This is a genomic window from Devosia lacusdianchii, from assembly GCF_022429625.1.
Taxonomy (GTDB): domain Bacteria; phylum Pseudomonadota; class Alphaproteobacteria; order Rhizobiales; family Devosiaceae; genus Devosia; species Devosia lacusdianchii.
Genome location: NZ_CP092483.1, coordinates 2,377,623 through 2,433,165, shown reverse-complemented (window position 1 = coordinate 2,433,165; position 55,543 = coordinate 2,377,623). Strand labels below are relative to the sequence as shown.

Below are 55,543 nucleotides of genomic sequence, written 5' to 3'. Positions count from 1 at the left end.
AGAGCACGGGATCGAAGTCGTCCATGACCTGCCGGGGGTCGGCGAAAACCTGCAGGATCATCTGCAGATTCGTACCGCATTCCGTGTGGCGAACACGCGGACGCTCAATGAAATGCAATCATCATTGGGCGGCAAGGCGCGCATAGCACTCGAATACGCGTTGTGGCGCTCGGGGCCGATGGCGATGGCTCCCAGCCAACTCGGCATTTTCATGAAGTCGGCGGCGCATTTCCAGACGCCCAACATCGAGTTCCACGTCCAACCGTTGTCGCTGGAGACGTTCGGGCAGTCGTTGCACCGCTTCCCGGCGATCACCGTCTCGGTCTGCAATTTACGTCCGGAATCGCGCGGCTCCGTGCGGATTGCATCCCCTAAATTCGACGACCATCCGACGATTGCCCCCAACTACCTTGCAACCCAGGGGGACCGCGACGTTGCCGCCCAGTCGATCACAGCCGCGCGGCAGTTGATGGCCGCGCGGCAGTTGGCGAAGTACACGCCGGAGGAGTTCAAGCCGGGCCCAGAAATCCAGTCGCCCGAAGCGCTTGTATGCGCCGCTGGTGACATTGCAACCACCATCTTCCATCCGGTCGGCACCGCAAAGATGGGCACTGACGATATGGCGGTTGTCGATCCGTCGCTGCGCGTGCGGGGCATAGAGGGTCTGCGCGTCGTCGACTGTTCGATCATGCCTACCATCGTGTCCGGAAACACCCATGCCCCCGCCGTCATGATTGCGGAAAAAGCGGCAGGTTTGATTTGCGGATCAACGAACTAGGCTTCGTTACCGAAGTGGCGTGCGATCTCTTTGAACAGCACCAAGTCCTCCAGGGAATCCGAGAGTGTTGTGCGGTTGAGGGCGCCAGTGGTCACGCTCTCATGGAAGGCACCCAGCTCGATGCGGAACGGATCTTCGTAGACCGGGCCGATGATCTCGGTTCCGGTATCGGTATCGCTGGATGAGGTGATTTCGAGGCGTGTCGGCAGGTTGCGGATATAGGGCGTGTCGTAGTTCATCTTGAAGTGCTGGCGCTGGGTCAGCACCTCGATGCCGGCATCGAAGCGGGACACGTCGTCGATCACGGCTTCGTAGATGGCGCTGAAATGGCCGTAGTCGAACACCGCCATCACCGTCTCGCCGCGATGCTGGACGGCATAGGAGCAGCCCTTGGGTGTTCCCAGCAGGTCACGCATGGCGGAGATGCTGTGTGAGGAGAGGCCGGTCAGCACCTGATAGGCACGCAGGGCATCCGGGGGGCAGTCGTCACCCATGACGGAGCGCAACATGGCCTGGGTTCGGCTGCGGCCTTCGGTGATGATATCGGCGGGCACATCGTTCGGGCGGAAGGTATTGCGGGTCTGTGCCACGAAGAATGGCGCTTCGCGGATAATGTCGCGAATGCGGACGTGGCGGATTTCGGCCAGTTGTGGCAGGCGCTTTTTGAGCTCGAGGAATGGTCGCGAGAAACGGCGCATATAGCCCACGAACACCACCTGGCCGGGGTGCTGTGGAATGTCGAGGATCGGGCGAAGCTGGTCGGCGGTTAGGCAGGCAGGCTTTTCGATGAATACATGCTTGCCGGACCGGATCGCTTTCTCAAGCAATTCGGCGTGCAGATGGTCGGGTGTCAGGATGAAGATTGCGTCCAGCGCCGGATCGGCGATGAGGGCGTTAGCATCGGGATGGCTGACGGGGACGCCGTATCGCGTGGCGACATAATCGACCAGGCTAGGCGACACATCGGTGATGGCTGATATGGCGTAGCGACGGTCATCGGCCAGCAATGGCAGATGCATGAGCTGGGCGACTTCACCGAGGCCGATCAGGCCGACTTTGATTTGAGGGCTCATTTGGCGATCGCGTTCATGTAGGCGAGATTGCGGGCTGCCAGTTGCAACGGCGTTTCGCTGGCATCGGCGGCGACGTCCTGCTCGACCACGATGGGGCCGCCAAAGCCGCGCTCGTCGAGCAGACGCATGACGGCCTGGATATCGACGACCCCATCGGGCAGCGGGCACATCACCCCGGCGCCGTAGGATGCGGCGATTGACAGTTGGCCGTCGAGCACGCGCTGGCGCACCGCGCCGTCGACATTCTTGAGGTGCATATAGGCGATGCGGGGGAGGACGCGCTCCATATAGGCCAGCGGGTCCTGGTCCCAGAAGGCGTGGTGGCCGGTATCGAAGCAGAGATCGATCTCGGTTTCGGCGAGCATGCGATCGATCTGGGCCTCGCGTTCGACGGCGGTGCCGATATGGGGGTGGAAGCTGAGCTTGAGGCCGAATTCACCTTCGACCAGCGCCTGCGCGTCGCGCACCATCTGAGTCAGACCGTTCCAGCCGACCTCATCGAGGACGCCTTCCTGGCCCTCAGGATACCAATTGCTCTCGTCCATGATGACGAGGTGCTGCGCGCGCAGCGACACCAGTAGCGGCGCCAGTTCGCGCAGGGTCTGCATCAACAGCGGACCGGACGCGGTATCGCCGAAGGTGTGGACGTGGGTGGCGCCGATCATCACCAGATCGCGCTTGGCCAGCTCATCCTTAAGGACGGCCTGATCCTTGGGCAGGAAACCGAAGGGCCCAAGCTCGGTGCCGCGATAGCCGGCGGCGGCGACCTCATCGAGATATTGCCGCCACGTATAGGTATTGCCCGTGGGATAGGCGATGCCCCAGGAGCAGGGGGCGTTGGCGATGAGCATGGATCAGGCCTCGATATAGATGGGATTGCCGAGCGCGCGGCGGATCGGCTGATCGGCAAGGTTGACGCCACGGAGCTGCCAGGGCAGCTCGCGACCCTCGATCAGCGCCAGGAATTCAGCGCTAAGGCGCTCGCGGCTGGCGATGGCGACAATCTCGGCTCGGATGAAGTCCTTGGCCTCAGGCATGGCGATCTCGTGCTGCCAGTCGTCGGTGTCGATCAGGGCGGAGCCGATCTCGCCGGTGGCGTCGATCCACACAAGCTTGTCGCCTTGGGCGCCTTTTGCCTCGGCGCGCATTTGGCGTGGTTTGGTGACGACGGACCCCATCGGCTGACCGTCCACGGTCATCACCAGTGATGGCCCGGAGGGGCTCTCGGTGACATAGCCATGGCCCGATTTCATCGCGGCGAGCACGGCGTCCTCGCTGAGCTCGGGCAAAAACAACACGGTAGTGGGGCGGGCCAACACCAGCGGGCCTTCGGGCATGAGCTGGGCGGGCTGGTGATAGTCCGAGCCGCCAATGGCCGAGAGCCGCAGGCCGGAGGCGAGTCGCTGCTGCCAGCGGTCAAGCGCGATCCAGTTCCACGCCATCCAGGTCGATTGCCAGACCTCCTGACAATCGGCTTCCGGCAGCTCGTATTCCCAGGCGATGGGCGGCTTGTCGTGATTGATCGACAGCAGGCCGCCCCTATCGTGGACCAGTCGCGCCAGGGTGTGGGCGTCGGCAGGCCGGGTCATGCGGAAATCGATCCATGCGTCGACGCCATAGACATTGGCGTGGCCCCCGGCAGTGGTCACTTCCATGGCCCGCACGAAAACCAGATCGGGCGAGGATTGCGGGTGAAAATAACGCCGCTGAGTGGTGGTGTTATGGTCGGCAACGGCGAGGAAATCGAGCCCGGCTTGCCGCGCTGCGGCGTGCAATAGTTCGGGCGAGCCCTTCGCATCCGAATGGAAGGTATGGCAATGCAGGTCGCCCTTGTACCAGCCAGCGCCCTGGCGCACCGGCGTGGTGTGCGCTGGCTGCGGCTCGATCGTACGAAGCGCGGAGTCGAGGGCGATGGTCACGGCGACCTCGGTGCCACCGTCGGGAACCTTGTAGAGGCCAAGGATCACGGTCCAGCGGCCTGCGGGGATATCGCCATGCACATAGCCGGGCGTCGCATCATCGGTGGCGATGAAGAAGCTGTCGCGCGCACCGCCACTCCAGCCGCGAAAGCCTTCGGCGCTGGGATAGCCCGTGTCGCGCGGATCGAAGGCGCCGAGATCGATGACGCAGTCTTCAGCCTTGGGGTAGGCAAGAGCGACGTCAATGCGAGTCGTGCCTGCGGGCACGTCGAAGGGGATGTAGAAATAAGGATTGGCGGCCTGGTCGGCGCGGGTAATGCGGGTGGTGATGGTGGTCATTTCAGCATTCCGTTGGCACCATGTGGTCCCATCCACAGCACGGCACCTCCCCCTTGACGGGGGAGGGTGGGAGGGGGTGCGAGAGCCCCGATATCCGGGCTAAACCACCCCACCCTTGATCCCTCCCCACAAGGGGGAGGGTGTTGACTGAGACAATGGTAGCAACCGCCGTCATTCGCCGGCTGCCGGAATGCGCGCACCCGTGCCATCGAACAGATGCACATGCTCGCCGGCAAAGCCCAGCGTCACGCTCTCGCCGAGCTCGATATGATCGTCGGTGAAAATGCGGGCGGTGACACGGGAGCCGTCGGCGCGCTCGATGGTGACGAGACTTTCCGGCCCCATATTCTCGTTGGCGAAGAGCTTGCCCGAAATCGTGTTGGTGGCACCGGCTTCGGCAATAGTAAGGTGCTCAGGCCGGATACCGAGGGTCAGCGTCTTGCTGGCGCCGAGGGCCGCGCCGATCTCCGAGGACATGGCCAGACCGCCCAGAGTCAAACCCTCCGCCGATAACTGCAGCTTGCCGTCGCCCTGCGCCGCTTCGACCGGGACCAGGTTCATTGGCGGATTGCCGACGAAATTGGCGACGAAGGTGGTGGCGGGACGGCGGTAAATCTCGATGGGCGAGGCGAACTGCGCGATCTTGCCCTGGTCCATCACGGCGATGCGGGTCGCCAGCGCCATGGCCTCGGCCTGATCGTGCGTCACGTAGACCGCCGTCATGCCCATGTCGCGCTGCAGGTGGTTGAGGAAACCGCGTGCTTCGAGGCGCAGCTTGGCATCGAGATTGGAGAGCGGTTCGTCGAAGAGATAGACTTGGCTGGGATAGACCAGCGCACGCGCCAGCGAGGTGCGCTGCTGCTGGCCACCGGAAATCTGGCTCGGCAGCCGATCGAGCAGGTGGCCGATCTTGAGCACGTCGGCCACTTCCTTGGCGCGGCCATGGCGCTCGCTCACCGACTTGCCGCGGACCTTCAGCGGATAGGCGATGTTGTCGGCCAGGTTCATGTGCGGATAGAGCGCGTAATCCTGGAACACCATCGAGATCTGGCGGTCCTTGGGGTGGAAGTGGGTGACGTCCTGGCCACCGATCAGCACCTGGCCCGACGTCGGCGTCTCCAACCCGGCAATCATGCGCAGGCTGGTGGTCTTGCCACAGCCCGATGGCCCCAGAAGGCAGACGAACTCGCCGTCGCCGATGGAAAAGCTCACGTCCGACACGGCGTTGAAACTGCCGAAGCTCTTGGTGACGTTGCGGAATTCGACTGATGCCATGATGCGTTAGGCCTTGATGCCGCCAAAGAACCGGAAGCCGAACTTCCAGCTGACGAAGAGATAGAGGGCGATGACGGGGAGCGAGTAGATGAGCGAATAGGCGGCCAGAAGGGTCACGATCGGCGTGCCGGCTTCCGAATAGAACGAGTAGATGGCCACCGATGCGGGCATCTGATCGTCGCTGCGCAGCAGGATGAAGGGGATGAGGAAGCTGCCCCAGATATTCACGAACCCCCAGACCACCACGACCACGATGCCCGGACGGATGACCGGGAGGGCCACGTCGAAAAAGGCCTGGACGGGCGAGGCGCCGGCAACCATGGCGCTCTCCTCGTAGGATTTGGGAATGGAGTCGATGAAGTCGCGCAGGATAAACATGGCGGTGGGCAGGAGCCCGCCGGCAAAGGTCAGGATGACAGCGAGATGCGTGTCGATCAGCCCGGCGGCGGAGACGATGAGAAAGATCGGCACCATGGCTGCCGAGCCGGACACCACCGACGAGAACAGCAGCAAGACATAGGTGACGGCGCCCTTGCCCGGCAGCGACGAGCGCGACAGGGCATAGGCAGCCAGCGTCGCCGCTGCGCCAACAAGAATGACGCCGCCGACCGACTGGATCAGGCTGTTCCACAGCGCCTGCACGGCGAAATTATTGCCGAAAACGGTGACGAAATTGGCCAGTGTCCACGGATCGGGAATGGCAAGGCCAAGCTCGGCTCGTGCATTGAAGGGCGCGAACAGGAACCACAGCAGGGGCAGTGCAAAGGCGGCGCCGATCAGCGCGGCAAGAGCAGAGAAGGCGATGCGGCCGATAAAGGCGGGCAGGGTGAGCTTCATGATCGTCAGCCCTTCTTCTTCTTGCGGCCGATGCTGAGATAGATCAGCGCAAAGGCAAGGTTGATCAGCATCATAATGACGCCCACCGCCGCACCCTTGCCGAACTGGAAGTCGTGGAAGGCCACGCGATAATTGTAGATCGAGACCAGCTCGGTCCGGTAACTGGGCCCGCCATTGGTGAGCAGGAACGGCGTGAACGTATTGAACGTCCACATGGTGATCAGGATGAGATCGGTGACGATATGGCCGCGGATCAGCGGCAGGCCGATATCCTTGAACTTCTGCCACGATGAAGCACCGGCCACGTCGGCCGCCTGGAAATAGCTCGGTGGAATGGACGAGAAGGCCGAGCTGAATAGCATCATCGAAAAGGCCGCGCCGCGCCAGGTGTTGAACACCACGATGACCCAGAACGGCTGCTTCAGCAGGAAATCGCCCTTGGGCAGGCCAACGCCGGTGAGCAGCGCATTGAGCGTGCCCTGGTCGCGATCAAGGAAGGCGAACCAGGCAAAACCGATGACGACCTCGGGCAGAATCCAGGCCGCGATGACGAAGGTTTCGGTGATGCGCTTGACCCAGGCGGGCACGGTCTGGATCAGCCAGGCCAGCAGCAGGCCCAGCAGTGCCTGGCCGAGTAAAGCCGAGGCCAGCACGAACTGGGTGGTAAGAATGAGCGAGAAGCCGAACTGCCCGCGCTGGAAGAAATTCGAGGGATCAAACAACGCAAAATAGTTAGCCAGTCCGACGAATTCGGGGCTGAGCGCCGTCTTGCCAAGCAGCGTCCTATTGGTGAAGGAGACGAAGATCACCCAGAAGAACGGCACGATGACGAAGACCGATACCAGCAGGCCCGCTGGCGTCAGGAAGGCCGCACCCGCCCGGTTGGACAGAAGCGAGAAATTCTTGACCTTGCGCCTGGGCTGATCGGGAATGGGTTCGGTGGTCATGAAGGCCTCAATGCCGGGCGAGAACACAGCGCCCGGCATCCCGAAGGACGCCGGGCGCAGGGGAGGATCGGGACGTCAGAGCAGGCTGACGGTATTCTCTTCGCCGACAATGCCGATAACCGAAGCCTTGTACTGAGCCATGGCCTCTTCCGGCGACAGCTCACCGGATACGACGGCTTCAGTCATCCGCTGGATTTCGGCCGAGACGGTATTGTAGTTCTCGTCATTCGGGCGAGCCGTGGTGAGCGGCAGCAGCGTCTGGCTGGTTTCGGTCAGGAACGGGCTGTTCGGGATCTCGATATCCGTACGGGCCGTGATACGCGGCTGGATGGCCTGGAAGGCGTTCTGCATCTCGGCTTCGTTCATGAACGAGAGCAGGGCCCAGGCTTCCTTGGGGGTATCGGTGGCCGGATTGAGAACGAAGCCCGTGCCACCCGAAATGGTCACGAAGTCCTGGCCGCGAATGCCGGCACCTGGCTCCTTGGCGGGAACCTTGGCCCAGCCCATGACATTGTCGCGGTCGGCCACAGCGAATTCAGCGCCTTCCGAGGTGACTGAGCGGTAGAAATAATCACCCTCGAACAGCAGGGCAGTCACGCCGTCACGGAAGTTGGCGAAGGAGCGATTGCGGCCATCGGCCAGAAGCTGGGCACGCTGGTCGCCGAGCTGCTCGTCGACATAGATGGTCTTGTAGAGGATGAGGGTGTCGAGAATGCCCTGGCTGGAGACGATGTATTTGCCGTTCTCGTCGGTCACGCTTTCGCCTGTGCCGAGCAACGCCAGCCAGTAGCCCTGCATGGTGGTGGCTTCGCCCATGGCGACGCCGGCATTGAGCTGGATGGGGTAGCTATCGGGCTTGATCTTCTTGATCGCGCGGGCGGCGTCGAGCACATCTTCCCACGAGGTCGGCTGCCAGGTGTCGGCATCGATGCCGGCCTCGGCCAGGATGTCCTTGCGGGTGTGGATCATGCGCACGTCGGTGCCGAGCGGAATGCCGTAATACTTGCCCTGGTACTGCATGAGCGCACGCGAACCGTCCGACAAAGCGGCCCAGCCCGACCAGTCATCGACCTCGGCGCCGGCAACTTCATTGAGCGGCTTGAGCAGCCCGCCTTCAACGAAGCTCGGGATCAGAAAACCGTCAAAAGCGGTGACATCTGGGCCGGCGCCGGTGGAAAAGTCGAGCGCCAGCTGCTGGGTCAGCTGGGCGTCTTCGCCGCCGAACTGGTTGAGATTGACGTTGATGTCAGGATTGGCGGCCTCGAAGGCCGGAATGACGCTGTTTTCGATCCACTCGGCAGTGCCGCTGTTGACGCCGCCGATGACGCAGCGGCAGGTGATGTCGAGATCGACAGCGAAGGCGGAGCCGACAAAGGCTGTGGCGCCGATCAAGCTGAGCGCAAGGCTGCGCAGACGATTGCTCATCGCAAAATTCCTCCCATGTAATGGCTCCGAATTCTCCGGTAGCCGGCTTTTGGCCGCCCCATACGGGATCAGCCAGTGAAGAATGAACACGTTTTCACTTTCCGTCAATGCGGAGAATTCGCCGACGGCGGGCCAGAGTCGGACCGCACTCGCCAAGTAGGCACGGCTATGCAACGATCCTGTGACGTTTTGGGCCGAATTATAGAACTGCGCCCATGCATGCCGCTTGACAGCCGGTGGGCGGAGGGGCACTGAAATTGAACACGATTTCACCTTGACGGTGACAGGAGGGGCGTTGGACGAGGGCGAGGGAATGATGCGCGGGCGGGCGACCGCCGAGATGGTGGCGCAGCGCGCCCAGGTCTCGCGCGTTGCCGTGTCGCGCGCCTTCAACCCCCACACCTCGCTCAAGCCGGAGAAGCGCGAGCTGATCTTGCGCGTTGCCCAGGAGCTCAACTACACCCCCGACCGCGCGGCCCGGGCACTGGTCAGCGGCCGCTCGCATCTGGTCGGCGTGATCGTTCCCGATGTCTGCAGCCACTGGGAAAGCCAGGAAATCGACGCGCTGACCACGGCGCTGCAGAACGAGGGTTTTGCCACGCTACTGTTCAAGACCCGCACCGACTACAGCATGGATGAGAAGCTGCTGGCCTATATGCGCGGTTTCAATCCGGATTCGGTTATTGCCTTCGTCGAGAACGTCAAGCCGACGACCCTGGCGCGCTTCCTCGATCGGGCCGTGCCGATCTATGTGCATTACCCCCATCCGGGCGCCGTAGATGATGCGGAGACCGGCCCCTTGCATGACCGCCTCAACGTGCTGCAGCGCCCCGGCGTGGAGCAGGCGGTGGCCCTGCTGCAGGGATATGGCGCACGCCGGATCGCTTATGTTTCGGGCGTCAGCAAGTCACGTGCCAATACGGCGCGCGAGCTGATGCTGCGGGCTGTGATGGCCGAGCGCGGATTACCCGCGCCTATCGTTGCGACCAGCGACTTCAGCTACGACATGGCCTATGCCGCTACGGTGGACCTGTTTCGGCTCGGTGGTGGCGCTGATGCCATATTTGCGGCGAACGACGTTGGCGCTTTTGGCGTGCTTGACGCCCTGCGCCACGAACTTGGCTTGCGCGTGCCCGAGGACGTGAAGGTGGTCGGCTTCGACGACATCGCCCAGTCGCACTGGAAAAGCTACAGCCTGACGACGGTAAAGTTTGATCTCGAGGAGCGGGTGCGCGCCCTCGTGCGCCTGATTCTCCGCCGTCTCAACGAGCCCAACGCACCCGCGCTTCAGGAAACCCTGCAAACCCGACTTGTCGTGCGCGGCACGGTGGGCTGACGGACACTCATTGCCCGCGCTGGTCGCGACAAAGGCAGCAGCGCCCTCAGTCTTCGTCGTCTTCTTCGACGTCGGTGAGGTAGACCGAGACCTCGATATCGATGCCTAGCCCAGCTATCGCTGCGGCGACGTGTGCCGGTAGGCGGGCCGACATGGCTTCGCCGTGATCAGGATAGTCGAAGGCCAGGTCCAGTACGGCCTTGCCGATGCGCCGATCCTCTAGCATCGCGGCGATGGCGGGGCCGGAGCGCTCCGCAAGCTCCAGCAGAGCCCGCACCGGGTTGTTCACCGGAATGTCGACCTGGGCGTAGAAGCTCTCCTCGGCGTCCTCAGCCTCGTAGCGGCTGGTGAGATGCTTCAGCGCCGCATCGAGTTCGAGCTGCTTGAGGGTTACGCCCGATAGCCGCAGGGCCATTGCGAAGGGTGCGAACTGGCTCATGACGATCGTCCTGCGGTGGCCGCGAACAGCGCGATGGCAGCGGCATTGGATACATTGAGCGACTTGATCGGGCCCGGCATGTCGAGCTTGACCATTTCGTCGCAGAGTTCGCGCGTGCGCTGGCGCAGGCCCTTGCCCTCGGCGCCCATGACGATGGCCAACGGTTGATCGCCGGAGCGCGGCTTGAGCTGATGCTCAGATTCCGAATCAAAACCCAGCACCAACATGCCGCGAGTCTTGAGCTTTTCGAGAGCGTCGCCGAGATTGCGGACCTCGATCATCGGCACCAGATCAAGCGCGCCGGAGGCTGATTTGGCCATTACGCCGGTTTCGCGCGGCGAGTGGCGAGCGGTGGTGATGACGGCATCGGCGCCGAAGGCGCAGGCGGTGCGCAGAATGGCGCCCACATTGTGCGGGTCGGTGATCTGGTCGAGCACCACGACGAGTTTGAGCGGCTTGATATCATCGAGCCCGAAACGACTGACCGGATCGACCTCAAGGGCGGCACCCTGGTGCACGGCGTCGTCGCCGAGCAGGCGGTCGAGCTCCTTGGGCGTGGCCTCCTTGACGGTGACCTTGCCGATTTCGCCCGTCTCCTTGAGACGCATCAAGGCATTGGGTGTGGCCAACAGAACCTTCTTGATTCGGTTCTTGTTGTCCAGCGCGGCGCGCACCGTGTGCAGCCCGTAAAGATAGACCGGACCGTCATCGGGATTGTAGCGCGGCTTGGGGGGGAATTTGTTGAAGCTCATGGGGCAGGCGTAGCGCCTTTGCGCGACACCAGCAAGCAGGCAAACGAAGCTTGGAGCGGCGCAGCGTGCTGCGCCGCCATCAAGGTGAGGTTAGTCGTTGCCGCTGTCCATGCTGCTGGATTCCGTCTTGCACAGCGACTTGTCCGAGAAGGTGCAATTCGGAATCTCGTAGGCGAAGCTGGGGGCCGCCACGGCGAAGGTGATGGTTGCGGCCAGGAGCGCCGCGAGAAGTTTCTTCATGTCAAATACTCCGTGTTGTTGACATGCCGACATATGGGGACGCCGACCGGCGGATGCCAGTTAACTCACGGTAATTGCGTGACAATTGGTTCATGAACTTCATGACATCGCCGTCATGTCGGCAATGTCATGGGCTACGCACATGGCGAAACGCCCGGTGCGCCTGGCGTCCGGTCCTATCGGCAGGCTCACAATTTTGGGGGAAGGTCGTTGGTGGAGGGGACTGGATTCGAACCAGTGTACGCTAAGCGGTCAGATTTACAGTCTGATGGATTTAACCACTCTCCCACCCCTCCACTGACAACGTCGCTTGGGTAGGAAAACGAAGCGCCGAGGCGCGTCGTCCGGGCGGTTTATGGTGGTCTGATGACAGTGTGTCAACACCCCTTCCGGCAAAGCCCCGCAAAAAACCGGTGGGCAGGCAAAATGTCTCCATTTGGCCTGGCTCAAGGCCACGCACAGGTCGATGATCGCCCAGTTTGCCGCACAGCAAAAAGAGGGCGCTCCGAAGAGCGCCCAAGGTTTGACCGTTGGTAGGTCGGGTTGAACTTACTTCACGCCACCCCAGGCTTCGGGATAGCCGGCCATGTTTTCGCAGCCACACATGGCGTAGTGCAGCGGAGGCATCTTGGCGTTCACGAACTGGTCGAGGTTTTCCATGGTGATGGCAGGCTGGGGCAGAACCCATTCCGGGCCGGGCACGGCTTCGCCCTTGAGCACGCGCATGGCGGCGATGATTGCCGTGCGCCACTGATAGGTTGGGTAGGTGGGGGCAATGGCGGTCATGCCGTTGGCCTGCCAGGTTTGCAGGAAGTCCTGCTGGTCCTCGCCGACAAACACCGGAATGTCATAACCACCGTCCTGGAAGGCTTCGATGGCGGCGACGGCAGTGGCGCCGGCATCCATCCACACGGCGTCGATGGTGCCGCGGGCCAGATAGTCTTCCACGATCGACTTGGTCTTGGCGTTGTCGCCATCGGTGAATTCAGCGCCAACGATGTTCAGTCCGGCTTCCTCCAGGATGCGCTTGCCCCCCGAATAGCGGGTCTCCAGCACGTCGACGCCGGGCAGGATACGCAGCATCAGCACATTGCCGCCGGCTTCGACATTAGCGGCGATGAATTCAGCACCCTGGATGCCGAAGCCGTAGCCACCCACCGGGTGAACGAAGGTCACCGGGCAGTCGGTATTGACGCCGCGGTCGAAGACGATGACCGGCAGGGTGGCACAGGCCTTCTCGACGGCCGGGGTGAGCGCGGCGGTGGTGTTGGGCGATACGATCAGGATCGAGCATTTGCCACCGGCGAGCAGGTCGTCGATGTCGGCGATCTGCTTGTCGTCCGAGCCTTCGGCATCCACGTGGATGAATTCGGCGATATCGGCGTGGAGCTTCACTTCCTCGGTCATGTCGGTGAAGCCGACCACGCGCCAGGGATTGTTCACGCCGGCATTGGAGAAGCAGACGGTGTAGGGACCGTCCTTCTTCATAGCGGCCGTGTCCTTAAGGCTATCGATGAGGTACTGCTCCCATGGCATGTCCGCCGGTCCCTGCGGCGTAGCGGCGAGCTGCGCCTGCTGCAGGGCGAACTGTTCCGGGTCGTCAAAATTCGGAGCCTGCGCAAAGGCGCTGCTGCCGAAGGCCAGCCCGGCGGCGATCGCCAAAGCCAAAATCTTCTTCATAGTCTTCCTCTCCCATTGGGTTGCTGCTTAGTCCTTCGCACGGTCGGCTTTTCCGGTTCTCGGGCGAGTTTGGTCACGTGCGTTACCGCCCGGTATGCTTGCGCCGGTACATGGCGATGGCCACGGCGGCGATGAGAATGAGTCCCTGCACGACCTGGCGCACCGGCTGTGGCAGCCCCAGGAAATTGAGCAGAGTGAAAATGGCCGTCAGCGTCAGTGCACCGGCAATCGTCGCCGGTACCGAGCCGCGCCCGCCGAGCAATTGCGCCCCGCCCAGCACGGCGGCCGTGATGGCCTGCAGCTCGTAGCCCGTGCCGACATCGGTCGAGACGCCGGCGAAACCGCCCAGCATGATGCCGGTCGCCACAGCGCTCAGCGATGACACGATAAAAGCGATGATGCGGACCCGGTTGACCGGGACGCCAGCGAGGTTCGCGGCGCGCGGATTGTCGCCGATGGCGTGGATCATCCGGCCCAGATTGGTGCGGTGCATGAGCCAGTAGAGCGCAAAGCCCAGCACCAGCAGCACGATGATCGCGACCGGGAATATCTTGATGATTGGCAGGTCGGTGAAGTTGAAGCGTCCAAAGAAGCGGAAGCTATCCGTCAGGTAGCCGCGCGGCGATCCGCCGGACCACATGAAGGCCACGCCATTGAGCGTGATCATCATACCGAGCGTGGCGATCAGCGACGGCACCTTGAGGTAGCAGACGACCATGCCGTTGATCAGTCCGACGCCCGCGCCGATGCCGAACATCACCGCGATGACCCACCAGGTGGCATTGGGGTCGTTGTTGAGTAGCATCGACGAGCCGACGACCACCAGAGTGATCACCGAGCCGACGGAAAGGTCGAACCCGCCCGAGACGATGACGTAGAGCTGTCCCGCCGCCAGGATGGCCAGCGGCGCGGCCCGCTTGACGAAGTTCATGTAGCCCTGCGGCTCCACGAAGGCCGGGTTCTGCAGGATGATGGCGACGATCAGCGCCGCCAGCACGAAATAGACCGGGTTGATCTGCGGCAGCTGGCGCTTCTTGCGCTCGGCGTGGGGCAAGGTGTTGTCGGTCATGCGACCAGCCTCCTGGAGCGCACCGTGTAGAAGGCGACGGCCACAACGATGATGATGCCGCGCAGCACCTGCTTGGCGAAGGCATCGACGCCAGCCAGGTTGAAGCTGGAGTCGATGAGCGAGAAGATCATTACGCCCGCCAGCGTGCCCCAGATGCCACCCCGGCCGCCGGCCAGAATTGTGCCGCCGATGACGACCACCGCGATGGATTCAAGGTCATAGACGCCGTCGCTGCCGATCCATGGTGCGCCGGAGCGCAGCCGGCTGGCCAGATAGAGCCCGGCGACTGCAGCGCAGAGGCTGCAGACCACATGCGCACCGATTATGACGCGGCTGGTTTTGATGCCCGCGACCCGCGCCGCATCCTTGTTGCCGCCGACGGAATAGACATCCGAACCGAAGCGCGTAAAGCGCAGCACGAACCAAGCCGCGACCGCCAGCGCCAGCAGGAAAACCAGGCTGAAGGGAATGCTGCCCAGCGTGCCATAGGCGAAGATCTGGAACTCCGGCGCCACCGCCCCAGCGAAGTTGGAGACGAAAGCCGAGAGACACCCCTGGATGATCAGGCTCATGCCCAGCGTGGCGATCAGTGGGTTCACCTCAAACCGTGCAATCAGTACGCCGTTGATAATTCCGACCACGAGCCCCAGGGCCAGCACCGCTGCTACCGCGGGCAGCATCATGGCCGGATTGCCATTCATCACCACCGACGTGACCACGGCGGAGGCCGAGATCAGGCTCGCCACCGACAGGTCAATCGAGGCGACGAGGATGGCGAAGGTCTGCCCGACCGCCGTAATGCCCAACGCGATCGAGCGCCCTAGGATCGAGATCAGATTGTCGAAGGTGAGATATTGCGTTTGTCCGGTGCCGATGGCGATCCCGATATAGATCAGCAGCGCGATGCCCAGCAGCAGAGCAGGGGCCCAGCGTTCGAAACGGAAGGTGAAGCGTGGTGGATTGAGGCCGACATCGGTCATGTCGCCACCTCGCTCTCGCCGGTTGCCGCGAGCATGATATCGGTCTCGGCCGCGCCGTGCGGGAAGCTGGCGACGATGGTCCCAGCGCGCATGACCAGCACACGGTCGGCCGCGCCGATCACCTCGGGCAGGTCGGACGAAATCATCATGATGGCCGTGCCCTGCCGGGCCAGCTCGCGCATCAAGTGGTAGATGCCGGCCTTGGCGTTAACGTCGATGCCGCGCGTCGGCTCGATGAAGATAAGCACCTTGGGCTTGAGCGCCAGCCAGCGCGCAACGATGGCCTTCTGCTGGTTGCCACCGGACAGGAACTTGATGTCCTGCGCGTAAGAGGCTGCTTTGACCTCCATCTGGTCGAGCAGGCCATCCATGCTCGTGAGGCTGGCGTGACTATTGGCTTTATGCGTAGCCCAAAGGCTACCGAATGCGCGGGCGGTCAGCATGCCATTGTCCCGCACCGACTGCATCAGCACGAGCCCCTCGGCCTTGCGGTCACCTGGCAGCAGGCCGATGCCGGCGCGAATGGCGTCGCGCGGATTGGCAAAGGCGGCATTGGCGCCATTGAGCGCCACCGTGCCTGTCGTAAACGGCATCTGGCCGAAGATCGCCATGGCCAGTGCCACGCGACCCGCGCCCTGAATGCCAGCAAAGCCGACGATCTCGCCGGCGCGCAGCTCGAGGCTGATATTGTGCAGCACCGCGTTGCCGGCATTGCTGACAGCCAGTACAACCTGACCAATCTCGTTCGCCGTCGCAGCAGGCGCGTAGAAATCGGCGATATCGCGTCCCACCATGGCCCGCACGATCGCTTCGGGGGCAGGTGGGGTATCGAAGCTGCCGGCGACCTCGCCGTCCTTTAGCACCGTCACCCGGTCGGCCAGTCGTGTCACTTCGCGCATGCGGTGGGTGATGTAGATCACCGCTGTGCCACGCTCGCGCAGCTTGTCGATAGTCTGGAACAGCACCTCGCATTCGGCTTCGTTCAACGCGGCCGTTGGCTCGTCCATCACTACCACACGCGCGTCGAGCGAGATGGCCTTGGCGATTTCAACCATCTGCTGGGTGGCGACATCCAGATCGCTCACGAAAGCGTCGGGAGACACCCGCGCGCCGGCGCCAAACAGGTCCAGCACGCGGCGTGTTTCCGCGCGCATCGCCCCCATATCCAGCACGCCGCTCTTGAGCAGTTCGCGCCCCAGGAAGATGTTCTGCGCCACTGTGCGCTCAGGCAGCAGCGAAAATTCCTGGTAGATCACCGAGATCCCTGATCGCAGCGACTCCACCGGATGCTTGAACGCCACCTCGGCACCATTGAGCACGATCCGGCCGGCATCAGGTCGGGAGACGCCCGAGAGTATTTTGATCAGCGTCGACTTGCCGGCGCCGTTTTCGCCCACCAGTGCGTGAACTTCGCCCGGATAGCAGGCAAAGCTGACGTCACCGAGCGCCTTCACGCCGGGAAAAGCCTTGGAAATGTTGGCCATTTCGATGACGGGACTGCCACTCATGGGGCCGCCTCCGCCCAGCCGCGCCGCATGAAGCTGATGGACTCGGCGAACAGCGTCTCGAAATCGGGGAAAAGCGGCCGCCATACGCGCGTCGCTGCCGCCAGTTCAGGCAACCCGGCGCCGAAGGCCTCCAGCGTCACCCAGCCGTCAAAGCCTGTCTTGCGGACCGCAGCGAAGACCTCGGCAAAGTTGATGTGACCCCGACCCGGAATGCCGCGGTCGTTCTCGGAGATGTGCAGGATGCCGAGACCGTCTCCCAGCGTCGCAATAGCGCGCGGCTGGTTCTGTTCCTCGATATTGGCGTGGAACGTGTCGTACATGATGCGGAAGGCGGGGTGATCCACCCGGTCCACGTAGGCCCGTGCCTGTTCCATCGTGTTGAGGAAGTAGGTCTCGAAGCGGTTGAGGTGCTCGAGGCTCAGGAAAATTCCGTTGGCGTTGGCGCGTTCGGCCATGGCGTTATGCGCCTCGGCGCCGTAGCGCAGCTCATCTTCGGTTGGGCCGGATCCGGTGAAATGACCAATCGGCGCGTGGAACGGCCCGCCCAGGCTCTCCACGCCGAGAGCGATAGCGCAGTCCATTGCCCAGTCGAGATGCTTGCGGCCGGCGGCGCGGACCTCGGGGTCGCTGCTAACAGGGCTCGCCTGGCTCGATGGAATGACCGATGTCGACGTGCGGCGCATGCCGATCTTGTCGAGTTCCCGGCCCAGCCAGGCATAGTGATCGGTGCCGCCGCGCAGCACCGGAACTTCGACACCATCATAGCCGAGTTCCTTGAGGCGCCTGATCTGACCCAGGTGCTGCTCTTCGATAAACCCGCTGAGACACAGCAAATTGATGCCGACCTGCATAGTCCTCCCCGCGGTCCTTTTCGGACCCTTGCTTGTGCATCCAGTATGGATGGATGCTTTTTCTGCCAGAGCCCGATGGTTGAGACGAACCGTCCCTGGTCCTGCAATTTTGAACGTCAGTGTCGCTGACGTTTCTTTGGCCTGCGTGGCAGCTGTGTCGGTCGTTTTCGACCAGACTCATCATGTAGCAGGCGTCACCGGCATGCGTTCAAAATTGGTCGCTGGTAGAATTTGAACACAGGCCGGCGGCGTCACGGCTATTGCAGCGCGATCTCAAGCTCGGCGCTTTTGCTGCGCAGCCAGGCAAGGGATTTCTCTATCATGGGGCCGCTAGCGCCCTCGCATTCGAGGCTGAGCGTGCCGGTGTAGCCATGCCGCTGCAGCATACCGAGGCAGGTGGCGATATTGTCGGCATTGACGCCGTCGCCCAGCGCGCAGTGGCTCACTGCAATACCCGTCTGGCCGCCACGAGCGCTGGCCGCGAGGGTTTCTGACACATCCTTTACATGCACGTGGCTCACCTTATCGATGAATTGTGCAAGGAAGGCCGTGGGATCCTGACCCGCAATGAAGGTATTGCCGGTGTCCATGTTCATTCGGAGCCACGGGCTGTCGACGAAGTCGAGCATCTGCGCCATGAATTCAGGGCGCGTGGTGAAGTAGCCGTGCGGCTCGATGTTAACAGTGATGTTGTGCGCCTCAGCCACTTCGATGATCGCGGAGTAGCTGCGCTGCATGATTGCCATCGACTGCGCCTCGGTGAGACCCGGGGGCATGTGCAAGCCGTCGGTCGTGTCAACGCAAGGACTGCCAGCCTGCGCCGCCCAGGCGATCGACTTAAGCACATAGGGCACACCGCGCATCGGCCCATCTTCGCCTGACAGGGGGTAGGCCGCATCGACCTGGCTGAATTGTACGCCATAGCGCTCCATCTTGCGGCGCAGCAAAACGGGGTCCTCGTACAGTGCCACATGGGGCTGGTAGCCCAGGCCATGCAGCCAGCTCACCCCGTCGATCAGCCCGCATTCGATATAGTGCACATTGTTGGCCTGGGCCCACTGCAGGCACTTCTCGAATGACCAAAATGCAGAATTGAACGCGTCCGTATGGAAGCCCAATTTCATCGCAGAATCCTCCTCCAGCCGTAACCCGTTATTCGTAAATGCTATTTTCTGGGTTCGGCTCGTTGTTTGCGCGGAAGAGCATTGCGTAAGAAAGCGATCCATGCGTTCATATGTGCACACTGGTAGATTTCGAACATCGAGGGATGGGATGGACGATGTAGTTCGGGCACTGGCGAGGCCGGCGGTTTTCCGCGAGCCTGGGGCGCTGCTCTATGCCGGCAATTGTGGGGATTTGCTTGTGGCCGCGCAGGCCGGCAAGGTTGTTCTCAATGCCTGGACGCGGCGCGGCTATCCTGGACTCGATCTTGGCGAAGCGTTGCCCCACGTCTGCTCAGTCGGCGGTTGGGACGCGGCCTATCCTCAGGATTGGGGCCTCAAGGTCCACTGCAACGAGGGCGTCAAGATCGCCTATGTCGCTCGCGGCAAGCTCGTGCTGACGCTCGACGGTCAGCGGCATGAACTCACCGAAGGCCAGATGTTCGTGGTGCGTCCGTGGCAGCTCCATGCCCTAGGAGATCCCAACGTGGTGGCGAGCCAGATCGTCTGGGTGTTGTTCGACATGGGGACGCGCCGTCCGCATGAGCAGTGGCAATGGCCCGATTGGCTGGCCTGGCCCGAGCGCGATCGAAAGCGGCTGACCGAGTTTCTGTCCAAGAATGAGCAGCCGCATTATCAGGCGTCGCGCGAGGTCGCTCAGGACTTCGAGCAGATCGCTGCTGTTGTCGCGACCAACGATATCGATGGCGGCGAAATCCGGCTGCGGCTGACCATCTCCACCATGCTGATGCACTTCATGCAACAGATCGAGGCGCAGGGGCCGGCACTGGATCAGGCTCTGGCCCAGTCCAAGCGCACCGTGCGGATATTCCTTGAACGCCTGCACCATGCGCTTGACGAGGATTGGACGCTCGAGAACATGGCTACGGAATGCAATCTCTCGCGCACGCAGTTCAGCCAGCATTGCCTGGCACTGACCAATACGACGCCGGTGCGCTACCTGCAGACGCTGCGGCTCGACGCGGCGCATCAGATGCTGCTGGTCAATCCCGATCTGCCGGTGACCTCGGTGGCTTATGATTGCGGGTTCTCTTCCAGCCAATACTTCGCCACCTGTTTCCGGCGGCGGTTCGGCATTTCTCCGGCGGAGACCCGCCGACAGCCGCAGGTGGCGGCAGAATAGTGAGGTGGTGGCCAAGTCCATGCGAACCAGGCCACCACCGCCAGCGTGACTAATTCGCCGTCGGTGTCGGCACGCCATAGATAACGGCCAGCTCATCGAGCAGCATGTTGGCGCAGTAGATGCCTCCGCCGGTGTTCCACACCAGCTCGCTGACGCGCTGTGCCTTGCCTGCCTTGACCGCCTCGAGGTTCAGCCAGAGTGGGTCACTGGTCCAATCAGCCAGGTTTGCCTTGGCCTCGTCGGGATCGGCATCGGCCGAGAAGTAGAAGATGCGGTCGCCGGCCATGTCCGGAATACGTTCCTTCTGCACTTCCTCGGCGAATTCGTCCCGGTCCTGTGCGGGCGGGCGCTTGAAGCCTATCTGTGCCAGGATGCCGCCGGCGAAGGTGTCTTTGTAATAGATGCGCGTGCGACCGGGCGAGAAGCGGACCAACGAAAGCTGCTCTTCGAGAGCCGGCCCAACGGCTGCAGCCAGAGCTGCGGCGCGGGCATCGAAATCGGCCAGTGCCTTCTGCCCCTCGGCTTCCTTGCCGACCGTCCGGCTATAGAGCGCGAGGTTGTCCTTCCAGCTGCCGCTGAGGTCTTCGGCGAAGACGGTCGGGGCGATCGCTGAGAGCTGGTCGTAGATCTTTTCCTGGCGCACCTTGTTGCCGATGATCAGGTCGGGCTCCAGGCTGGCCAGCACTTCAAGATTCACAGCGTTCTCGAAGCCCAGCGGCACGGTGTCCTTGAGCGCATCGGCGACGTGGGCATACCAGGGGTCGGCATCCCAGCTTTGGACAGCGCCAACAGGCACCACGCCGATATAGAGCAGGGCCTCAGTGCCCTCATTGGTCAGCATGACGATGCGCTGGGGCGCGTCGGGCACCTCGGTTACGCCCATAGCGTGGGTGATTTCGCGGGCCGTGGTCAGCCCGGTCATGCCGAGGACCAGCGCCGAACCCAACAGCGCGCTGGTGAAAAGCGATTTGAGCATTGTTCGATCTCGTTTGTGCGGGAGACGGGCTGCGATGCGGCCCGGCATGAGGTCAGCGGGTTGGCGCGAGGCCGTAGATGGTCTCGATTTCGTCGAGCATCGCATTGGCCGCGATGATGCCTCCGGCGGTGTTCCAGATGGCATCGGACACGGCCTGCGCCTTGCCTGCCTGAACCACGGGGAGGGCGGCCCACAGCGGATCGGCCATCCACTCGGCTGCGGCGCTGTCGGCGGCGCCATCGCCGGTCTCGTAGACGAAGTAGAACAGGCGATCGCCCTGGAATTCGGGAATGCGCTCCTTAGTCACCTCGTCGACGAACTCGTCCCGATCCTGATTGGCAGGGCGGGCAAAGCCGATCTGGCTCAGAACGGTGCCGGCAAATGTATCCTTGAGATAGATGCGCGTACGGCCAGCCATGAAGCGGACCAGCGAAATCTGCTCTGCCTTGGCGTCGCCCAGTTCAGTGCTGATGGCGGCAATGCGCGCGTCATAGGCCGCAAAAGCAGCTTCGGCCTCGGCGGTCTTGCCGACGGCCTCGGCATAGAGCGCCATGTTGATCTTCCAGTCGCCACGCAGGCGCTCCGAAATCACGGTCGGGGCGATAGCCGAGAGCTGGTCGTAGATCTTTTCGTGGCGGATTTTGGTGCCGATGATCAGGTCGGGTTCGAGCGCGGCCAGCAGTTCGAGATCGACCGCCGATTCCTCGCCGAGCACGGTGACGTCGGCCATCTGGGCGGCGACATGGTCGTACCACGGATCCCCCAGCCAGGAGCGTACCGCGCCAACCGGCGTGATGCCAACGGCGAGAAGGGCCTCGGTGCCTTCATTGGTCAGCACGACTACGCGCTGCGGCGCGTCCGGCACCTCGGTCGTGCCCATCGAATGGACAACTTCACGGGCACCCACCGCTGGTGAAAGCACCAGGGCAAGCGCCACGACGGCGGCGGCCAGGGCAGTCTGAATGGTACGCATCTCATCCTCTAACTTGACATGTTGCGTCATGAATGATTTGGGCACTCACCAGAGTTTATCCTGACTGTCAACATCACCATAACGAGTTTGTCCTGACCTCCGCTGCTTCTCCAACTCGGCAGGGACTGCCGATGCCGCTCATCTATGCCGGGCTGGTGGTGGCGCTTGCCGGGGCGCTGCTGGCAAGCATGACGCTGGGTTATCGGCTCTATCGGCTGGACCAGGTCTGGAACGCGCTTTTTGCCTATGACGGGTCCCAGACGGCGGTGGTGATTGCCAACCTGCGCCTGCCACGCGCCGCCATTGCGCCACTGGTCGGGGCGGGGCTCGGCATATCCGGTGTGTTGGTCCAGACATTGGCGCGCAATCGCATCGCCTCGCCCGATACACTAGGCCTCAATGCCGGTGCATCGCTGGGCGTGGTGATTGCGAGCTTCTGGTTCGGTATCGGGTCACTGGCCGGGCTGTCATTGGCCGCGGCGCTCGGTGCGCTGGTCACCAGCTTGCTTGTTTTTGCCATTGCAGCGGGGGCGGGCGGTCTTTCGCCCATTCGTATCGTGCTGATCGGTGTCACCATTGCTGGCCTGGGCCATTCGCTGGTCGAAGTCGTGCTGACCACCAACGAAGCGCAACTGCAGCAATTGCTGTTCTGGCTGTCGGGTGCCTTTGTCGATCGGCCGATGGCGCTGGCCCAGACCGGCGGACCCATCATCGCTATTGGCATTGTCATCGCGTTGCTGCTGGCCCGGCCGCTGGATGCGCTGCAGGCCGACGATTCCACGGCGGTCAGCCTGGGCGTTCCATTGTTCCTCGTCCGCGGCGCCAGTTTTCTGGCCGTGTCGCTGCTGACCGGCGCGGCTGTGTCGATGGCGGGGCCCGTCGGCTTTGTCGGCCTGGTCGTGCCCCATGCTGCGCGTTGGCTTGTCGGGCTCCGACACGATCGGCTGATCCCCGTGGCGGCGTTGATCGGGGCAATTTACGCGACGATCGCCGACGTCGCGGCGCGCTTTGTCATCTACCCCACCGAGGCACCGGTCGGCGCCATCACTGCCGTTGTTGGAGGCATTGTCCTGTTGGTGCTGCTGAAGCGGAGGGCGGCATGAGCACTTTGCCCGATACGGTGGTCAAGGCGCGCGGGCCGCTGTCGCTCGCCGCGATTGCAGTGGTTTTCCTGGTGCTGGCGCTGAGTGGCGTGGCGTTCGGATCGACCTGGATCGCCTTCGATCAAGTGGTCCGGGTTATCCTCGGGCTCGGTGAGAAAACGCAAAACATCATCGTGCTGCAATTACGCCTGCCGCGTGTAGTGATCGCCATCCTGGCCGGCGGCGGCATGGCGGTGGCAGGTTTCCTGCTGCAGAAGATCACCCGCAACTCGCTGGCTTCTCCCGGCGTTCTCGGCGTGATCGACGGAGCGGCGTTGGGCGTGGTCATCTTTCTCGCGGCCTTGTCAGACGAATCCAACGCGCTGGTGACCTCCATCGCTTATCAGCCTGTCGCCGCAGCGGTCGGGTCGCTGGTCGCCATCAGCCTGGTGTTCATTCTCTCCGGTCGTCAGGCCTCGTCGGCGATACGCTTGCTGCTGTTCGGCATCGCCGTTGCCGCTGTGGCCAAGGCGCTGACCATCATCCTGATGCTCATCGGACCGATCTACCAAACCAGCCAGGCGGCGCGCTGGATCGCCGGGGCGGTCAACGAGGTCAACTGGGGCGAGATCCAGATCACCGCCATCGCCATGGTCCCGATCATGCTGCTCGTGCTGATGGCGGCACGGAAGCTGCCGCCTGCCGACCTCGACGAGGTTTCTGCACGCGGGGTGGGGCTCGACCTGCCGGTGTTCCGCATCCTTATCTTCGCGCTGGCCGCCGCGCTGACAGCGTTGTCGGTGGCCTTTGTCGGCGGCGTCGGCTTTATCGGCCTGATGGCGCCGCACCTGGCCCGGTTGTTGGTCGGGCGAAACATTTTCGCCGGCCTGGCGGGCAGTTTCCTGCTGGGCGCCATCATGCTGGTTGGTGCCGATCTCATCGTCCGCGTACTGTTCTCGCCGATCGAAGTCCCCGCCGGCACGGTCACAGCGATTATTGGCGCGCCATATTTCCTGTTCCTGTTGATGGGCAAGCAACGCAATGACGGCTAACGGCTCCCCCAACCGCATCGACGTTCGCGACCTGACTCTCGGCTTCGGCAATGTCAGCGTGCTCAAGTCCCTGTCCCTGCCGATCGAACGGGGCAAGATCACCGTGCTGGCTGGGCCCAATGGCTGCGGCAAGTCTACGCTGCTGCGTGCCATCCGCCGCCTGCACAAGCCTGCGCGCGGCCACATCTTTCTGGAGGAAGTCGATATCTCGCGCCTTTCGGACAAGGCCCTGGCCCGCCAGATTGGCCTCTTGGCGCAGAGTCCCTCCGCGCCAGAGGATATGACGGTGGAAGAGCTGGTTCGGCTGGGGCGCTACCCGCACCAGTCGATGCTGCAGCCCTGGAGCCGGGACGATGGGCAGGCGCTAGAGCTCGCGCTAGCCGGCACCAGTGTCACGCATCTGCGTGCGCGCCGGTTGGGATCGTTGTCTGGCGGGCAGTTACAGCGCGTCTGGATCGCCATGGTGTTGGCGCAGCAGACCGACGTGGTGTGCCTCGACGAGCCGGTCAACCATCTGGATATGGCCCACCAACTGGATTGCCTGGACCTGGTGCGGCAGCTCAAGGAAGAGTTTGGCCGTACCGTGGTGCTGGTATTGCACGATTTGAACCTCGCCGCCCGTTACGCCGATCACCTTGTTTTCCTGCGTGACGGCGTCATCGCCGCCGCCGGCACGCCGGAACAGCTTATGACCGAAGAGCTGATTGCCAATGTTTTCGACGTCCGCTCGACTGTTATCACCGATCCAGTACACGGGCGCCCCCTGTGCATTCCGCTTCGTACCGAGAGCAGCCAGCGAAACGCCTGAGCGCGACTCCATTGAGGCGTGGCGACCGGTCCATCGGACGGGCCGCATTCTGCTGTCCTGAGCAGACGTTCCAAACTCACCAGTGCCGATAGAACGCCCTTCGCATGTCGATGCGAAGCTTCAGTATGATATGTTCTTATAGTCTATGGAATTGGTAGATATTAAAGCCGATAGTTTGACCGTCACATTTTGAACTGGACGGGTCATTCGATGAAATCAGCTTTTGTCCGACGTATCATTCCCATGGCGTTGGCGGCTCTGTTGGGGGCAGGCGGCGTTTCCACCGCTGTGCAGGCGCAGACGGCGCTTCCACCTTTGCTCGACGCGGTTCCCGAAGGCACAGTCTTGCGGGTAGGCGATCCCGCCACACAGAAGGCTCTCGAATTCTCCGGCCTCATCGACCAGTTCACCTTCAAGGTGGAATGGGCCAACATTTCGGGCGGGCCACAGTCAACCGAGGCATTCCGCGCCCAGGCGCTCGATGTCAGTGCCGTTGCCGAAATTCCGGCTATTCATGCGACCTGGACCGATTTGCCGGTGCGCATCATTGCCTCCAAGTTCCGCAAAGATCCCATCGCCAATCCGATCTACGAATTCGGTGTTGCACCGGGGGTCGAGGTCAAGTCGCTGGCCGACTTCCGCGGCAAGAAGATCGCTTATTCCCCCGGCCAGGCGCAGGGCGTGCTGGTGCTTCGGGCCCTGCAGGCGGCGGGCCTCAACAGGGATGATGTGGAGCTGATCGAACTGCCCAGTACGGGCGACGTCTATCCGGTATCGCTGGCCAGTCGGCAGATCGACGTGGCGCCCATTGGCGGCGTCAACATCAAGCGCTACCTGGCGCAGTACGGCAGCGATGGCGCGACAACGATTACGCATGGGCTGCGCGACGATCCGGGGCACCTCTATGCGCCGCAATGGGTGCTCGACGACCCGGCAAAGGCCGCCGCTCTCGCCGAATATGTCCGCCTCTGGGCGCTGGCGCAGAAGTGGATTTACGACAATCCGGAGGAGTGGGTCGCGAAGTACTACGTCGCTGACCAGGGCCTGTCGGCGGAGGACGGGCAGTACCTCGTCGACCTCGCCGGCGAGTACGACATTCCCACCAATTGGGATGACGTGATCACCCGCCATCAGGCCACGATTGAGCTGCTCGCGGCCGCCACTGGCAATGCCGTGTTCGACGCCGAGCAGAACTTCGATCGACGGTTCGAGCATATCGCCGCCGAAGCGCTGCTAGCGCCCTGACACCAGCCATATTGCGAGGAGTTCAGCCATGAGTGCATTCTTTGCGGATACCGAACTACCCCGAAAAACCAGCCGCTTCGGCCGCGCAAGCCTGGCCTCTGGCACCCCGGTCGACCAACGGGCGCGCGCGCGGCGGCTGGGGCCGGGGCAGGAAATCCCGTATGCCGGACTACTCGGGCCATCGCTGCTGCTGGCGCTTTGGGCTCTGGGCTCGGCCACTGGCCTTATTGATCAGCGAACCTTGTCGGCGCCGTGGACGGTAGGGGTGACCGCCTTTGACCTCATCGCCGACGGGCGGCTGCAATCGAACCTCATCACCTCCGCCTGGCGGGCCGTGCAGGGCCTGGCGCTCGGCATCGTCATCGGCGTCGTTCTGGCCTTGATTTCGGGCCTGTCGCGCTGGGGCGAGGCGATTATTGATGGGCCGGTGCAGATCAAGCGCGCGGTTCCCACACTTGCACTCATTCCGCTGCTGATCCTCTGGTTTGGCATCGGCGAGGGCATGAAGGTCACCGTGATCACGCTCAGCGTCATCATCCCGATCTACATCCATACCCATAATGGCCTGCGTGGCATTGACAATCGCTATGTCGAACTGGCCGAAACCCTGCGCATGGGCCATGGCGAATTCATCCGGCAGGTGGTCCTGCCGGGCGCGTTGCCCGGCTTCCTGCTCGGACTGCGCTTCGCAGTCACCTCCGCATGGCTTTCGCTTGTCGTGGTCGAGCAGATCAACGCCACCAGCGGCCTTGGCTACATGATCGAACTGGCCCGCACCTACGGGCAGACCAGCATCATCCTGGTTGGCCTCGTGGTCTACGCCATTCTCGGCCTCATCTCGGACGGCATCGTCAAACTTATCGCGAAGAGGACCCTGTCATGGCGTCGTACGCTGGCGCACTGAACGAGCATCCAGTCGCGGTGCGCAATCTGGTACGCGGTTTCAACGGCCGTACCGTGCTTGACGGCATCGATCTCGATATCCGGCGCGGCGAGTTTGTTGCGCTGCTGGGCCGCAGCGGCTCGGGCAAGAGCACGTTGCTCCGGGCTCTCGCGGATCTCGATCACGACGTGATCGGCACCGGCTGGCTCGAAGCCCCGGCGAACAAGTCGGTCGTGTTCCAAGATGCGCGGCTGCTGCCGTGGAAGCGGGTGCTGGAGAATGTCATCCTGGGCCTCGACCATGCCGACGCGGCGCGTCGCGGTGCGGAAGCGCTGGCCGAGGTCGGACTTGAAGGGCGCGAGGCCGCCTGGCCGGTGGAGCTGTCAGGCGGCGAGCAGCAGCGCGTGGCCTTGGCGCGCTCGCTGGTCAGGGACCCAGCGCTGCTGCTGGCCGACGAACCATTCGGCGCGCTCGATGCCCTGACGCGGCTCAAGATGCATGGCCTGCTGCGGCAGCTCTGCGATCGTCACCAGCCCGCCGTCCTGCTGGTGACCCACGATGTCGACGAGGCCATCAGCCTCGCCAATCGGGTCCTGGTGCTTGAGGAGGGGCGGATCGTCTCCGACCTCGCCATCGACCTGCCGGAGCCCCGCGACCATGGCGACGCACGCTTCGCGCGCATTCGAACCAGCCTGCTCGCCACACTCGGCGTGCACTGAACGGCCATAACAGTCCCAAACGCCGTCCCTCGTCTTTCAACGAAAGGATTTGTCATGAGCACTAGCCGCAAACTGCGCCTCGGCGCCTTCATCATGGCCACGGGCCACCACGTCGCCGCCTGGCGGCACCCGGACTCCCAGGCCGATGCCGGCCTCAATATCGATCACTACCGTGAGCTCGCCCAAACGGCCGAGCGGGGGCTGTTCGATCTCGTCTTCGTCGCCGATAGCCCGGCCGGCTGGGAGCGCGGCAAGGATGTGGAGGCACTGCGCCGGCACAGCACTGGCGCCCATTTCGAGCCGGTGACTCTATGGGCGGCCCTGTCGCAGGTGACCGAGCATATCGGCTTCGTCTCGACCGCCTCCACCACCTACGAGGATCCCTATCTCCTTGCCCGGCGCTTCGCCTCGCTCGACTATATTTCCAAGGGGCGCGCCGGCTGGAACGTGGTGACCACCGGCGCTGACGTCTCCAAGAATTTCTCCATCCCCGGTCATCCGGCCCATGCCGATCGCTACGCCCGGGCCGAGGAGTTCGTCGATCTGGTCAAGCGCCTGTGGGATTCCTACGAGGACGACGCCTTCATTCGTGACAAGGAATCCGGTGTCTATCTCGACCCCGACAAGGTGCACCAGGTCAACCACAAGGGTGCGCATTTCACCGTCGCCGGACCGCTCAATGTGGGTCGCCCGGTGCAGGGTTACCCGGTCATCGTACAGGCCGGTGCCTCGGAGGCCGGCCGCGAGCTGGCGGCTCGCACAGCCGAAATGATCTTCACCGCCAACCAGACAATCGAAGACGCGCAGGAATTCTATTCCGACGTGAAGGGGCGGCTGGCCCGGCATGGCCGAACGGCTGACGAGCTGCTCATCACGCCGGGCATCTTTCCCGTGCTCGGCGGAACAGAAGCCGAGGCGCAGGCCAATTACGACTACATCCAGTCGCTGGTGCACCCGTCGGTCGCCTGGGGCATTCTCAACCGCCACTACCAGGGCGTCGACCTGACTGGTTATTCGCTCGACGACATCGCGCCACCGCTGCCGCAAAGCACCGAGCTCAACAAGAGCCGGTTGAAGCTGGTGAGCGACCTCGTCTCGCGCAACAACCTCACCTTGCGGCAGTTCTATCTCGCGGTTGCGACCGCACGCGGTCACCGCACGGTTGTGGGTACACCCGAGCAGGTGGCCGATGCCATTCAGCAATGGTTCGAAAACGGCGCAGCCGACGGCTTCAACATCATGCCGCCGATACTGCCGACCGGCCTCACCGACTTCGTCGACCAAGTCGTGCCGATCCTGCAGAAGCGCGGGCTGTTCCGTACGGAATACGAGGGCCGTACGCTGCGCGAAAACCTCGGTCTGAAGCGGCCGCTCAACTCGTTCGTCAATCACGACCAGATCGAGCAACTGGCCACGGCCTGAAGCGCCCCGTCCGACCATTTTTACAACGGCAGTCCTATCGCATGAGCGGCAATACCGAATTCCTCTGGTACATCCCAAACGACATCAGGCCTGGTCACCGTGGTGACGCTGCGGTCGATAATCACAACAGCCTCGACACGCTGACCAGCCATGCCAGGGCGTTGGAGGATCATGGCTGGAAGGGCGCGCTCATCGGCACCGGCTGGGGAAGGCCCGACACGTTCACCGTCGCGGCCTCGCTCGCGGCTCGAACGACGACGTTCGAGCCGTTGATCGCCATTCGTCCGGGCTATTGGCGCCCGGCGAACTTTGCCTCGGCCGTGGCGACCCTCGATCACCTGACCGGCGGTCGCGTGCGCATCAACATCGTCTCGGGCAAGGATAACCTTGCGGCCTACGGCGATAGCGAGGGCGACCAGGCGCATCGCTACGGACGCACCAAGGAGTTCATGCGGCTGGCGCGCCGGCTGTGGACAGAGCAAGAGGTCACGGCCGACGGCCAGCATTTCGGCGTTACGGATTCGACCGTGGTGCCGCGCATCGAGGTTCGCGGGGACCGGCTACATCCCAAGCTCTACTTCGGTGGGGCGTCGGAGGCGGCCGAGCAGGTGGCCGCCACCGAGGCCGATGTTCAACTGTTCTGGGGTGAACCGCTGGCCGGTGTCGCCGAGCGGATCGATCGCCTCAAGACCCTGAGCGCCACGCTCGACCGTGACCTGCCGCCGCTAGAGTTCGGATTGCGGATCACCACCCTGGTCCGCGACACGACGGAACAGGCTTGGGCCGATGCCGAAGCCAAGGTCGCGGAGATGGCCATGAGCGCCGGCTCCAGCTGGAACGATCACAAGCAGGGCTTAGCCGTGGGGCAGCAGCGCTTGCTCGACCTGCAATCGCAGGGAGATGTGCTCGACGACAATCTCTACACCGCGCCGGGCCGGTTCGGCGGGGGCGGGGCTGGCACAACTTGGCTCGTGGGTTCTGCTGCGGACGTGGCGCGATCGCTGCGCAAATACCGGGACCTGGGCATTACGCACTTCGTGCTGTCCGGCACGCCATATCTGTCCGAGATCAAGCGCCAGGGCGACCAACTCCTGCCGCTGCTTCGCGACTGAGGCTTGAATCGTTAAGGCTGCATGCGCAATGCGCCGTCGAGCCGAACGACTTCGCCATTGAGGTAGTCGTTCTCGACCATGGCGATGACGAGTTGCGCGAATTCGGCGGGGTCGCCCAGGCGGGCGGGGAAGGGAATGGCCTTGCCCAGGCCGTCCTGGGTATCCTGCGGCAAGCCAGCCAGGAGGGGCGTCTTGAACAGGCCGGGCGCGATAGCAAGCACGCGGATGCCGAAGCGGGCCAATTCGCGCGCCACCGGCAGTGTCATGGCGGCGACGCCACCCTTGGAGGCGGCATAGGCGGCCTGGCCGATTTGCCCATCGAACGCGGCGATCGAAGCGGTCGAAACGACGACGCCGCGCGAGCCGCCGGCGAGTGGCTCAGCCAGCGACATCTCAGCGGCCGCCAGGCGCAGCATGTTGAACGTGCCGATGAGATTGATACGGATCGTTCGCTCGAAGATATCTAGGGGCAGGGGGCCGTCGCGGCCAACGACTCGGCCGGCCTCCGCGACCCCCGCACAATTGATCAAGATACGCGGGACCCCGAATGCAGCACGGCTGGCAGCGAGCGCGGCAGCGGCGCTATCGGGGTCGGCCACGTCGCAGGGCGCGAAGAGACCGTTGATTTCACCCGCAATGGCGGCCCCCGCCTCTGCGTTGCGGTCGAGTACGGTTACGCGTGCCCCTTTGGCCGCTAGCGCGCGAGCCGTTGCCGCTCCGAGCCCCGAGCCTCCACCAGTAACGAGCGCCGTCGTGCCATCGATGATCATGATACTGCCCTGCGTGACGACTGGTGTTCTTCATAGCACGTTGCCTGATTGCGCCTAGCTATTCGCGCGCCAGCGCCTCCACCTCCTGCTCGTCCAGCAGAGCCTCGCCGGCGCCGATGGCTTCGAGATAGGCATCGATTGCCGCCTGCCCTGAGGCAGGGACGTAATCAGCCGTGCTGCTCTTGCCAGCGGCGACGGCGAACTGGGTTTGCCAATTGCCGCTGATGCGGCACGCGACGGCAACATAACCGGCAGTGCCGGCTGTTTCGAATTCGCGACAGATATTGCCGTCGGCATCAGCGAAGGTGGCGATCGGCGTGAGCGTGAGGTCGTCACCCAGGTCGGCCGTTTGCCCAGAGGGTGTCCGCTGAAGGGCTTCGGCGATCATGGGCCCTTGCGGGAATTGCCCCACAGGCTGCGGATCGCCCCGACCGATCATGTACCCCATGGGCAGCGCCACCAGTGCGATGGCCAGCGAGGCAAACGCGACGCCCGGGACGCGCAGGTCGAACCCCTGGAAAAACCGCTTCCAGATCGGGTCGCGCTCGGCGTGCGCAATGCTGTCGCGCACGCCGGCCATCAGTTCGCGCGGCACCGGCTCAAGCAACGACTCAAAGCCGGCCTTGGCGAGGTCGGCACCCTCGACCAGAGCATGCAGGCGCTCGGCGACAACAGGGTCGGTTTCGACCGCTGTCGCGACCTGGCTGAACAGGGGCTCATCGAGCACGCCATCGGCGAAGGCCATCAGCGTTTCGTCGCTGATCTCTGCGGGCATTGCGGGATCCTTCACAGCAAACGACCTCCTTCAAGGCCGACATCCTCGGCCAGTTTGCGGCGCGCACGCGCCAGCCGGCTCATCACAGTGCCGATGGGCAGGTCCAGTATCTCGGCTGCGTCGCGGTAGCTCAGCTCCTCGACACAGACCAGCAGCAGCAATTCGCGCTGATCCTCGGGCAGGCGGGCAATGGCCTGCATGGTTTTGTTGAGCATCAGCCGCTGCTCGGGGATGGCAGCTCCGTCGAAAGCGGAGAGATCGTCGCGCTCGTAGACGTCGATTTCCTCGCCGCGTGTGCGCAGGCGGCGCATGCGATCGATCCAGGCATTGCGAAGGATGCGGAACATCCAGGCTTCGAAGGGCACGTCAGCGCCACGCCCCGGGCTGGCGAGGGCTTTTTCGCATGCGATCTGCACGAGTTCATCCGCGACGTCGGCCATGCGGCAAAGCGTAATGGCATAGCGCCGCAGGCGCGGGAGCATCTGGATAAGGCTGGGTCCGATGGTGATCATGCCAAGTGATACGGCCCGCGCACCGCGTTATTCCCGCCCTGTCGAATTTTTTCGTCGCCCCCGCCGAATAATGACCGCAGATGGCCGTATAGAACTCATATGCGACCCCAAATCAAAGGACATTGCATGTTGCCAGTTCCATCGTCCCGCCTACGTGCACTGCTACTTGCTCTTGGTCTGGTCGCGCTGCCATGTCTCGTAACCGTTCCGTTACTTGTTGTTCCGACCCTTGCCCAGGACGACGATGATGACAGTGGTGGCGGTGATGACGACGACGACGGTGGGAGCTTCGGCTCCAGCGACGATGGCAGTAGTGACGACACGGTCTGGCAATCCACCCCCGTGGTCCGGCCGCGAGCACAGGCCGCACCTCCACCGCCGGATCAGGCGCCCGACCAGATCGTGGTGCGGACGGCTGACGTTGCTGTGCGGGAGGCGCTCCTCTCGCAAGACTTCACCGTCTTAGCCGAAACGGATGTTCGCGTATTGCTGGCTCTGCCCGACGAGATGACGGTGCCCGAAGCCCTGGCGCTGGTTCGCACGAGTGCTCCCGGAGTGATCGCCGCGCCGAACAGCTATTACCGCACTCAGTCCGTCCCCGACTCTTGCAGTGGAGACCTGTGCCAGCCCTGGGAGGCGGTGGGCTGGCCTCCGGTTTCAGTTGACCCGTTCTGCCGGTTTGAACCCTTTATTGGCGTCGTCGATACCGGCATCAATATCGAACACGATATGCTGTCCCAGGCCAAGGTAACGCTCGAGAGCATCGGCAGCTATGGGGCCGAGCCGTCCGACCAGAAACATGGCACGGCTGTCGTCGCCCTGTTCGTCGGCGATGCCGACAGTCGCGTGCCGGGGCTGGTACCCGGCGCCAATCTGCTGGTCATCGATCCGTTCGGGCGCGTGGGCGCCGACCAGCGCAGTGATGTGTTCAGCCTTGCTACAGCTCTCGATCGTCTGGGGAGCGAAGGAGTGAGTGTCGCCAGCCTCAGTCTAGCGGGCCCGGAGAACGACATCCTGAGCGATGCCATCGAAAGCCTGCAGGATCAGGGCATTCCGGTGGTGGCTGCCGTGGGCAATTCCGGCCCCCGCGCCGAGCCGCTCTATCCGGCCGCCTATCCCGGTGTCGTCGCCGTGACGGCGGTGGACGGTCGGGACCGCATCTATCGCCGTGCGGTACAGGGCGACCATGTTAGCTTTGCCGGCCCCGGCGTGGCGATCTCCACTGCGGCCTCAATCAGCGGTGTGCGGCCGCAGACCGGAACCTCCTTCGCTGTGCCCTTCGTCACGACCGGCTTGGCGGCGGCCATGGCTGACGGGAGCATTGCGGACGCGGCCATCACTCGGTTGACAGAGGCAAGCCGGGATCTCGGGGGCCCCGGCAAGGACGATGTGTTCGGCTGGGGATTGGTGCAGATTCCGGCGCCCTGCTGAGGCGGTGGGTCAGCGCGCGGCGCGGGCGAACTTGCGATACCAGCCCGTTGCCGCGAGCGTATTGCGGAACACCTTGTTGCGCTCGGCTGCTTCGATCACCGTCTCGCTGCCGATCTCAGCTTCCAGCATGGTGCTCGCCCGCTGGAACGGGATCACCTGTACCAGCGGCGTGCCTTTCTCCAGCTCGTGCAGCCCATCGCTGCCGCGAGCGAAGAAGGGGAAGTGGATCGGCGCAATATAGGTGTCGGTATCGACCACGCCGGCCACCGGTTCGAACACGGAGTTGGCCCGGTTGAGCAGCGGCACGAACAGGCAGCTCCAGCCGGCAGGCGTGCGGATCGACCAGTAATTGTGGAACTTGCACGGCGGCGTCTGCGCGCGCGGATGTCCGGCGACCTGGTGCGGGCCATGGTTGCTGACCATGGTCTTGTCGAAGTCCCATCCTGCCGTCACGGTCCGCCCTTCGTCCTTGATTTCGAGGCGAACGGTTGCCGCCAACGGCAGGATGAAGCCGGTCGTCATCGCGTCGAGAAACGGCATGCATCGCTTCACCGTCAGCCCGGTATCGCCGGTATCGAGCTTTTGCGCATCGATGGCCGGCAGTTTTCGGAACCAGTCGGGCAGGTGGGTCTTGGCGGCAACCGGCGGCGCGATGACGCCTTCGTCCTCGGGCGCGCAGAGAAAGCGAATTTTCGGCACTGGTTTGGCGAACATTGGTCGGCTCCATCAAGGGTTTGATCAGCCGACGCGCCGGGCTGCGGATTATTCCGCCCCTGCAGTCAAAACTTTTGGGAATAAGTCCGGGCGCGGACCGTGTGCCTTTGTGGGGCAGCTAGGCCCCGATGACAGAAAGGAACGTCCCAATGGGCAAGTCCACAACCATCACCACTCTCGTGGTTGCTGCGGTCGTCGCTGGCAGCGCACCGTCTGCCGCCTATAGCGTCGCTGAGCCGGCACCCACCGCAGTCCATGCCGGCAACGTACAGGTCGCCGATACGGAGACGCGCTACAGTAACGGCCGCAAGCAGTATCTCATCAACGGGTACTGGTTAAACCACAACAATGGGTCCAGCTCGAACTCCAGCTCAAATTCGAGCAGCAACAGCTCCTCCAATTCCAGCTCCAACAGCTCATCGAACTCCAGCAGCAACAGTTCGTCGAACTCGAGTTCGAATAGCTCGTCGAATTCCAGCTCCAACTCCAGCTCGAACAGCTCTTCGAACTCTAGCTCGAATTCGTCCGACGACGACGATTGAGTTGGCCGGCGCTCCCTCGGGGCGCCGTCCGCCTATGGGCGGGGCAGCACGATATTGTCGATCAGTCGTGTTGCCCCGAGATAGGCAGCCACAGCAAACAGGGCATCGTGACCATCCATGGTGCTGATTGCGTCGAGGCTTTGCGCATCGCGCACATCCCAGTACTGCACCTTGATCCGCGGATCGCTCTCCAGCACGGCTAGACCGATCGCCGCTAGCCTGGTGGCATCGCGCTCCCCACCGTCGAATGCTGCCTTGGCTGCTTGCAGGCTGGCAAAGATCAACGGCGCTGCGGCCCGGTCTTCCGCGCCCAGATAGACATTGCGCGAACTCAGCGCCAACCCGTCTGCTTCACGGACGATCGGGCCCCTGATGATCTCGACCGGCACAGCCAGGTCGCGCACCATTCGCTCGATCACCGCGCATTGCTGCGCGTCCTTTTGGCCGAACACGGCCAGATGCGGCTGGACGATGTTGAAGAGCTTGAGCACCACCGTGGTCACACCGCGAAAGTGGCCCGGCCGCATCGCCCCGCATAGCGGACCAGACACGCTCTCCTCGACCACAAAGGTCGAAGCGCCCGTGGGGTAGAGTTCTTCCACCGCCGGCAGGAAGACCGCGTCGACACCGGCGGCCTTCAGTAACGCCAGGTCCTTTTCGATCGGGCGCGGATACTTCGCTAGATCCTCGTTGGGTCCGAACTGCAGCGGGTTCACGAAAATGCTGGCAATCGTCACCGTCGCATGGCCCTTCGCCAGTTCCATCAGACTGATATGGCCGGCATGCAACGCGCCCATGGTTGGCACGAAGCCGACGGTCTGGTCGGCAGCAAGCCCCTGCCGCCAGGCCCGCACCTCGGCAATGGTTCGCAAGATTTCGGTCATACGATCAGATCCCACAGGCGCCGTGCGAGGTCAGCCTTGCTCATGACAGGCAGGGCAACCGCTTCGCCGTCGCGCCGGAACAAAGTCCCGCCATTGGTCGGCACGGAGAACCCCGTCTGGCTACTTTCGCCGACGCGTGCCACCGGATTGGCGAACAGGAAGTCGAGCTTCTTGCTTTCGAGCTTGCCCCGGCCATTGGCCTCGACATTGTCGGTCTCGGCCGCAAATCCCAGGAACCATTGATCGGTTGCGGCGGCCCGCAGTGAGCCCAGCACATCGACCGATGGGATCATATCGAGTGCTGTTGCCTCCGAGGCGCGCTTCAGCTTGCTCGATGCCGAATTGGCGACGCGGTAGTCCAGCACCGCGGCAGTCGCGATCACGCCATTGACATGGGGTAGGGCGACAAGTGCCGCCTCGGCCATTTCTTCGGCAGTGCGCACCTCCACCAGCGTCAACCGTCCGCCGCCTGTGGGCGCGACGGGCCGCACCACCCCCTTGTCGACTCCGAGCACATAGCGGACGTCGATACCGCGCCGCAGCGCCTCCTCGGCCATGGCGGCGCCCATGCGGCCGGTCGAGTGGTTGGTGATGTAGCGCACCGCGTCGATCGCACTGGTCGTGGGACCGGCGGTGATGAGCACACTGGTTCCAGCCAGCTTGCGCTTCGGCTCAACCAATGCCGCCTCGATCGCGTCGACGATCATTGGTACCGGGGCGAGCTTGCCGACGCCGACCTCGCCGCAGGCCAGCGTGCCGGCGGCGGGATCGATCACGGCGGCCCCGCGCTCGACCAGCGTCTTGAGGTTCTGCTGCGTCGCCACGTGCTCCCACATGACGGTGTTCATCGCCGGCGCAATCAGCATGGGGGCCTTGGTTGCCAGGGCCACAGTGGTCAGCAGATCGTCGGCCAATCCCATGGCCAGCTTGGCCAGCACATTGGCGGTGGCTGGCGCGACCACCAGAATGTCGGCCCACCGCGCCAGATCGATATGTTCAGTGCCTGCCACATCAGCGCCGAACAGCGCCGATTTGACCGGTCGTCCGCTCAGCGTTTCCAGCACCAGTGGAGTCACGAACTGGCTGGCGCTTTCGCTCAGGATGCATTGAACCTCGTGCCCGCGCTTGCCGAGTTCGGAGACGACGTCGGCGATCTTGTAGGCCGAGATGCTGCCGGTGACGGCGATGAGGATGTTGCTAGCCATTCAACTGTCCATAGCGGGCGGGTTCGCCTTCACCTCAGCGACGTATTCGCTCACCACCCGACGGATGATGGCGGCGACGTCGGCCTTGGGTTTGGCGAAGCTGGGGACAGGCTCGACATTGAGCCCGATGAGGTCATTGATGACAAGCACCTGGCCCGAGCATTCATCGCCTGAGCCGATGCCGATAGTCGGGATCTCCAGCGACCGCGTGATTTCTGCCGCCAGCTCCGGTACGACGAATTCGAGCACGATGGCGAACGCTCCGGCGCTCTGCAGCTTGTGCGCTGCGGCGATCAACTCCTGTGCTGCGGGCGCATCCTTGCCATGGCGGTAATAGCCGCCGAGCTGATGCACGGCCTGCGGGGTGAGCCCGATATGGCCTACGACCGGGATGCCTTGACCCACCAATCGCGCCACGATGGGCGCAGCGGCCTCGCCGCCCTCGATCTTCACGGCCTGGCAGCCGGTTTGCTGCAGCACCGCTATGGCATTGCGCAGGGCAGTCTCCGGATCGGTAGCGGTGCCGAATGGCAGGTCGCAGACGACCATGGCCCGTTCGGTCCCGCGATAGACGGCGCCGGCATGGCGGATCATGTCGGCAAGCGTTACCGAGAGGGTCGTCTCGTGGCCAAGCACCACATTGCCCAGGCTGTCTCCAACCAGGATGATCTCCACGCCGGCCTGATCCACCAGACCCGCCGTGACGTGATCATAGGCCGTCAGCATGGCGATCTTCTCGCCGCTCCGGGCCATGGCCCGGATATCGCGAGTGGTAAGACGGTTGGTCTGGACTCCTGCGGACATAATCACTCCTCCCGCCTTGATCGCCCCCGGGGCGCCAGCGCAGCGGTTACACATACCGCACGTCCATAGCGGGCTCGCGCAATTGCACAACTGCCAAATAGTTCTACGTGCCAATCATCTTCAGCAGTGGGGCGAAAACGCGGGAATACCGCCTGTCGCTAGGTTCCACCCATTGCCGCCTCGATGGAGTCCAGCCCCTTGCTCAGGGCCGCGACATCGGTTGCTCCCAGTAGGCTTGCCAAACGGGTCTCGTAAGCGCGCGCAAGCGCTACCAGCTCGCCATAGCGGGTGCGGCCAAGTGCCGTCAGTTCAAGATGCTCGATGCGGCGATCGGCTTCATCCTCCACGCGCCTGAGCCAGCGTTGCTGCTCGAGCGCGTAGATGGCGCGGCTGACCTTGGTCTTATGCATCGACGAGTGCGCGGTGATCCGCGTGGCGGTGGTGCGGCCGAACTGGCCGATCGTTGCCAGGCACCGCCATTCGGGCCGTGTCAGGCCGTACTCCCGGCGATAGCGCTCGGCGAATTCGCGCGACACCAGCTCCGCTGCCCGATTGAGGCGATAGGGCAGGAAGGTCTCCAGCGCCAGGGTGTCGCCATGGCCGTCGCTCATCGGGTCCTCGCTTGATAGTTACAAAACTGACAGTTACCGGTGAAACAATATGCGCGACCACGAAGGAGCACAATATGCCACTCAACTACATGCCGGGTTTCGGCAATGACTTTGAGACTGAAACGCTCCCGGGCGCGCTGCCGCAGGGTATGAATTCGCCTCAGCGCTGCGCCTATGGCCTTTATGCCGAGCAACTCTCTGGTTCGCCCTTTACGGCGCCGCGCGGCACCAATGAGCGCAGCTGGCTCTACCGCATCCGCCCCAGCGTCAAGCACAAGGGCCGCTTTGCCGCTGAAGAGTTCCCGCATTGGAAGACCGCACCGCACCCGGATGAGCACAGCCTGGCACTGGGCCAGTTGCGCTGGGATCCGGTGCCGATCCCGACCGAAAAAACCAACTTCATCCAGGGCATCCGCACCATGACCACGGCTGGGGATGCACTGGGGCAGTCGGGCATGGCGTCACACATCTATCTGGTCAACGACGACATGGTCGATGACTACTTCTTCAATGCCGACGGCGAGATGCTGGTGGTGCCGGAAAGCGGCTCGCTCTCCATCTTTACCGAAATGGGCATCATGGAGATCGAGCCCAGCGAGATCGCGCTCATTCCGCGCGGCATGATGTTCAAGGTCGCGCGATTGGCAGGAACGACCGAGGCGCGCGGCTACATCTGCGAAAATTATGGCGCAAAGTTCACGCTGCCGGACCGCGGCCCGATCGGCGCAAACTGCCTTGCCAATCCGCGCGACTTCAAGACCCCTGTCGCCGCGTACGAGGACAAGGAAACGCCATGCCGCGTGCATGTGAAGTGGTGCGGCCGGTTCCACGTCACCGAAATCGGCCATTCGCCCCTCGATGTTGTCGCCTGGCATGGCAATTACGCGCCCTACAAATACGATCTGCGGACCTTCTCGCCCGTCGGCGCGATCCTGTTCGACCATCCTGATCCGTCGATCTTCACGGTCATGACCGCCCCTTCGGGCGAAGATGGCACCGCCAATGTGGATTTCGTGATCTTTCCGCCACGCTGGCTGGTGGCCGAGAATACGTTCCGGCCGCCATGGTATCACCGCAACATCATGAGCGAGTTCATGGGCCTCATCTATGGGCAGTACGACGCCAAGGAGAAGGGGTTTGTGCCAGGCGGGATGAGCCTCCACAACCTTATGCTGCCGCACGGCCCCGACGCCGCCGGCTTCTATAAGGCCTCGACGGTCCCGCTTGGTCCGGTCAAGCTCGATCACACAATGGCCTTCATGTTCGAGACACGATTCCCGCAGCAACTCACGAAATATGCTGCCGAATTGGATACGCTGCAGGATGACTATGTCGACTGCTGGGATGGTCTCGACCGGCGCTTTGACGGCACCAAGGAAGGCCTGTGGAACCTGACCAACGGAGAGAAGCGTTGAGCGCAACGAGCTGGGTCGCCAGCGCCAATGCGCCCGACCACAACTTTCCCGTTCAGAATCTGCCCTATGGAGTGTTCCGGACGCCGGGGCACGACGCGCGCTGCGGCGTGGCGATCGGCGACCTCGTGCTCGACCTCTCGGCGCTGGAGCAGGCTGGTTTGCTCGGCGCTGGCGGCTCGGAGCCGGTGTTCGGGCAACCGAACATCAATGCCTTCATGGCTCTTGGTTCCGAAGCCTGGGCACGCGTTCGGGCGCGTCTCACCGACCTATTGGCCACCGCTGGCGACCCGGCGCTGCGGGACGACACGACGCTTCGAGGCCGTGCCTTGCTGCCGGTCGACTCCGTCGAGCTGCTTCTGCCGATCGCGGTTGCCGGCTACACCGATTTCTACGCCGGCCGCCAGCACGCCTTGAATCTCGGCACCATCCTTCGTGGCGCTGACAATGCGCTGCCGCCCAATTGGCTGCATATCCCGACCGGCTACAATGGCCGCGCCTCGACCGTTGTGGTGTCCGGCACCGACATCCGGCGGCCGCTCGGCCAGCGCAAGCCCCCCAGTGCAACTATGCCCACATTCGGACCATCGCAACGGCTCGATATCGAGCTGGAACTGGGCGCTGTGGTGGGGCAGGGCAGCACCATGGGGCAGCCGATCACCGTGGCGGAAGCGGACGCCATGATCTTCGGCTTCGTCCTCCTCAATGACTGGTCGGCGCGCGATATTCAGGCCTGGGAGTATCAGCCGCTCGGACCGTTCCAGTCCAAGGCCTTCGCCAGTACGATCAGCCCGTGGGTAGTGACCAAGGCCGCCCTGGATGCATTCCGCGTCCCCACGCCGCCGCGTGAGCAGCCTCTGCTACCCTATCTGCAGGAGCCGGGGCCGATGCTCTTTGACATTGCCCTCGAGGTGGCGATGCAGCCGCAAGGGGCTGCATCGTCCACCACGATCTCCCGCACCAATGCCAACACGCTGTACTATTCGGCTGCCCAGCAGCTCGCGCATCACTCGGTTTCCGGTTGCCGGATGGATGTAGGCGACCTCTTGGGCTCGGGCACCATTTCCGGGCCCGACAAGGGCCAGTACGGTTCGCTGATGGAGCTGAGCTGGAGCGGCCAGCAACCGTTGCAGCTCGATGGCGGTCAAACGCGCAGTTTTATCGAGGATGGCGATACGCTGACCCTCCGTGGCTGGGCCCAGGGCGACGGCTACCGTGTCGGATTCGGCGAGTGCCGAGGCACTATCCTGCCGGCGCCGGTTCGGCCGGAGTGGGCCCAATGATCCAGATCGTACTGCACGACTACTGGCGCTCCTCAGCCAGCTATCGGGTCCGCATCGCTCTCCATATGCTCGGTATCGACTTCCGCAGCGAGCAGGTTGACCTGTTGGCGAAAGCTCACAAGGCGCCGGACTATCTCGAAAAGAACCCGCAAGGACTGGTGCCGACGCTGGCTATCGATGGCCACCTGCTCACCCAGTCGGTCGCCATCATCGAGTATCTCGACGAAACCCGATCTGCCGGCTTTTTGCCTCGCGATCCGCTCGAGCGCCAGCGCGTGCGGGCGCTGGCCTATGCCATCGCCATGGATATTCACCCGGTATGCAATACCGGCGTGGTTGCGCATGTGCTGGAGCTGACGCATGGCGATGACGCGGTGCGGAGTGCCTGGATGCAGAAGTTCATCGGCGCGGGTTTGGATGCCGTGGAGGTCATGCTTGCCGACACCGCCGGCACGTTCTGCCATGGCGATACGCCCGGTCTGGCCGATTTCTGCCTGGTTCCGCAGCTCTACAACGCCACGCGGTGGGGGCTCGACACGGCGCGCTTCCCAAAGCTCGCCCGCATCGGCGCTGCCTCCGCCGAGCTTGCCCCCTTTGCAGCCGCCCATCCCGATCGCTACCGGCCGCAGTGAGCGGCTAGTTGCCCTCGGGCCGCAGCGGCAGACCGCCGGATTGCTTGAGCGTCGTCAGGACGATCTCCGAGCGCACCTGTCCGATCCGGCCGTAGGGCAGCAGGTGGCGGTGGATGAAGTCGGCGAAGTGCTGCAGGTCCTGCGCCGTCACATGCAGAACATAGTCGGCGTCTCCGGAAACCGAGTAGGCGGCCCGCACCTGGGGAAAGGCACTCAGATAGGTGGCGAAGTCCTCGGCCTGTGCTTTGCCGTGATCCGACAGGTTCACCCGCACAAAGGCCTCAACCGTGAAACCGAGCTTCGTGCCGCTCAGCCGGGCCGAATACCCCTCGATATAGCCGGCCACTTCCAGCGCCGTCTTGCGTCGCGAACATTGCGAGGCGGAGAGGTTCACACGTTCTGCGATCTGGGCATTGGTCAGCGATGCATCCGCCTGCAACGCCGATAGAATTGCATAGTCAAACGCATCCAGTTTGATTTCTTGCATCGAGGGCCGCCAGTCTGCGTGTTTCGTGCAAACTTTCCGTCGGCGCGGGGCGAAATGCAAGCTGTTTGCACGGTCGGTGAGGCATCCTTGTTATCCAGCTCATGGAGGAAGAGAATGGGTCCCTATCCGCACGACGCGCCGCCGCCGACAATCAGCGCCACGAATCCGGCCGGTACGGACGGCTTCGAGTTTGTCGAATTTGCCCATCCAGAAGCCGGCAAGTTGGAAAAGCTGTTCGAGAGCATGGGCTATGAGCCCGTCGCCCGGCACAAGACCAAGGACATCGTCGTCTACCGCCAGGGCGATATCAACTATCTGATCAATCGCGAGCCCGGCACCCATGCCGCCCGCTTCGTTGCCGAGAAGGGGCCCTGTGCCCCCGGCATGGCTTGGCGCGTCGTCGATGCGCAGGTTGCCCTCAAGCGGGCGCTCGACCTCGGCGCGACCGAATATACCGAAGGCGGCGGCGCGCTCGACGTGCCGGCCGTCTACGGCATTGGCGGGTCGCTGCTCTATTTCGTCGATACCTATGGCGAAAAGGGTTCGCCTTACACCGCCGAGTTCGACTGGATCGGCGATGTCGATCCCAAGCCCAAAGGTGTCGGCTTCTACTACCTCGACCACCTCACGCACAACGTGGTGCGCGGGAACATGAACACCTGGTACAAGTTCTACGCCGAGACCTTCAATTTCCGCGAAATCCGCTATTTCGACATCAGCGGCAAGATGACCGGTCTCACCAGCCGTGCCCTGACCTCTCCCTGCGGCAAGATCCGCATCCCGATCAACGAGAGCTCCGACGACAAGAGCCAGATCGAGGAATACCTGCGCGAATACAAGGGCGAGGGCATCCAGCACATCGCCGTCGCGTCCGAGGATATCTATGGCTCGACCGACGCGATTGCTGCGCGCGGCCTCGAATTCATGCCCGGCCCGCCCGACATCTATTACGAAATGTCCCAGCGCCGCGTGAAGGACCACCAGGAGCCGCTCGATCGGCTCAAGGCCCGCGGTATCCTGATCGATGGCGAGGGTGTCGTCGATGGCGGCACGACCCGCATCCTGCTGCAGATTTTCTCCAAGACCGTGATCGGCCCGATCTTCTTCGAGTTCATCCAGCGCAAGGGTGACGACGGGTTCGGCGAGGGCAACTTCAAGGCACTGTTCGAGTCGATCGAGGAAGATCAGATTCGCCGTGGCGTGCTCAAATCGGCCTGATGCCGTCCACACTTGCGCCTGACGTGCGAGCGGATAGCTATCCGCTGGTAGACCTTGTCGAGGGCGTTGTCCGCTCGACCGAACTTGAGGTTGGCGGCAAGCGTTACCCCGTGCTGCTGTTGCGCCGGTCCGGTAAGGTCCAGGCTTTCCTCAATGCTTGCCCGCACCAATATTTGCCCCTCGATTTCCAGGGCAACAATCTGCTGAGCGCGGATGGGAGCATGCTGATGTGCAGCATGCATGGCGCCATGTTCACCATCGACAATGGCGAATGCGTCAACGGTCCCTGCGCCGGCGCAAACCTCACCGCTATCGCCGTTCACGAGGAGAACGACCGACTGAAGCTCGACGCCGTGCTCTGGTAGAAACCAGCCCGCGAGGAGGCGGGAAACGATCGGCATTGAGCAGCGTTTTACTACCGAGCCGAGCCCTGGGAGGGGACATCATGAGCGCACACGCCATTCTGACTGCACAGACGGTCGAGGACTGCATCGTCGATCAGGGTTGGGAGCGGTATACGGCCGAGGACCACGCCATCTGGCGGACGCTATTTGAACGCCAGCAAGAGACGCTCAAGGGCAAGGTTTGCCAGGAATACCTCGATGGCCTCGAGGCACTCGGCATTGGCCCGGAGGGCGTCCCAAACTTCGAGCGAATGAACAAGCGACTGCGCGAGCTGACTGGCTGGGAGGTGGTCGCGGTGCCGGGTCTCGTGCCCGGGCGGCCGTTCTTCCAGATGCTGGCCAACCGCCAGTTTCCTGCCGGCACCTTCATCCGTACCCGGGAGCAGCTCGACTACCTCGAAGAGCCGGACATCTTTCACGACATTTTCGGTCACGTGCCGCTGCTGACCAACCCGGCCTATGCCGACTACATGCAGGAATACGGGCGCATCGGGCTCGATGCCATCGAGCACAAGGGCGTCAAGTTCCTCAGCCGGCTCAATTGGTACACCATCGAATTCGGGCTGATCCGCAAGCCCGAGGGCATCCAGATCTACGGCGCCGGCATCGTCTCTTCATTTGGGGAGGCGCGCTACGTTGTCGAGGATTTGTCGGCCAATCATACGGTATTCGACCTCGATCGGGTGCTGCGCACCGGCTATTACATCGACGACTTCCAGGCGACCTACTTCGTCATCGACCGGTTCGAGGATTTGTTCGAGGCGCTGCGCGCCACTGACTTCATTGCCAAGTTTGAGGAGGTCCGGCCCCTGCCAACGCTGACTCCGTTCGAAATCCTGCCCGACGATCAGGTGATCCGGCAGGGCACAGGCGAATTCTGGCGGGAGTTTCCGGAAACCAAGCAGCGGCTCAAATGAGCTGGGTCTGGGAAATGGAGCCGTAGCGGGCATCAAGTGGGCAAGTATGCGGCCGTTGAAGCGGACCGGAATGTTCGATGTTCCGGTCCGCTGGCGTTAGTTTTACGCCAAAGACTGAACGCCATCTTGCTTAGATTTTGTTGGCTTTAGCGGTTTGCGGTCCTGCATGTTCGGATGCGCAACGGCGAGCCGTATGCCCGCCATACGTAATGCTTCAAGTCAGCCCGCCGAGAATGCGTTTGAGCCACGACCTCCGTGCATCGAGGGCGGCGCGGGCCAATTCGGTTTTCGGCGCAAAGAAGTCGAAGCCATGGAAGCCGCCGGACCAGATATGGAGTTCGGCCGTGCCGCCTGTCGCCCAGATGCGATTGGCATATTCAACATTCTCGTCGCGGAACATCTCTGCACTACCGGCCTCGATGAAGGCGGGGGGCAGACGGGTTAGGTCCGTTGCGCGATATGGGGCGGCATAGATGGAAACGGCATCAGTGCCAACCCGGTCGCCCAGGAGCGATCGCCAGCCCAGAAGATTGCGCTGCCGGGTCCAGGTATTGCCCCTCAGATATTGATGGCTCGACGGGGTCGTATTGGTGTCGTCGATCATGGGGCAGAGCAGCATCTGGCCGGCGAGTTTCACCGTGCCCCGGTCGCGGGCGATCAGAGAAACGCCGGCGGATAGGCCTCCACCGGCACTGCCGCCCATAATGACGATGCGTTCGGGATCGATCCCCAATAGCTTGGCTGATCCAGCCAGCCAGACGAGGCCCGTATGGCAGTCTTCGACCGGAGCGGGGTCGGGATGTTCCGGGGCGAGCCGATATTCCACCGTCGCGGCGACAATGCCGAATTCGAGCACGAGATCGACAAGGCGCGGCACGTCCATGCGGCGATTGCCTACCATCATGCCGCCGCCATGAATGTTGTACATTGCCGCAACAGGAGCCGCGCCTTCAGCAATCCGCTGCTTGAGACCTCGAGGCGAGAGCACCGAGACGATGATGTCGGGTGCGCCGGCGGGGCCGGGCACGCAATATTCTGCAAAGTCTATGGGGTGATCGCCAATGGCCGCCTCGAAGGAGGGGAACCATTGGTCCATGGCTGCTCGCTCGGCCGCCAGGCCATCGGCAGTCATGTCGGGTGCGTCCTCGGGGGCGATCTCGGCTAGGGTCGCGAGCATTTCTTGGGCATAGGGAACTGGGCGCGGGTTAGGTGTGCTCATGAGCGATCCTCGGTCAGGGGCCTTCGGGATTGACGACATCACGGTCCGCCCAGAGCGGTTCCACAGCGGCGCGGATGGTTTCAGCGCCGATGCGTTCCACCAGTTCGATCGCCGCAATGGCCTGTTCGAGCTGGGTCAACTTTGTGGCGCCGAAGAGTGTGTTGATGTTGTGCTTGTGGGTGAGTGTGAAGGCGATGCAGAGCTGCGCCGGGGTGGCTCCGAAGTCGGCGGCGATTTTTGCGAGGGCCGGAACCGAGGCTATGATCTTCTCGCGGATATTGCCGGGGTCGCGTCCCACTTCGCGTTCGGGGGGTGTCGGCTTCACCAGCACGCCGCCTTCCATCACGTCGGAGCCCTGCATCTTAAAACCCTGGGCAAAGAGCTTTGCGAAGGGCGCGCCATCGGGAATCGAGCGACGGGAAACCGAATACTTGAGTTGCGCCATGGCCGGGGCATCGACGCTCTCGGCGCGGGCGATGTCGATGAGCGCGGCAATATTGGTCGCCGACCAATTGTTGACGCCCCAGGCGCGGATAAGACCGGCCTTTTTGAGTTCGGCGAGCGAGAGCACGAGATCGCGCAATTGCAGATCGTCGCGCCGCAGGTCGCCCAATACCACCAAGTCGGCATGGTCGGAGCCGACGCGGAAGAGAGCGTTTTCGAGCTGCGGCCTGAACCCCTTGTCGGGGTCGAAGCCTTCGAGCCAGAGTTTTTCGGACAGTAGGTAGTCATTGCGCTGCACCCCGGCAGCGCGGACGATGGCCGAGAACAAAATGTCCGTCAGTGGCGGCGGCTGGGTATCGGGCGTGCCATAGACACCGACGTCGAACATATTGATGCCGGCGTCGATGGCCTGTCGGATCATGCGGACGGCGAGGCCGAAATCCATGCGGTCATAGATATGCCAGGAGCCCATGGAGAGGAGCGGCAGGCTTAGGGCGGTATCGCCAAGCGCCTGGTGGGGGACGGTTGCGGTCATGTGAAATTTCCCAGGATTCAGGCGATGCGAGGATCGATGACGGCTTTGATCATGTGGTGCTTGCACATGGCATCGACGCAGGCGGATGCTTCTGACAGGCCGACCGGAGCGGCAAAAAGCTCGTCCCACGGCATGGCATTGGCAAAGGCGCGGAAGAAGTCTATGGCGCGGGCATAGTCGGCAATGTCGCCGTTGAGCGAGCCGAGAATGGTCAGCTCTTTGCCCATCACCAGGCCCAAGGGCAGGGGATAGTCGTCGCGGGAGGTCGAGCCGACAACGACCACCTTGCCGCGCTGGGCCGCCATGCCGACCGCTTCCTTGCCGACCGATTTGGCCCCGGCGAAGTCGAAGACATAATCGGCCCCACGGCCGCCGGTCAGCTCGAGCACTTTTGCGACCACGGCTTCCGAGCCGACGGCGATGTCCACCACGCGGTCTGCACCGAAGCGCCTGGCCATATCGAGGCGGGGGGCGGGTGAGCCTACTGTGATGACCTCGGCCGCGCCTGAGAGCTTTGCAGCGGCGGTGGCAAAGATGCCGAGTGCGCCGGAACCCTGAATCACGACCTTGGAGCCGACCTTGATGCCGCCGGCCCGGTCCACGGCGCGCAGCACTGTCTTCGCGGCGCAGCCGGCCATGGAGCCCCAGGTGTTCTTCACGTTGTCGGGAATGCGCAATTTGGCCGAGCCGGGGGCGATATAGCTGAATTCGGCAAGCCCGGCGGTTGAAAAGGGAAAGGTATCGGAGCGCTGCAGAAAGCCATAGCCGCGCTTTTCGCAGGCGACCGGCTCGCGCAGGCTGACGCAGCCATAGCATTCCCCACAGGTTGATTCCGACCAGCCGATGCGGTCGCCGAGCTTGAGTTCGGTGCCGAGGGCATCGTGGGTGCGGTCCCCGAGGGCGATGATTTCGCCCACCATTTCGTGGCCGAGCACCATGGGCAGCATGCCTGGAAAGCTCATCTTGCCTTCCCAGATTTCAATATCGGTGCCGCAAAGCGTGGCGCAGACAATGCGCACCAGCGCCGCGCCGGGATCGAGTCGTTCCGGCAGGGGCAGGGTGGTCAGTTCGAGCGGCTTGCCATGCCCTGTCAGCACGGCAGCGCGGGTCGAGGTCGGGATCATTTTCTCTCCTCCAAAAGCGATCAGGCCAGCAATTGCCCGCCATCGATGGCGAGGCTGACGCCGGTAATGTGCGAGGCGGCGTCGCTCGCCAGAAACACCACGGCCGGGGCGATCTGTTCGACTTCAGCGATGGTGGCGAGCGGAATGCGCTTTTCCCAGGCGGCGCGGGCTTCGGGATGGGCGGCGAAGCCAGCTGTCAGCGGCGTGATCACCGGGCCGGGCGCAACTGCATTGGCGCGGATGCCATGGGGCGCCATTTCGATGGCCGTAGACCTTGTGATCGCGTCGACGGCCGCCTTGGTGCATTCATAGTGACCCATGCCGGGGGTCGGCTGGCGGCCACCAATAGATGAAACATTGACGATTGCGCCCTTGCCTTGCGCGATCATGCGCTTGCCGACGGCTTGGCTCATTAGCCAGGTGCCGCGCACATTGACCTGATAGGTGAGGTCGAGCAGGGCGATGTCGAGATCGACAACCGTCCCGCCGCCGCCGACCACGCCGGCATTGTTGACTAGGACATCGATTCTGCCATGCCGCGCCACGATCCTAGCCACGGCGCTTTCCACTGCCGCAGCGTCAGAAATGTCGAGCGCCACAGCATCGCCCCCAATGGCGGCTGCCGTTCGCTCAGATCCCTCGCCGTAGCGGTCGACGACAACAACCTTGTCTCCAAGGGCGGCAAAAGCCTCGGCAATGCCCTTGCCCAGACCTTGCGCGGCCCCGGTGACAATAACGTTCCTTGGAATTGGCATTTCCTTCTTCTCCCTCCCCACATTTTTGGGGTCGCCAAACTACACTTAACATGTTAATTATACGAACGTAGAAAATAAGTCCACTCTCGGGTAGCACGGAAAAGGGTGATTGGATGCCAAAAATCGATGTGCCCAGACGGCAACTCGGACGGAACGGACCGCTGGTTCCGGTGCTCGGGCTAGGATCATGGAACACCTGGGATCGGATGAGTCTTGAGGAGGCTGTGTCGGTGGTGCGCCGGGCGGTTGATGTCGGGGCTGCCTTCTTCGACGTGGCCTATTACAATATGGGTCCGCACGCGGAGCATTCGCGCACTGACATCCTGTTTGGCGAAGCCATTCGCGCGGCAGGAGTCGCGCGGCAGGACTATCAGGTCTGCGGAAAGCTCTGGCTCTGGGAATATCCGAAACTCAATTTCCGCCAGCAGATCGAAACCAGCCTCGAGCGCGCCGGTCTCGACCGTTTCGACACGCTGGTGGTCGGCGATTATTTAGGTACGCCCGGCATGGAACCGGTTGTGTCCGGGGTCAATGAGCTGATTGTCGATGGCTTGGTTGACAGCTGGGGCATCAATAACTGGCATCTGGTGCACACGCGGCAGGCGCTCGATTTCGCCGATAGGGCCGGCCTTGTTGGGCCGTGCTTTGCGCAGTTGAAATATAGCGTTGTGCGCCGCTCTATGGCCGAGGGGGCCGAGTACAGTGCGCTCTTTGCCGATGGGGATTTGGGCTTGCAGGCTTCCGATTGCCTCGAAGGCGGCATACTCGCCGGGCGCGGTGTGCCCAACCGCAAGATCGGGGCCGATGTCGGCGCTATTCGCGAGCGTATTTATGCGGTTGCTCCGAAGCTCAAGGACATCGCCGACGAATTCGAGGTGAGCCCGGTGCAATTGGCGCTCGCCTTCTGCCTCGCCAATTCGCATGTCGCCAATGTGCTATTCGGCGCGTCACGTCTGGAGCAGCTCGAAAACAATCTCGGTGCCATTGCCTTGCTGAACCAAGCGGGGGATCGGATCAGGCCGGCTTTGGCCGATCTCTGGCTTGATCAGCACGTTCGTTCGGATGGCGTTTGGTAGGCGACTTCACCGGGAAGCCGCCTTGTGCTTTTTGTCAACGTATGTAGAATAAGCCACGGAGTGACCCAATCGAACCGTGGTTCGGCATGCTGGGAGGCGAGGGGTCTCCGGCAGCAAAAAGGGGAGAGAACGATGAACCAATTCAGGGCACTAGCAGCCCTTTCCTTTGTGGTCGCCACTTTGGGCGCAGGCGCTGCGGCAATTGCCCAGGACGCGCCGACCGACCTCAGTATCGGCAATTTCCTCGACGTCACCTCCTGGGACCCTAGCCTGGCCGATATCGGCTTTGACGGGCCCTATCTGTCGGCGGTCTATGATCCGCTGGTGGCGCTTGATGTTACCGGCAAGCCGATCCCCGTGCTGGCAACGGCCTGGAGCTATTCGGACGATTTTCTCACGCTCACCATGGACCTTCGCGCCGGCGTTACCTTCAGTGATGGAGTGGCCTTTGACGCCCAGGCGGCAGCGGCCAATCTCAACTACCTCAAGGCCGGCGCGCGGTCCGGCGAGGCCTATCTCAACGTTACCGGCATCACCGTCGTCGATGCCGACACGATCGAAATCGCTCTCGGCGAGCGCGACGACACCATGCTCTATCTCATGGGACTGGGCCGCAGCTACATGGCTTCGCCCGCCGCAATCGCGGCCGGCACGCTGGTGACGGCTCCGGTGGGGTCGGGGCCCTATCTGCTGGACGAGGGAATGAGCGTTGCCGGTTCGGAATATCACTTCACGAAGGTTGCCGAGCACTGGGACAGCGCTACCTATCCGTTCCAGAATATCACCATCTTCCCGATCATCGATCAGGCGGCGCGCCACAACGCCATGTTGTCGGGCCAGATCAACGTCAATTTTGCCGACCCGCTCAACCTTGAGCAGGCCAAGCAGATGGGTTGGAATATCACCTCGGGCGTCTCAGCCTGGGTCGGGCTGCAATTCGTCGATCACATGGGCGCCTCACTGGCCCCGCTCGGCGACGTACGGGTGCGTCAGGCACTCAATTATGCCTTCGATGGCGCGGCCATTCTCAACTCCCTCGGCGCAGGTGCCGGCCAGGTCACCAATCAGGTGTTTCCGGCTGGGCAGAAGGGCAATGACCCTGCTCTCAACGCGCTCTATGCTTTCAACCTCCACAAGGCCAGGGCGCTGCTCGCCGAAGCGGGCTATGCCGATGGCTTTGACGTGAGCATGCCCATGTCGCCTATTTTCGCGCTGTGGCAGCCCGTGGTCGACCAGACATTCCGCGAATTGGGTATTCGGGTCATCTGGGACGACATGCAGATGATGGACTATCAGGTCAACGCTCCGAACTACCCGATGTTCGTAGCCCTTGTCGCTATGGACAATGATCCGGTGGCGACCCTGGCGCGGCAGGTTGCCACCCAACAGTGGTACAACCCGGCCCCGCAATTCGCCGAGGTTCCCGAACTCAAGGCGCTGATCGAGGATGCTCTCGCAGCCGTCGGCGACGAGCAGGTCGCCAAGATTGCCGCGGCTAATCAGAAGCTGACCGAGCTTGCCTGGTGGTCCGTCTGGTATCAGGCCGACAATACCTATTATTCGATACCCGAGATCGCCGTGACGCCGGTCATCGGCATGATGTTCCCAACCCTGCGCTCGATCCAAAAGACGCAGTGACGAAGCGGGCGGCCGGGTCCGGCCCGGCCGCCACCCTAACTTGCCTATGGAGGAACGTCGTGATCGGCTTCATTGTGAAGCGGCTTGTCGCCGGTATTGTCCTGTTGCTGGCCGTGTCCATCGGGACGTTTTTTCTGGCCCACGCTGCGATCAGCGACCCCACGGCGGGTCTGCTCGGAACGACGGCGACGCCGGCGCAGCGCGCCGCGCTGTCGGCCAAGATCGGGCTCGACCGGCCGCTGATGGTGCAATTCTGGGATTGGTTCGGTAGCGCCATGGCGGGCGACTTGGGCATCTCCTGGCGCAACTTCCAGTCGGTCAACAAGCAGATTGCCATAAAGCTGCCAGTGACGTTGTCGGTGGTCGCTTTTGCTACTCTGATCACCGCCATTGTTGGCACCATCTTCGGACTCATTGCTGGCCTGCGTCCTGATAGCCTCTTCGACCGCATCATCAAGACGGTGTCGGTGGTACTCTTTGCGCTGCCGGGGTTCTGGGTCAGCCTCGTGCTGGTCGTCTGGTTCGCCATCCAGCTCAAATGGTTTCCGGCCGTCGGCTATGTGCCGCCGGCCCAGTCGCTTGGGGGCTGGCTGCGCTCCATTACCCTGCCTGCTTTTTCGTTGGCCCTAGGCGCTATCGTCGTGGTCGCCGAGCAGCTTCGCAACGAGGTGATCGCCGTCAATAGGCAGGACTATGTCCGCACCCTGCGTAGCCGCGGGCTGTCGCGCGGACGCGTAACCCTTCACATTCTGCGCAATGCCTCGCCTGCTGCCCTGACAGTGCTCGCGGTTATGTTTGTTGGGCTCTTGAGCGGCGCCATCGTGGTTGAGGCCATCTTCAGCCTTCCCGGTATCGGCCAATTGACCAATGCCTCCTCGCAGAATGGCGATATCCCCATCCTGCTTGGCATCACCGTGGTGTCGGTCGTTTTCGTCATTATCGTCAATTTTCTGCTCGACATCGCCCTGGGTTGGATCAACCCCAAGGTGCGCGTGCGATGAGTTCTGTTTCCGTCATGTCCGATATTGCTCCCACTGCACCGCGCCGTCGCTCCATTCCCGTGCGTTTCTTGCGCGCGCCGGCCGGCTACGTTTCGCTCTCGGTCGTCGCCCTGGTCATCGGCATTGCAGTTTTTGCACCCTGGCTTGCACCCCACGACCCAAATTTCGTCGATCTTGCCAGCGCCAAGGCGCCGCCCAGCGCAACGCACTTGCTGGGTGGTGATGCCACCGGCCGCGATATGCTGAGCCGCCTGATATGGGGTGCCCGCACCACCCTGCTGGGTGCCCTCGTCACTATCGTCACCGCCTTGGCGCTTGGTGCCCCGGCTGGCACTGCCGCTGGTTATTTTGGCGGGCTCTTCGACCGCCTCTCGTCCTGGGTCAGCGATGCCCTGCAGGCGGTGCCAGGCATGATTATTCTGCTGGTCGTTGCTGCAGGCACGCGCTCGAACTTCGTGCTGATCATGGCAACTGTGGGTGCCTTCCTAGCCCCCGGCTATTTCCGCATCGCGCGCTCCACAACCCTCGCCATTCGCAACGAGCCTTTCATTGACGCCGCTCGCGTCGCCGGGCTCACCCATCCGCGCATCATCCTGAGGCATGTCCTGCCTGGTATCGGCGCGCCCATCATCATCCAGACTGCACTTGCCACCGGCATTGCCATGGGCATCCAGGCCGGCCTGCAATTCCTCGGCATCGGCGCTGCCAGCGTGCCGGCCTGGGGCGCCATGATGAATGAGGGTTTCCGGCATATGCTGTCGACGCCGTTGCTGCTCCTCTGGCCCTCGGCCGTGCTCGGTATCACCATTGCCGCGCTCGCGGTTGCCGGCTCGACGCTGGCTGATCTGGTTCGTGTCAGGACGGACGCTCCGAGCGTTCGAAGCAGCGGCGTGGTCGCCAATGCCGCGCCAGCCGGCATAGTGACTGGCGGCTTCGCCTACGCCCCTGAGGCCGCAGCCGTGCGGGTGGACAATCTGCGCGTACGCTATATTGCGGGCAATGGCGCCATCGAGGTCGTCCATGGCATTTCTTTCGATATCGCACCGGGCGAGGTCCTGGGCATTGTGGGGGAATCCGGCTCCGGAAAATCGCAGGCCGTATTTTCGATCCTCGACCTCCTGCCCACGGGAGGGACGAGCAACGTCGATGGCATGTGGATCGGTGGTCGCGCCGTGCACACCATATCGCCGCGCGAGCGGGCCGGCATGCTGGGCACCCAGATCGGCTATATTCCGCAGGAGCCGATGTCCAATCTCGACCCCTCCTATACGATCGGATTTCAGCTCACCCAGCCGTTGCGCACTGTGCATAAAAAATCTCGCGCCGATGCCGATGCCATTGCCCGCGACATGCTCAAACGTGTCGGCATTGTCGATATCGACCGGGTGATGAAATCCTACCCGCATCAGATTTCGGGTGGCATGGCGCAGCGCGTGCTGATCGCTGGCGCGATTGCCGGGCGCCCCTCGGTGCTGATTGCCGACGAGCCCACAACAGCGCTCGATGTTACCGTTCAGGCCGAGGTCCTCGAACTCCTGCGCGAATTGCAGGCTGAACTCGGCATGGCCCTGGTGCTGGTGACACATGATTTCGGCGTCGTCGCCGATATATGCGACCGCGTGATCGTCATGCGCGATGGTGCCATTGTCGAGGCCAGTTCGGTGGAGACGGTCTTTGCCGCCCCCGAGCAGCATTACACGCGTGAGCTCATCGCGGCCTCGCTCGATGACACCAAGGGTCGCCGCGAACTGGACGACGTCTACTTCGCGCAAGCGGTCGCGTCAGCCTAGGAGATTTGCTGCATGGCCAACAACCCCATACTGTCCGTCGAAAACCTGGTGGTCGAGTATGGCGCCGCCAAGCGCGGTTTCCGCGTACTGCATGACGTGTCGCTCGATGTCGGGGTCGGCGAATGCGTCGGCGTCGTGGGCGAAAGCGGCTCGGGTAAATCGACGCTCGGCAAGGCTATCCTCGGACTTGCGCCCGTGCGGCAGGGTCGCATTATGTTCAATGGCGAGGACATCACCCACGCCGCTGGCGCGGCGCGACGTCGTCTTGCCAGCAGCATCCAGGTTGTCTTCCAGGATCCATATGGGTCGCTCGATCCAATGATGAATGTGGGTGATATTCTCTCAGAACCTCTGGAGGCGGCCGGGCAGTCGCGGCGTGCGGTACGCTTAGCCATTGCCGAGATGATCGAACGCGTACGCCTTCCCGCGAGCGCCATCGATCGCTATCCCCACGAGTTTTCCGGCGGCCAGCGCCAGCGCATCGCCATCGCTCGGGCTTTGGTGCGGCGACCAAAACTCATCGTTTGCGACGAGCCGGTCAGCGCGCTCGATCTGACGACCCAGGCGGCAGTGATCGATCTGTTCATTGAGTTGCAGCGCGACATCGGCGTGTCGTATCTGTTTGTCTCGCACGACCTTGGTGTCGTGCGCCGTATCTGCCATCGCGTCGCCGTCATGCAGCGGGGCGAGATTGTCGAATTCGGGGATGGGGAACAGGTAACCCGCGCGCCGATCCATCCCTATAGCACCCGGCTGCTTCTCGCGTCGCCCGTCGCCAATCCTCAGGCCCAGGCCCGGCGGCGCGCCGCCTGGCTAGCGCTGCGGCAGGCCGACCGCGTCCTTCCCGCCGGGCAATGAGCGCCAACCAGAGCCTCGAAAGAACCTGATGCCAAAAATCATCGATCACGACCAGCGCCGCCGCGACATTATTGAGGTCGCCAAGCGCCTCATCCTGCAAGGCGGTTTCGAGGCGGCCACCATGCGCAGTCTCGCCGCCGAGGCGGGCTTCGCCAATGGCGCGCTAAAGCACTATTTTCCCGGCAAGGAAAGCATCATCGCCGCGACCTTCCAGAGCGTCCTGGCCGAGATCGACCCCAGGCAATTGCTCGACGAGGAAGCGCCGCACCCAGAGCGCGATCCGGTCGCTTATCTCCGCGAAGCCGTGGACACATGGCTGCCTTCGGAAGAGCGCGAGATCAATGCCGGCCGCGTGCTGCTGGTGCTGTGGGAACATGCCGCGTCCAATGGCGAACTTGCCGAACTCTACCGCCAGTTCTTCGCCAATTGGGGCGAGCTGATCACGCGCCTTCTGCGCGATGCACGCCGCGATCTGCCG

Annotated in this window: 56 protein-coding genes and 1 tRNA gene (2 of these 57 only partly in view); 24 read left to right on the top strand and 33 right to left on the bottom strand. The window is 63.0% G+C overall.

Annotation, left to right across the window (positions count from 1 at the left end):
• Positions 1-778: the 3' portion of a GMC family oxidoreductase gene (locus MF606_RS11935; protein ID WP_240229460.1), read on the top strand. The gene continues 836 nt to the left of window position 1, outside the view; the window shows 778 of its 1,614 coding nt (coding positions 837-1,614); the start codon falls outside the window, past its left edge; its stop codon occupies positions 776-778.
• Here the strand turns inward: MF606_RS11935 and MF606_RS11930 are convergent.
• From MF606_RS11930 to MF606_RS11900, 7 genes are all read right to left on the bottom strand, one after another.
• Complete coding sequence (locus MF606_RS11930; protein WP_240229459.1) at positions 775-1,851, bottom strand: Gfo/Idh/MocA family protein; 1,077 nt, start codon at positions 1,849-1,851, stop codon at positions 775-777. The genes MF606_RS11935 and MF606_RS11930 overlap by 4 nt on opposite strands.
• Complete coding sequence (locus MF606_RS11925) at positions 1,848-2,702, bottom strand: sugar phosphate isomerase/epimerase family protein (protein WP_240229458.1); 855 nt, start codon at positions 2,700-2,702, stop codon at positions 1,848-1,850. Before MF606_RS11925 ends, MF606_RS11930 begins: the two co-directional genes overlap by 4 nt.
• A gap of 3 nt (positions 2,703-2,705) precedes the next feature.
• Complete coding sequence (locus MF606_RS11920; protein ID WP_240229457.1) at positions 2,706-4,109, bottom strand: CehA/McbA family metallohydrolase; 1,404 nt, start codon at positions 4,107-4,109, stop codon at positions 2,706-2,708.
• A gap of 171 nt (positions 4,110-4,280) precedes the next feature.
• Positions 4,281-5,384: an ABC transporter ATP-binding protein gene (locus MF606_RS11915; RefSeq protein ID WP_240229456.1), complete on the bottom strand. Its 1,104-nt coding sequence runs from the start codon at positions 5,382-5,384 to the stop codon at positions 4,281-4,283.
• A 6-nt stretch (positions 5,385-5,390) separates the two neighbouring features.
• Positions 5,391-6,221, bottom strand: coding sequence for a carbohydrate ABC transporter permease (locus MF606_RS11910; RefSeq protein WP_240229455.1), 831 nt, complete (start codon positions 6,219-6,221; stop codon positions 5,391-5,393).
• Between the two features lie 5 nt (positions 6,222-6,226).
• Positions 6,227-7,168, bottom strand: coding sequence for a carbohydrate ABC transporter permease (locus MF606_RS11905; RefSeq protein ID WP_240229454.1), 942 nt, complete (start codon positions 7,166-7,168; stop codon positions 6,227-6,229).
• 75 nt (positions 7,169-7,243) lie between these two features.
• The gene (locus MF606_RS11900) at positions 7,244-8,593 is read right to left on the bottom strand and encodes an extracellular solute-binding protein (protein WP_240229453.1); all 1,350 of its coding nucleotides are present in this window, start codon (positions 8,591-8,593) and stop codon (positions 7,244-7,246) included.
• 295 nt (positions 8,594-8,888) lie between these two features.
• Here MF606_RS11900 and MF606_RS11895 point away from each other — a divergent pair, with 295 nt between their 5' ends.
• Entirely contained in the window at positions 8,889-9,929 is a 1,041-nt protein-coding gene (locus MF606_RS11895; RefSeq protein ID WP_240229452.1) for a LacI family DNA-binding transcriptional regulator, read from the top strand.
• A 46-nt stretch (positions 9,930-9,975) separates the two neighbouring features.
• Here MF606_RS11895 and MF606_RS11890 read toward each other — a convergent pair whose 3' ends face one another.
• The 10 genes from MF606_RS11890 to MF606_RS11845 form a co-directional block, all read right to left on the bottom strand.
• Positions 9,976-10,368 (bottom strand): hypothetical protein, encoded by a 393-nt coding sequence (locus MF606_RS11890; protein WP_240229451.1) that lies wholly within the window; start codon positions 10,366-10,368, stop codon positions 9,976-9,978.
• Positions 10,365-11,120 carry a 23S rRNA (guanosine(2251)-2'-O)-methyltransferase RlmB gene (gene rlmB / locus MF606_RS11885; RefSeq protein WP_240229450.1) on the bottom strand — a complete coding sequence of 252 codons (756 nt, stop codon included), beginning with the start codon at positions 11,118-11,120 and terminating at the stop codon, positions 10,365-10,367. The genes MF606_RS11890 and rlmB overlap by 4 nt, the downstream gene beginning before the upstream one ends.
• A 90-nt stretch (positions 11,121-11,210) precedes the next feature.
• Positions 11,211-11,360, bottom strand: coding sequence for a hypothetical protein (locus tag MF606_RS11880; RefSeq protein WP_240229449.1), 150 nt, complete (start codon positions 11,358-11,360; stop codon positions 11,211-11,213).
• A 211-nt stretch (positions 11,361-11,571) separates the two neighbouring features.
• Positions 11,572-11,656, bottom strand: a tRNA-Tyr gene (locus MF606_RS11875).
• A gap of 253 nt (positions 11,657-11,909) precedes the next feature.
• Entirely contained in the window at positions 11,910-13,040 is a 1,131-nt protein-coding gene (locus tag MF606_RS11870; RefSeq protein WP_240229448.1) for a substrate-binding domain-containing protein, read from the bottom strand.
• Positions 13,041-13,122: 82 nt separating this feature from the next.
• Entirely contained in the window at positions 13,123-14,109 is a 987-nt protein-coding gene (locus tag MF606_RS11865; RefSeq protein ID WP_240229447.1) for an ABC transporter permease, read from the bottom strand.
• Positions 14,106-15,089 carry an ABC transporter permease gene (locus MF606_RS11860; RefSeq protein ID WP_240229446.1) on the bottom strand — a complete coding sequence of 328 codons (984 nt, stop codon included), beginning with the start codon at positions 15,087-15,089 and terminating at the stop codon, positions 14,106-14,108. The genes MF606_RS11865 and MF606_RS11860 overlap by 4 nt, the downstream gene beginning before the upstream one ends.
• Positions 15,086-16,597 carry a sugar ABC transporter ATP-binding protein gene (locus tag MF606_RS11855; protein WP_240229445.1) on the bottom strand — a complete coding sequence of 504 codons (1,512 nt, stop codon included), beginning with the start codon at positions 16,595-16,597 and terminating at the stop codon, positions 15,086-15,088. Before MF606_RS11855 ends, MF606_RS11860 begins: the two co-directional genes overlap by 4 nt.
• Positions 16,594-17,448, bottom strand: a complete 855-nt coding sequence (locus MF606_RS11850) for a sugar phosphate isomerase/epimerase family protein (protein ID WP_240229444.1) — start codon at positions 17,446-17,448, stop codon at positions 16,594-16,596. Before MF606_RS11850 ends, MF606_RS11855 begins: the two co-directional genes overlap by 4 nt.
• Before the next feature lie 257 nt (positions 17,449-17,705).
• Positions 17,706-18,572 carry a sugar phosphate isomerase/epimerase family protein gene (locus MF606_RS11845; RefSeq protein ID WP_240229443.1) on the bottom strand — a complete coding sequence of 289 codons (867 nt, stop codon included), beginning with the start codon at positions 18,570-18,572 and terminating at the stop codon, positions 17,706-17,708.
• A 148-nt stretch (positions 18,573-18,720) separates the two neighbouring features.
• On the opposite strand from MF606_RS11845, the gene MF606_RS11840 reads away from it, so the two are divergent.
• Positions 18,721-19,752, top strand: coding sequence for an AraC family transcriptional regulator (locus tag MF606_RS11840; RefSeq protein ID WP_240229442.1), 1,032 nt, complete (start codon positions 18,721-18,723; stop codon positions 19,750-19,752).
• Between the two features lie 49 nt (positions 19,753-19,801).
• Here the strand turns inward: MF606_RS11840 and MF606_RS11835 are convergent, their stop codons facing one another.
• Both MF606_RS11835 and MF606_RS11830 read right to left on the bottom strand, forming a co-directional pair.
• Complete coding sequence (locus tag MF606_RS11835) at positions 19,802-20,728, bottom strand: ABC transporter substrate-binding protein (protein WP_240229441.1); 927 nt, start codon at positions 20,726-20,728, stop codon at positions 19,802-19,804.
• Between the two features lie 52 nt (positions 20,729-20,780).
• Positions 20,781-21,701, bottom strand: coding sequence for an ABC transporter substrate-binding protein (locus MF606_RS11830; RefSeq protein ID WP_240229440.1), 921 nt, complete (start codon positions 21,699-21,701; stop codon positions 20,781-20,783).
• Positions 21,702-21,832: 131 nt separating this feature from the next.
• On the opposite strand from MF606_RS11830, the gene MF606_RS11825 reads away from it, so the two are divergent.
• The 8 genes from MF606_RS11825 to MF606_RS11790 all read left to right on the top strand — a co-directional run bounded on the left by MF606_RS11825 (position 21,833) and on the right by MF606_RS11790 (position 30,024).
• Positions 21,833-22,804 carry a FecCD family ABC transporter permease gene (locus MF606_RS11825; RefSeq protein WP_240229439.1) on the top strand — a complete coding sequence of 324 codons (972 nt, stop codon included), beginning with the start codon at positions 21,833-21,835 and terminating at the stop codon, positions 22,802-22,804.
• A complete protein-coding gene (locus tag MF606_RS11820; RefSeq protein ID WP_240229438.1) occupies positions 22,801-23,835 on the top strand; it encodes a FecCD family ABC transporter permease in 1,035 nt (344 codons plus the stop codon). Before MF606_RS11825 ends, MF606_RS11820 begins: the two co-directional genes overlap by 4 nt.
• Complete coding sequence (locus MF606_RS11815; protein ID WP_240229437.1) at positions 23,825-24,643, top strand: ABC transporter ATP-binding protein; 819 nt, start codon at positions 23,825-23,827, stop codon at positions 24,641-24,643. Before MF606_RS11820 ends, MF606_RS11815 begins: the two co-directional genes overlap by 11 nt.
• Before the next feature lie 210 nt (positions 24,644-24,853).
• A complete protein-coding gene (locus MF606_RS11810) occupies positions 24,854-25,888 on the top strand; it encodes an ABC transporter substrate-binding protein (RefSeq protein WP_420842205.1) in 1,035 nt (344 codons plus the stop codon).
• A 28-nt stretch (positions 25,889-25,916) separates the two neighbouring features.
• Positions 25,917-26,792, top strand: coding sequence for an ABC transporter permease (locus MF606_RS11805; protein WP_240229436.1), 876 nt, complete (start codon positions 25,917-25,919; stop codon positions 26,790-26,792).
• The gene (locus MF606_RS11800) at positions 26,768-27,490 is read left to right on the top strand and encodes an ABC transporter ATP-binding protein (protein WP_240229435.1); all 723 of its coding nucleotides are present in this window, start codon (positions 26,768-26,770) and stop codon (positions 27,488-27,490) included. Before MF606_RS11805 ends, MF606_RS11800 begins: the two co-directional genes overlap by 25 nt.
• A 54-nt stretch (positions 27,491-27,544) precedes the next feature.
• Entirely contained in the window at positions 27,545-28,912 is a 1,368-nt protein-coding gene (locus MF606_RS11795; protein ID WP_240229434.1) for an LLM class flavin-dependent oxidoreductase, read from the top strand.
• Between the two features lie 41 nt (positions 28,913-28,953).
• Positions 28,954-30,024: an LLM class flavin-dependent oxidoreductase gene (locus MF606_RS11790; RefSeq protein WP_240229433.1), complete on the top strand. Its 1,071-nt coding sequence runs from the start codon at positions 28,954-28,956 to the stop codon at positions 30,022-30,024.
• A gap of 11 nt (positions 30,025-30,035) precedes the next feature.
• Here MF606_RS11790 and MF606_RS11785 read toward each other — a convergent pair whose 3' ends face one another.
• Genes MF606_RS11785 through MF606_RS11775 form a run of 3 tightly spaced genes read right to left on the bottom strand, consistent with a single transcriptional unit; the run spans position 30,036 to position 32,081 of the window.
• Positions 30,036-30,794, bottom strand: a complete 759-nt coding sequence (locus MF606_RS11785) for an SDR family NAD(P)-dependent oxidoreductase (protein WP_240229432.1) — start codon at positions 30,792-30,794, stop codon at positions 30,036-30,038.
• A 58-nt stretch (positions 30,795-30,852) separates the two neighbouring features.
• Complete coding sequence (locus MF606_RS11780; RefSeq protein ID WP_240229431.1) at positions 30,853-31,569, bottom strand: anti-sigma factor family protein; 717 nt, start codon at positions 31,567-31,569, stop codon at positions 30,853-30,855.
• A gap of 11 nt (positions 31,570-31,580) precedes the next feature.
• Positions 31,581-32,081: an RNA polymerase sigma factor gene (locus MF606_RS11775; protein WP_240229430.1), complete on the bottom strand. Its 501-nt coding sequence runs from the start codon at positions 32,079-32,081 to the stop codon at positions 31,581-31,583.
• A 126-nt stretch (positions 32,082-32,207) separates the two neighbouring features.
• Between MF606_RS11775 and MF606_RS11770 the strand changes: the two genes are divergently transcribed.
• Complete coding sequence (locus MF606_RS11770; RefSeq protein WP_240229429.1) at positions 32,208-33,512, top strand: S8 family serine peptidase; 1,305 nt, start codon at positions 32,208-32,210, stop codon at positions 33,510-33,512.
• Between the two features lie 9 nt (positions 33,513-33,521).
• Here MF606_RS11770 and MF606_RS11765 read toward each other — a convergent pair whose 3' ends face one another.
• From MF606_RS11765 to MF606_RS11740, 6 genes are all read right to left on the bottom strand, one after another.
• A complete protein-coding gene (locus MF606_RS11765; RefSeq protein WP_240229428.1) occupies positions 33,522-34,226 on the bottom strand; it encodes a hypothetical protein in 705 nt (234 codons plus the stop codon).
• A 292-nt stretch (positions 34,227-34,518) separates the two neighbouring features.
• Positions 34,519-34,710 (bottom strand): hypothetical protein, encoded by a 192-nt coding sequence (locus MF606_RS11760; protein WP_240229427.1) that lies wholly within the window; start codon positions 34,708-34,710, stop codon positions 34,519-34,521.
• 90 nt (positions 34,711-34,800) lie between these two features.
• On the bottom strand, positions 34,801-35,652 hold the full coding sequence (gene panC / locus MF606_RS11755) for a pantoate--beta-alanine ligase (RefSeq protein ID WP_240229426.1): 852 nt from the start codon (positions 35,650-35,652) through the stop codon (positions 34,801-34,803).
• Positions 35,649-36,857, bottom strand: a complete 1,209-nt coding sequence (gene coaBC, locus MF606_RS11750) for a bifunctional phosphopantothenoylcysteine decarboxylase/phosphopantothenate--cysteine ligase CoaBC (protein WP_240229425.1) — start codon at positions 36,855-36,857, stop codon at positions 35,649-35,651. The genes panC and coaBC overlap by 4 nt, the downstream gene beginning before the upstream one ends.
• Positions 36,858-37,661, bottom strand: coding sequence for a 3-methyl-2-oxobutanoate hydroxymethyltransferase (panB, locus tag MF606_RS11745; protein WP_240229424.1), 804 nt, complete (start codon positions 37,659-37,661; stop codon positions 36,858-36,860).
• A 158-nt stretch (positions 37,662-37,819) separates the two neighbouring features.
• The gene (locus MF606_RS11740; RefSeq protein WP_240229423.1) at positions 37,820-38,272 is read right to left on the bottom strand and encodes a MarR family winged helix-turn-helix transcriptional regulator; all 453 of its coding nucleotides are present in this window, start codon (positions 38,270-38,272) and stop codon (positions 37,820-37,822) included.
• 74 nt (positions 38,273-38,346) lie between these two features.
• On the opposite strand from MF606_RS11740, the gene hmgA reads away from it, so the two are divergent.
• From hmgA to maiA, 3 genes are read left to right on the top strand one after another with little or no spacing between them, the layout of a single operon-like run.
• Positions 38,347-39,687, top strand: coding sequence for a homogentisate 1,2-dioxygenase (gene hmgA, locus MF606_RS11735; protein WP_240229422.1), 1,341 nt, complete (start codon positions 38,347-38,349; stop codon positions 39,685-39,687).
• Entirely contained in the window at positions 39,684-40,967 is a 1,284-nt protein-coding gene (fahA, locus tag MF606_RS11730) for a fumarylacetoacetase (RefSeq protein WP_240229421.1), read from the top strand. The genes hmgA and fahA overlap by 4 nt, the downstream gene beginning before the upstream one ends.
• Complete coding sequence (gene maiA, locus MF606_RS11725; RefSeq protein ID WP_240229420.1) at positions 40,964-41,599, top strand: maleylacetoacetate isomerase; 636 nt, start codon at positions 40,964-40,966, stop codon at positions 41,597-41,599. Before fahA ends, maiA begins: the two co-directional genes overlap by 4 nt.
• Before the next feature lie 4 nt (positions 41,600-41,603).
• Here the strand turns inward: maiA and MF606_RS11720 are convergent, their stop codons facing one another.
• Positions 41,604-42,086: an Lrp/AsnC family transcriptional regulator gene (locus tag MF606_RS11720; RefSeq protein WP_240229419.1), complete on the bottom strand. Its 483-nt coding sequence runs from the start codon at positions 42,084-42,086 to the stop codon at positions 41,604-41,606.
• 114 nt (positions 42,087-42,200) lie between these two features.
• Here MF606_RS11720 and hppD point away from each other — a divergent pair, with 114 nt between their 5' ends.
• The 3 genes from hppD to phhA all read left to right on the top strand — a co-directional run bounded on the left by hppD (position 42,201) and on the right by phhA (position 44,625).
• Complete coding sequence (gene hppD / locus MF606_RS11715) at positions 42,201-43,304, top strand: 4-hydroxyphenylpyruvate dioxygenase (RefSeq protein ID WP_240229418.1); 1,104 nt, start codon at positions 42,201-42,203, stop codon at positions 43,302-43,304.
• Positions 43,304-43,669: a Rieske (2Fe-2S) protein gene (locus tag MF606_RS11710; RefSeq protein ID WP_240229417.1), complete on the top strand. Its 366-nt coding sequence runs from the start codon at positions 43,304-43,306 to the stop codon at positions 43,667-43,669. Before hppD ends, MF606_RS11710 begins: the two co-directional genes overlap by 1 nt.
• An 80-nt stretch (positions 43,670-43,749) precedes the next feature.
• Positions 43,750-44,625, top strand: a complete 876-nt coding sequence (phhA, locus tag MF606_RS11705; RefSeq protein WP_240229416.1) for a phenylalanine 4-monooxygenase — start codon at positions 43,750-43,752, stop codon at positions 44,623-44,625.
• 214 nt (positions 44,626-44,839) lie between these two features.
• Here phhA and MF606_RS11700 read toward each other — a convergent pair whose 3' ends face one another.
• The 4 genes from MF606_RS11700 to MF606_RS11685 are packed head-to-tail and all read right to left on the bottom strand — an operon-like array spanning position 44,840 to position 48,702.
• Positions 44,840-45,844, bottom strand: coding sequence for an alpha/beta hydrolase (locus MF606_RS11700; protein ID WP_240229415.1), 1,005 nt, complete (start codon positions 45,842-45,844; stop codon positions 44,840-44,842).
• Between the two features lie 13 nt (positions 45,845-45,857).
• Positions 45,858-46,823 carry an aldo/keto reductase gene (locus tag MF606_RS11695; protein ID WP_240229414.1) on the bottom strand — a complete coding sequence of 322 codons (966 nt, stop codon included), beginning with the start codon at positions 46,821-46,823 and terminating at the stop codon, positions 45,858-45,860.
• A gap of 17 nt (positions 46,824-46,840) precedes the next feature.
• Positions 46,841-47,947: a zinc-binding dehydrogenase gene (locus MF606_RS11690; RefSeq protein WP_240229413.1), complete on the bottom strand. Its 1,107-nt coding sequence runs from the start codon at positions 47,945-47,947 to the stop codon at positions 46,841-46,843.
• A 20-nt stretch (positions 47,948-47,967) separates the two neighbouring features.
• Positions 47,968-48,702 carry an SDR family NAD(P)-dependent oxidoreductase gene (locus tag MF606_RS11685; protein WP_240229412.1) on the bottom strand — a complete coding sequence of 245 codons (735 nt, stop codon included), beginning with the start codon at positions 48,700-48,702 and terminating at the stop codon, positions 47,968-47,970.
• Between the two features lie 113 nt (positions 48,703-48,815).
• Between MF606_RS11685 and MF606_RS11680 the strand changes: the two genes are divergently transcribed.
• The 6 genes from MF606_RS11680 to MF606_RS11655 all read left to right on the top strand — a co-directional run.
• Positions 48,816-49,778 carry an aldo/keto reductase gene (locus tag MF606_RS11680; RefSeq protein ID WP_240229411.1) on the top strand — a complete coding sequence of 321 codons (963 nt, stop codon included), beginning with the start codon at positions 48,816-48,818 and terminating at the stop codon, positions 49,776-49,778.
• A 132-nt stretch (positions 49,779-49,910) separates the two neighbouring features.
• Entirely contained in the window at positions 49,911-51,416 is a 1,506-nt protein-coding gene (locus MF606_RS11675) for an ABC transporter substrate-binding protein (RefSeq protein WP_240229410.1), read from the top strand.
• 59 nt (positions 51,417-51,475) lie between these two features.
• The gene (locus tag MF606_RS11670) at positions 51,476-52,417 is read left to right on the top strand and encodes an ABC transporter permease (RefSeq protein ID WP_240229409.1); all 942 of its coding nucleotides are present in this window, start codon (positions 51,476-51,478) and stop codon (positions 52,415-52,417) included.
• Positions 52,414-54,207, top strand: a complete 1,794-nt coding sequence (locus MF606_RS11665) for a dipeptide/oligopeptide/nickel ABC transporter permease/ATP-binding protein (RefSeq protein WP_240229408.1) — start codon at positions 52,414-52,416, stop codon at positions 54,205-54,207. Before MF606_RS11670 ends, MF606_RS11665 begins: the two co-directional genes overlap by 4 nt.
• Before the next feature lie 12 nt (positions 54,208-54,219).
• Complete coding sequence (locus MF606_RS11660) at positions 54,220-55,065, top strand: ABC transporter ATP-binding protein (protein WP_240229407.1); 846 nt, start codon at positions 54,220-54,222, stop codon at positions 55,063-55,065.
• A gap of 28 nt (positions 55,066-55,093) precedes the next feature.
• Positions 55,094-55,543: the 5' portion of a TetR/AcrR family transcriptional regulator gene (locus MF606_RS11655; RefSeq protein ID WP_240229406.1), read on the top strand. Its footprint extends 159 nt past the window's final position; 450 of the gene's 609 nt are visible here — the first part of the coding sequence; it begins with the start codon at positions 55,094-55,096; its stop codon lies off the right edge, out of view.

What these genes read in the sequence shown, in the direction of transcription:
- MF606_RS11930 (WP_240229459.1), bottom strand. Translation starts at nt 1,851, where the DNA reads ATGAGCCCTCAAATCAAAGTCGGCCTGATCGGCCTCGGTGAAGTCGCC.
- MF606_RS11925 (WP_240229458.1), bottom strand. Translation starts at nt 2,702, where the DNA reads ATGCTCATCGCCAACGCCCCCTGCTCCTGGGGCATCGCCTATCCCACG.
- MF606_RS11920 (WP_240229457.1), bottom strand. Translation starts at nt 4,109, where the DNA reads ATGACCACCATCACCACCCGCATTACCCGCGCCGACCAGGCCGCCAAT.
- MF606_RS11915 (WP_240229456.1), bottom strand. Translation starts at nt 5,384, where the DNA reads ATGGCATCAGTCGAATTCCGCAACGTCACCAAGAGCTTCGGCAGTTTC.
- MF606_RS11910 (WP_240229455.1), bottom strand. Translation starts at nt 6,221, where the DNA reads ATGAAGCTCACCCTGCCCGCCTTTATCGGCCGCATCGCCTTCTCTGCT.
- MF606_RS11905 (WP_240229454.1), bottom strand. Translation starts at nt 7,168, where the DNA reads ATGACCACCGAACCCATTCCCGATCAGCCCAGGCGCAAGGTCAAGAAT.
- MF606_RS11900 (WP_240229453.1), bottom strand. Translation starts at nt 8,593, where the DNA reads ATGAGCAATCGTCTGCGCAGCCTTGCGCTCAGCTTGATCGGCGCCACA.
- MF606_RS11890 (WP_240229451.1), bottom strand. Translation starts at nt 10,368, where the DNA reads ATGAGCCAGTTCGCACCCTTCGCAATGGCCCTGCGGCTATCGGGCGTA.
- rlmB (WP_240229450.1), bottom strand. Translation starts at nt 11,120, where the DNA reads ATGAGCTTCAACAAATTCCCCCCCAAGCCGCGCTACAATCCCGATGAC.
- MF606_RS11880 (WP_240229449.1), bottom strand. Translation starts at nt 11,360, where the DNA reads ATGAAGAAACTTCTCGCGGCGCTCCTGGCCGCAACCATCACCTTCGCC.
- MF606_RS11870 (WP_240229448.1), bottom strand. Translation starts at nt 13,040, where the DNA reads ATGAAGAAGATTTTGGCTTTGGCGATCGCCGCCGGGCTGGCCTTCGGC.
- MF606_RS11865 (WP_240229447.1), bottom strand. Translation starts at nt 14,109, where the DNA reads ATGACCGACAACACCTTGCCCCACGCCGAGCGCAAGAAGCGCCAGCTG.
- MF606_RS11860 (WP_240229446.1), bottom strand. Translation starts at nt 15,089, where the DNA reads ATGACCGATGTCGGCCTCAATCCACCACGCTTCACCTTCCGTTTCGAA.
- MF606_RS11855 (WP_240229445.1), bottom strand. Translation starts at nt 16,597, where the DNA reads ATGAGTGGCAGTCCCGTCATCGAAATGGCCAACATTTCCAAGGCTTTT.
- MF606_RS11850 (WP_240229444.1), bottom strand. Translation starts at nt 17,448, where the DNA reads ATGCAGGTCGGCATCAATTTGCTGTGTCTCAGCGGGTTTATCGAAGAG.
- MF606_RS11845 (WP_240229443.1), bottom strand. Translation starts at nt 18,572, where the DNA reads ATGAAATTGGGCTTCCATACGGACGCGTTCAATTCTGCATTTTGGTCA.
- MF606_RS11840 (WP_240229442.1), top strand. Translation starts at nt 18,721, where the DNA reads ATGGACGATGTAGTTCGGGCACTGGCGAGGCCGGCGGTTTTCCGCGAG.
- MF606_RS11835 (WP_240229441.1), bottom strand. Translation starts at nt 20,728, where the DNA reads ATGCTCAAATCGCTTTTCACCAGCGCGCTGTTGGGTTCGGCGCTGGTC.
- MF606_RS11830 (WP_240229440.1), bottom strand. Translation starts at nt 21,701, where the DNA reads ATGCGTACCATTCAGACTGCCCTGGCCGCCGCCGTCGTGGCGCTTGCC.
- MF606_RS11825 (WP_240229439.1), top strand. Translation starts at nt 21,833, where the DNA reads ATGCCGCTCATCTATGCCGGGCTGGTGGTGGCGCTTGCCGGGGCGCTG.
- MF606_RS11820 (WP_240229438.1), top strand. Translation starts at nt 22,801, where the DNA reads ATGAGCACTTTGCCCGATACGGTGGTCAAGGCGCGCGGGCCGCTGTCG.
- MF606_RS11815 (WP_240229437.1), top strand. Translation starts at nt 23,825, where the DNA reads ATGACGGCTAACGGCTCCCCCAACCGCATCGACGTTCGCGACCTGACT.
- MF606_RS11810 (WP_420842205.1), top strand. Translation starts at nt 24,854, where the DNA reads ATGAAATCAGCTTTTGTCCGACGTATCATTCCCATGGCGTTGGCGGCT.
- MF606_RS11805 (WP_240229436.1), top strand. Translation starts at nt 25,917, where the DNA reads ATGAGTGCATTCTTTGCGGATACCGAACTACCCCGAAAAACCAGCCGC.
- MF606_RS11800 (WP_240229435.1), top strand. Translation starts at nt 26,768, where the DNA reads ATGGCGTCGTACGCTGGCGCACTGAACGAGCATCCAGTCGCGGTGCGC.
- MF606_RS11795 (WP_240229434.1), top strand. Translation starts at nt 27,545, where the DNA reads ATGAGCACTAGCCGCAAACTGCGCCTCGGCGCCTTCATCATGGCCACG.
- MF606_RS11790 (WP_240229433.1), top strand. Translation starts at nt 28,954, where the DNA reads ATGAGCGGCAATACCGAATTCCTCTGGTACATCCCAAACGACATCAGG.
- MF606_RS11785 (WP_240229432.1), bottom strand. Translation starts at nt 30,794, where the DNA reads ATGATCATCGATGGCACGACGGCGCTCGTTACTGGTGGAGGCTCGGGG.
- MF606_RS11780 (WP_240229431.1), bottom strand. Translation starts at nt 31,569, where the DNA reads ATGCCCGCAGAGATCAGCGACGAAACGCTGATGGCCTTCGCCGATGGC.
- MF606_RS11775 (WP_240229430.1), bottom strand. Translation starts at nt 32,081, where the DNA reads ATGATCACCATCGGACCCAGCCTTATCCAGATGCTCCCGCGCCTGCGG.
- MF606_RS11770 (WP_240229429.1), top strand. Translation starts at nt 32,208, where the DNA reads ATGTTGCCAGTTCCATCGTCCCGCCTACGTGCACTGCTACTTGCTCTT.
- MF606_RS11765 (WP_240229428.1), bottom strand. Translation starts at nt 34,226, where the DNA reads ATGTTCGCCAAACCAGTGCCGAAAATTCGCTTTCTCTGCGCGCCCGAG.
- panC (WP_240229426.1), bottom strand. Translation starts at nt 35,652, where the DNA reads ATGACCGAAATCTTGCGAACCATTGCCGAGGTGCGGGCCTGGCGGCAG.
- coaBC (WP_240229425.1), bottom strand. Translation starts at nt 36,857, where the DNA reads ATGGCTAGCAACATCCTCATCGCCGTCACCGGCAGCATCTCGGCCTAC.
- panB (WP_240229424.1), bottom strand. Translation starts at nt 37,661, where the DNA reads ATGTCCGCAGGAGTCCAGACCAACCGTCTTACCACTCGCGATATCCGG.
- MF606_RS11740 (WP_240229423.1), bottom strand. Translation starts at nt 38,272, where the DNA reads ATGAGCGACGGCCATGGCGACACCCTGGCGCTGGAGACCTTCCTGCCC.
- hmgA (WP_240229422.1), top strand. Translation starts at nt 38,347, where the DNA reads ATGCCACTCAACTACATGCCGGGTTTCGGCAATGACTTTGAGACTGAA.
- maiA (WP_240229420.1), top strand. Translation starts at nt 40,964, where the DNA reads ATGATCCAGATCGTACTGCACGACTACTGGCGCTCCTCAGCCAGCTAT.
- MF606_RS11720 (WP_240229419.1), bottom strand. Translation starts at nt 42,086, where the DNA reads ATGCAAGAAATCAAACTGGATGCGTTTGACTATGCAATTCTATCGGCG.
- hppD (WP_240229418.1), top strand. Translation starts at nt 42,201, where the DNA reads ATGGGTCCCTATCCGCACGACGCGCCGCCGCCGACAATCAGCGCCACG.
- MF606_RS11710 (WP_240229417.1), top strand. Translation starts at nt 43,304, where the DNA reads ATGCCGTCCACACTTGCGCCTGACGTGCGAGCGGATAGCTATCCGCTG.
- phhA (WP_240229416.1), top strand. Translation starts at nt 43,750, where the DNA reads ATGAGCGCACACGCCATTCTGACTGCACAGACGGTCGAGGACTGCATC.
- MF606_RS11700 (WP_240229415.1), bottom strand. Translation starts at nt 45,844, where the DNA reads ATGAGCACACCTAACCCGCGCCCAGTTCCCTATGCCCAAGAAATGCTC.
- MF606_RS11695 (WP_240229414.1), bottom strand. Translation starts at nt 46,823, where the DNA reads ATGACCGCAACCGTCCCCCACCAGGCGCTTGGCGATACCGCCCTAAGC.
- MF606_RS11690 (WP_240229413.1), bottom strand. Translation starts at nt 47,947, where the DNA reads ATGATCCCGACCTCGACCCGCGCTGCCGTGCTGACAGGGCATGGCAAG.
- MF606_RS11685 (WP_240229412.1), bottom strand. Translation starts at nt 48,702, where the DNA reads ATGCCAATTCCAAGGAACGTTATTGTCACCGGGGCCGCGCAAGGTCTG.
- MF606_RS11680 (WP_240229411.1), top strand. Translation starts at nt 48,816, where the DNA reads ATGCCAAAAATCGATGTGCCCAGACGGCAACTCGGACGGAACGGACCG.
- MF606_RS11675 (WP_240229410.1), top strand. Translation starts at nt 49,911, where the DNA reads ATGAACCAATTCAGGGCACTAGCAGCCCTTTCCTTTGTGGTCGCCACT.
- MF606_RS11665 (WP_240229408.1), top strand. Translation starts at nt 52,414, where the DNA reads ATGAGTTCTGTTTCCGTCATGTCCGATATTGCTCCCACTGCACCGCGC.
- MF606_RS11660 (WP_240229407.1), top strand. Translation starts at nt 54,220, where the DNA reads ATGGCCAACAACCCCATACTGTCCGTCGAAAACCTGGTGGTCGAGTAT.